We start from the raw sequence: 57,671 nt of genomic DNA, 5'->3' as shown, positions 1-57,671 counted from the left end.
GATTTTAAGATCTTTCCCTTCTTGTAAAACTTTCAGTGGTTCCGCAGTTCCTGGAGCTTGCGGAGTGACTAGAGTTACAGACTTGATAAGAACAGGCGTGGTCGCCTCATTGGAAAGAATGATAGCTGTTAGGTTTTTATCACTAGCATAATCACCAGCTTGGAAAATATATTTAGATTCTGTTTTGGTAATGGGTAAGAATTTATTGCGAACACTTCCTTCCTTTTCAAAACCAATTCCCATCTCCATAACGGCAGGAGCTTCTCCCACGATTTCTACTTCCAGAAAAGCTCTTTCTTTGATTTCAGTTACGGCTACAGGAATGGAAAAGGCAGTATCTGGTTTGATACTGATTCCTTCTTCGGATTGGACAAGTTTCTCTGTTTCTGTTTCCGACTTTTTAAACTTGGTTTGATCCCAAACTTTCGATTTGAGTACATCAAGTGATAATAATTGTTTCGTGTCTTCAACACTGGCTTTGTTTTCGCCAACAAGACCTGCGAGTTTTAAAATTCCATTAGGATCGGCAAACTGGAGTTCATTTTTTTTACCAGTTTTTACAGAAGTCACCGTGAGAATGGATGAGTCTTTATCAATTTTAATGATGGAAGTGTCAGCTAGGCCACCCGCCATATTTTTGATGGAATTTGTGAGTTCACTCAGTCCCCCACCAGGAAAGGTAACAGTTTCTTTTGATTTCCCTGAATAAATTGTAAAACTACCTTCAGGTAGACGAATGTCTGTATCAACTGCCACACCAGATAACTGGTGTTTGCTTGCCATTTCCGTGATTTCTAATGCCCGGTTTCCGGACTTGGCAGCCCGAGAGGCCTCACCAGTGATCACCCCTTCTTCCGAAGATGAGACCGATTTTGTCGCAAAAGGTGCAGTAAAGGAAACAAGGGCGCGTGTTTTGGTTTGCAGGTTGGTAGAAAGATTTTTCACTTCCCCCCAAATTTGCACCTGAGCTTTGGAATATTCGTTTTCGGTTTCCCACCGTTTGATGGGTCGACGTTCGAGTTCGACCAGTTTTTTAACGATATCGTTTGTATTTTGCCCAGTCATCAGACCCGGCATAGTGTATGCTGGCATATCGTCCTAAATCCCTCTGAATCTAATGTCGTCGATTTCTACAAAAGGATTAGGAATTTACAGAATTTTTTCCTTCCCAAATCCTAGAATTATGACTGCTAGCCCTACAGAAAAAATAGAACTGGGGAACCAAAATATCTTCTTCGACCGCGAACTTTCCTGGGTCGACTTCAACCACCGAGTCCTAGAAGAATCCTTTGATCAGGAGAACCCCCTTCTCGAACGCCTTAAATTTCTTTGTATCACAGAATCCAATTTGGATGAGTTTTTTATGGTTCGCGTCGCGGGCCTACTCAATTTAAAATCTGCCGGTATCGAGGAACGTAGCCTCAATGGTAGACGCACTTCAGAAACTTTGGCCGAACTTTATTCCAAAGTAGGACAATTTGTCAAAAGACAATACGAGTCCTTAAGCGAGATCCTAGTTGAGCTAAAAACAAACAAAATTGTTGTGGTGCAAGATCCCAGTGAACTTGCCGGTGATGACATTCAATTTGTAAAAAATTATTACAAAAGAGAAGTGTCTTCCATCCTCACACCACTTGCGATTGATCCATCCCATCCTTTTCCTCACATTCTCAATAGGACATTGAATTTAGGGATCACTCTGTATTCGGATGATGACAAAAACAAAGCAAAAGAATTATTTGCGATTGTTCAAGTACCAAGTGTACTCCCTCGATTTTTACAACTACCTCCAAACAAAGAATCCGATGTAAGAAGATATTTTCCGTTAGAAGAAATCATCAAACTCCATTTAGGTGACCTTTTTTACGGAATGCATGTAAAACAAATCCATACATTCAAAATTGTTCGTGATGCTGACATATCCATCAACGAAGAACAAAACATTGGTGATTTACTCGCCACAATGAAAAACGAACTAAAAAACCGGATGTGGGGTGATGCGGTTCGTTTGGATGTTCATTCTGGTGCGGGACATATCAAAGAACTATTACAAGGGCTTTTGGAACTAGAAGAATACCAAGTGATGGAGATCCCCACCTTACTCAGTTTAAACGATTTAATGTTTTTTCAAGGTTTGGAAAAAACAAGCCACTTAAAATATTCTTATCCCGTACCAAAATCTGGATTTGCTGCCAAAAAAAGTGAATCTATTTTTTCTGAGATTCGTAAAAACGACCACCTCCTCCATCACCCTTACGAAAGTTTTAAATCCATCGAAGATATGTTAAAGATCGCAAGCCAAGATCCTAAGGTGCTTGCAATCAAAATGACTTTGTACAGAACTTCTGGAGATTCACCCATCATTCAATTTTTAGGTGAAGCGGCAGAAAACGGGAAACAGGTTACGGTTCTTGTAGAACTCAAAGCTCGCTTTGATGAAGAGAGAAACATTCGTTGGGCAAAAAAATTAGAAGATAGTGGTGTGCATGTTGTCTACGGTGTCGTAGGACTTAAAATCCATTGCAAGATGTTACTGATTGTACGCAGAGAAGACGATAAACTCAATCGTTATGTCCACTTAGGAACAGGAAACTATAACTCGACCACTGCAAGATTTTATACAGACCTAAGTTTGTTCACAGCAAATCCGGAAATCACTGAAGATGTGGCGATTCTTTTTAATACCATCACAAGTTCTGGAAAGATGCCAAGGCTTTCTAAAATTTATGCGGCTCCTACTTTTTTAAAAGAAGAGTTTTTGCATCTCATCCAAAGGGAAACAGACAATGCAAAAAATGGAAAACAGGCTCGTGTTATTTTTAAAATGAACTCTCTGGTTGATCCAGATATCATTTTAAAACTGTATGAGGCTTCACAAGCTGGGGTTAAAATCGACTTAATCATTCGTGGGATTTGTTGTCTCCGGCCTGGAATTCCGGGGGTTTCTGATCGAATTAATGTTCGTTCTATCGTGGGAAGGTATTTAGAACATTCCAGGATCTATAGTTTTGAAAACGGCGGTAAACCAGAAGTGTATTTGGCTTCTGCGGATTGTATGCCGAGAAACTTTCTTCGCCGAATCGAAGTTATGTTTCCGATCCTACAAGACAAACATAAAAAAAGAATCGGAAAAATTCTAGAACTTTTGCTTCGAGACAACACACAAGCTCGTGTTTTAGAATCAGACGGATCTTACACACGTTTAACACCGGGAGATGATGATCCGGCGGTAAACTCTCAAATTGATATGGTTGATATTTAAAGGACAATAATGGATTTTACAAAAACAAAAACTGATTTAAGCCAACTCATTGGTGATAAAAAAGTCATTTTAAAAAATGACGGAACTATGGACGAAGCCTTATTCAATTCTTATGGAACAGATAGAACCAAGGTGTATCCACCAAATTACCAAGTTTTAGTTTTTCCTGAAAACACAGAAGATGTTGCAAACATTGTTACTTATGCTTATAAAAATGAAATTGCCATAGTTCCTTCTGGGGGACGAACCGGTTATGCTGGTGGAGCCGTTGCTAAAAATGGGGAAATTGTTGTTTCCCTCTCTAAAATGAACCAGGTAGTTGACTTTGATCCTTTTCTTGGCACCTTACACGTACAAGCCGGGATGATCACCAAAAACCTACACAAAGAAGCTGAAGAACGTGGATTTTATTTCCCAGTCGATTTTGCTGCCACTGGATCTAGTCATATTGGTGGAAACATTGCTACCAATGCCGGTGGTGTGCGGGTTGTCCATTATGGACTCATTCGTGATTGGGTTCTTGGTCTCACCGTTGTGAACGGAAAGGGAGAAGTTTACCGATTTAACGGAGAAATTTTAAAAAACAATACTGGTTATGATCTCAAACACCTGTTTATCGGTTCAGAAGGAACCCTCGGTATCATTACAGAGGCGGTGGTCAAACTCACAAAACCACCCAAAGACATCCGTGTCATTTTCCTTGCTGTACCTGAATACAAAAACATTTTAGATATCTTTCGTGAAACACATAACTTTGATTTACCTCTACTTGCTTTCGAGTTTTTAACCGATTATTGTTTGGACAAAGTCAAAGAACATTTAGGAGTTCCAGACCCTTTCCAAGAACCTAGCAAATATTATGTGCTAATGGAATTTGAAGTAAATGGTGAAACAGACGAAGAAAAACTTTATTCCATTTTAGAATCCATTACCGAAAAAGAACTCATCACTGATGGTTCCATTGCTCAGAACTCACGCCAAAACGAAACCTTTTGGAAGTATAGAGAAGGGATTTCGGAATCACTCTCTCTTGCCTATACGGTTCATAAAAATGATATCTCTCTTCCGCTTCGTAATATGGAAGCATTCCTAGATGAGATGACGGCCCTACTCACAAACAAATACCAAGGTTTTCATATTGCCCTTTTTGGACATATAGGGGATGGAAATCTCCACCTAAATATTGTTAAGCCAAAAGAACTTACGGATGCAGAGTTTTTTACAAGATGCAAACAAGTAGATCCAGAAATGTTCACCCTCATCCAAAAGTTCAAAGGATCCATTTCCGCAGAACACGGGATTGGGCTTTTGAAAAAGGATTACTTGAGTTTTTCCAGGTCTGAGTCAGAAATCAACACAATGCGGGCCATCAAATTGGCATTTGACCCCAAAGGGATTCTCAACCCTGGCAAAGTGCTCTAATTCCGGGCAAAGGCAGATCTTCCAGAACCATCTGGTCGATTTGCCTATTTTCTAAGCACACGCTGAAAAAAAATGCTAGATTTTAATCAGAGTCCGTCTATACTGTAACTATGTTCAGGAAAGTGATCAAAATATTTGGGATATCTCTTCTCACACTCTCCTTGGGCAGTGCCTTTCTTTCAGAAGAAAATGTACTCATTCGCACTCGTGGGGCAAAATCCACCCGAGTCGGAGGGAAGAGCCAACTCACTGGTTCCCTTTCCGTTGCGATTACTAAATCTTCCTCTGAAGAATCCTCCGGTACAAAAGATTTAGAAGATGTACTTACATGGAGTGGAAAAGGTCAGGCATCATTACTGACTTCTCCCCTAACACATAACAAAAACCTCCATACTTCTTTTATTTCTGGGCTTCTTGCCTCTCGTTACCTGAGTTTACCTCCACCCGTTTAACTCCTCTCTATCTCTTAAACCTGTGTCCCGTGAGGGACACAGGATGTTTTTATATTCATAACATTTCGTACAATTTGTTTCTCATTTGCCAAAGACTAATTAGCGACTGCTCCAGGGAATTCCTGACTCTGGGCAGTCTTTTTTTTGAGAAAACTTCCGTCCAATATATTCATTCTAAACCCTAGTAGTGTTGACAGTACTTGATTTTTAGAATTGATAGGAGAGCGAATTACAATTTGCTGGTAAATAAATGAATTGGTTGAACGGTAAAAGGCTACTCGCTTTCCTATTGGCAAGTATGATCCTTCTCCCTACACAGGAGGACGGGTCTCTAGACTCCGTTGCGTTCGAACTATTTGCAAATAACGATGATTCTGCACTTTCTATAAACAATCACTCAAATCTAAGTGAACCAGAGATTCATTCTATTGATGATTCTGCTATTTTACTTCGTAGCCGATGTGATTTTCTCGACTTGATTGTTGAGCTAAATTTAGGAACTGCTATCGAAAATTCCTTCATTGGACTTTTCTATCATTTCAAAGATGATGACGATAATCGTTTTTTACTTTCTGATCTCCTTCTCAATCTTCCTCCCCCTACAGCTTAAATTTTAGTCAGAGCATAACTGACATAACGACGGATCAATCGCCGTTCAAGTTATGCCCATATATTGATTTAGCGCCTAGAAAACTGGAGGATTTCGCTTATGCAAATATACTTTCAAGCTAATACTATACACAAGGACGACCTATGAACTATCGATTGGTCCTGATTCCGATGATCGCAATTGTTTGTATCACTCATAACGTACAATCAGAAGAGATCAACGGAATCGATAATGAATCCCTAAGTAGACAACTTTCTGATGAAAATCCTGGTACCTCACTTGGTTCTAGTCTTTATCCAAAAGATGTTCGCTATGAAAAAAATCTCACGTTATTACAAGCAGAATCCTTACTATGGACAAACAACCTGCTACTAATTGCAGGAAAGTTTCAAGTGGATGCAAAAAAAGCCGGAATTTTACAAGCCGGTCTCTACGCAAATCCGAACGTTTTTATTGACCAAAGTATCTATGCGGAACCGACACAAAGATACTTTGATACAACAAGATCTGGACAATCAGTATTCCAAATCCAACAAGTGTTTTTACTTGGCGGAAAAATTGACAAACGAGTTAAAGTTGCAGAACTCAATGCAAAAATCTCCGAACAAGAGTTTTATGATTTAGCAAGAGCATTACTAACCAAGTTACGAAGAACCTACTACTCTATTTATTATTATAAAAAAGCTGTAACATTCTACGATCAAAGTATTTTCTCTATTGAAAAAACAGTGAAGTCTTCGGAGTTAGCTTATAAAAGACGAGCACTCCTCCAAGCCGAACATTTAAGACTAAAAGCCCTTTTGTTCTTTCTAAAAAAAGAAAGAGAAGATCTTGCGATGAAAGTTTATGAAAAAGAAGCAGATCTAAAAGTTCTCCTGAACGATGACAACTACCGTGATGCACGTGTTACTTTTTTACCAACAGTGGATGAAAAGGATCTAGATACTATCACTCCAAACCAATCGAAACTCGAAGATTTGGTCGAGCTAGCACGCGAAAATCGACCTGATTTAAAAGTAGCCCTTCAAAATTTAAGATACGAAGAAGCCAATTTAGACTTACAACATGCAAATGCCATTCCCGATTTAGCATTCGGCCCAACTTATAACAGGGGTGGAACCGCCTTCCAAAACTATTGGGGGATCACTGCACAATTAAACGTTCCTATCTTTGATAGGAACCAAGGAAATATTCAAGCTGCAGAAAAAGCAATCCTTGTCCGCAAACAAGAGTTAAAGAATCGAATCCTCGAAGTTGAGAACGAAGTTGCGATCTCTTTCCAATCTGCACGAATCAAAGATGCTCTTTATAAACGATTCATTGATACATACATTAAAGACTACGGAAATTTATCTGTAGATATGATCATGAGCTACGAGAAGAAGTACATCACGATCTTAGAATTTGCCGACTTTTTTGAAACCTATCGTTCGAGTGTTGTGGAGATGTTAAAACTCCAAACAGACCGAATGGAAGCAATTGAAAGTGTAAACTATTCCGTGGGTAAAGGAATTTTTATCCCAAAATCTATAAACCAAACCAATCCTAAAACTGAGGAATAAAATGTTAATTACCTTAAAATCTCTAAACCAAAAGGCAAAAATCCTCCTAATTTCAGGAGTGGCTCTTGTAGTCATCGCTGTCCTATTTTTGATTTTTTCTAAACCAGCAAAGCAAGTTCACAAACATCCAGAAAAAGCAGAAGTTTTTGATAATGGCCTTCGTATCGAATTCAAACCGAATAGCCCAGGTCTAGAAATTGTAAAATCAACTGCCATTGGCGGTGGGGGAGAATTTGTAAGTTTAGAAGCACCAGCAAGACTCATTGCATCCACTTCTCCTTCGGTAAGTAATGGGGCTCGCATCATTCTTTTTGAATCAGCCGAGTTAAACGATCTTTATGTTGGATATGTTCATGCAAAAAACAAACTTCATAGATCCAATAAGAACTTAAGCCGGATCAAAGATATGTTTGTCCACCGAGTAGCAACAGAAAAGGATTTAGTCGAATCAGAAACAGATTCCGGAAACGATGCAGCAGAACTTGCAGAATTTGAAGGAAAACTGAGAGCGCAAGGCTTAAACCCGAGTGAACTCAGTACAGCTGGTAGTTTAAAAGCATGGATCATCACAGATGTTCCCGAATCACAAATCTCCACCTTACGCAAAGGTAAAAAAGTAAAAGTTGTTTTTGCATCCTTTCCTGATGAAGAGTTTATAGGAACTGCCGAAGCAATCGGTGATAACGTCGACCCTCTGACAAGGACAGCAAAGATGAGAATCATTGTTGTAAACGAAAAGTACAGATTGAAACCAGGTATGTTTGGAGTTGTGAAATTCCCAGAACAAACTGGCGGAGATAGTGTAGTTCTACCTTACACTGCCATTGTCACTGTAGAAGGAAAAAATTATGTATTTGTTGAAGAGAAACCTTTAACTTTCAAAAGGCGTGAAGTTGTATTAGGTATCTCAACAAAAGAGAGAGTCAATATCATTCAAGGATTGGAATCAGGCGAAAAAGTAGCCGTCCAAGGTTCCATTCTTTTGAAAGGACTAAGTTTTGGTTTTTAATATGAAAAAACTTATCCTATTTTTTATTACAGTATCTATACTAGGATCTGGACTATATGCAGAACCTTCTTCTCCCTATCCAAAAGATAAAGAAGGGAATGAAATCAAACCAGAATGGACACCAACTAAATCCGATCAGTCGGCGTTTGGTGAAGATGAAAAATTAAAATCAGACAGTTTGGATGCAAAAAGACTTCCGAAATCGACCAATTTCTGGGTTTATGGCGCTTCCATTGGATCTCCGGCTAGTATCAACTTCAACTTAGGCTATTACTTTAAAGATGTCGTTGTACGAGGATCAGGTGGTGCTTGGGGCCCTCATTGGTATGGCGGACAAGTGGATTTGGGATATACTTTTTGGAAAACTCCAGTCATCGCTCACAGCATTTCCGTTGTTGGTGGTTATTTTGAAGTAAATCCCTTTGCTCCAGAAGTGGGTCGTGGCGGACAATCTTCTTACCCTACTGGCCTCAATATCCCTGGTTACAACAGAAGGGATCCTTCACAAGAAGACCTTCTCATCAGATCTTATGTAAACTCTATTGATAGCAATGTGGGTACGTACTTAGAATATGAAAGCAGAGAAAGACAAAGAGTCCATCTTTCACAACGTTACATCGGTTTAACATACGACATCTTACTTGGAAATTTCTTTTTCCAATTAGGCGGAGGAGTTGGACAAGGCGACTATAGAAACCCACAATTATTACTTCAGATGGGTTACCTCTTCAATACGAGGGAATATCATGATTAAAGATTTCATTGAACAAGCACTTAAAAACCGAATTACAACACTAATCGCTGCGGCTGTTGCCATACTTTTTGGACTTTGGGCATGGATCGATATACGAAAAGAAGCTTATTCTGACATTGCAGACACACAAGTTCGTCTCATCGCAAAATTTCCAGGAAAAGCTGCGGTTGAGGTAGAAGAACGTGTTACCCTTCCCATCGAACGGGTATTAAATGCAATTCCGAAAGTGGCTGTTAGACGATCCAGAACCATTAACGGGTTAGTGGTATTTCAGTTTGTATTCGAAGATGGCACTGATGATTATTTTGCTAGGATGCGACTTATGGAACGAGTTGCTGATGCAGACATTCCAGAAGATGTCCATCCAGCACTTGGACCAATGAGTTCACCCGTTGGAGAAATTTATCGTTATGTTGTGGAATCAACGGAGAACCACACGCCGATGGAGCTTCGAACCATTCAAGACTGGATTGTGATGCCAAAGATGTTACAGATTCCTGGTATTGCTGACGTTGTCACTTTTGGTGGACTACCAAAACAATACCATGTGGTCACCTCGCCCGATAAGTTAATTCGTTATAAATTGACGATCGGTGATGTCATCAGGGCCATCCAAGAAAACAACCTAAACACCGGTGGAAATTTACTCTTACAAGGTGAACAAGGTTTTCCTATCCGTTCCCTTGGTGCCATCAGAGATCCCAAACATATTGAGAATATCGTAGTTAAAACAGTTAACGGGGTTCCCGTTTTTATTCGTGACTTAGGTTCCGTAGAAATTTCTCATCCAATTCCCAGTGGTGTTCTTGGTTATACCATTCAGAACGAAGATGAAGGTCTCATCGATGTAGATTCGTCTGTCCAAGGTTTGGTGGCGATGCGTCGATGGGGTGATCCCAATGAAATGGGTGAACGGATTCGTGAGAAAGTAAAAGAGATAAACGAAAACTATCTACCTGACGGAGTCCAACTCCGAAATACTTACGATAGAACAGACTTAGTAAACTACACGCTCCGAACCATTGGTAAAACACTAGTTGAAGGGGTTGTTGTAGTCAGTTTAGTTTTGATATTTTTTATCGGTAGTGTTAGAGCTTCACTCGTAGTGGTCGCAACCATTCCATTTGCAATGTTGTTTGCATTTCTATTAATGAACATGACAGGAATTCCTGCCAGTTTACTTTCGTTAGGTGCCATCGACTTTGGGATCATTGTGGATGGTGCGGTCATCATGGTCGAAAACATCATGAGACGTTATAGAGATGCAAGCCCGGAAGAAAAAGCACATGGAATCCTAGCTTTTACTAGAGATGCAGCCTCCGAAGTAGGAACGGAAATTCTATTTTCGATTTTAATCATTATCTTAGCTTATCTCCCAATTTTCTCTTTTGAAAGGATTGAAGGTCGCTTGTTTAAACCAATGGCTTTTACAATCTCCTTTGCAATCCTTGGAGCTTTAATTTTTGCGATGGCCGTGATTCCTGTACTCATGTCCATTATTTACAAAACTTATTTTGAATCAAAAAATCCAGGTCCAATCGAATGGCATAACCCCTTTTATGATTGGATAGAAGTTCGTTACACACGAATCATTGAGTTCATTGTAAATAGATCTAAAAAGGCCGTTAAATATACATTCAGTGTTGTAACAGTTTTTCTTGCTATAGGTATGTTTTCACTGGGAACCGAATTTCTTCCAGAAATGGACGAAGGTGGATTTAACATTCGTATCTTTTTTCCAGTAGGTATTTCCCTACCAGAAGCTAGAAAGTTTATGCCTAAGATAAGGCAAACCATTTATAAGAACGAACAAGTGAGTGTAGTTCTATCTCAATTAGGTAGAAATGATGATGGAACAGATCCGCTTCCACCGAACAGACTAGAGGTTCTAATTAGTTTAAAAGATTATAACCAATGGAAAGAAAAAATCACCAAACAAGAATTACTCTTCCGAATGAGAAACGATTTAGAGGCCACACTTCCTGGCGCAAGGGTCAGTTTTTCTCAGCCAATTATGGACAACTTATCAGAAGCCATTATGGGTACAATTGCTGACTTAGCAGTATTTGTTTCTGGTAACGATTTAAAAATCATGCGTGGAATTGGTAACGAAGTCCTAGAAGAAATTAAGGAAATGAAAGGTGCCAGTGAATTTGGGATTGAACAGGAAGCAGAAAGTCCACAGCTCACGATTAATATTAATAGGGAAGCCGCGGCACGATTTGGAATCAATGTCATTGACATCCAACAGATGATTGAAGCAGCCATTGGAATGCAAAGAGTGAGTACTTTGTATGAAGGACCATCTGACATTCCACCAAAAACACCAGCAAGGTTTGGAATTGTAGTAAGATTTTCAAAAGACTACCGAGCATCCAAACAAGCGATTGAAAATATGCCGATCATTTCACCAAAAGGGGAAAGAATTCCATTATCACAATTAGCTGATATTGAAGTGGTTGATGGTCCGACGATGATTTTCAGACAAGAAGGTCGTCGTGTGGTAACAGTGAGAACCAACATCCGTGGCCGTGACCAAGGTGGGTTTGTATCGGAACTTCAAAAACGTGTAAAGAAAAAAATCAAACTTCCAGATGGTTATGAAATCCGATTTGGAGGACAATACGAAAACTTAGCCCGCGTAGGTAAAAAGTTATCCATTGTTATCCCAATCACGATTCTCATTATCTTTGGCGTTCTCTATATGTTGTATAGAAACCTCAAGTATGTATACGTAGCATTGGCTTGTATTCCTCTTTCATTACTCGGAGGAATTTATGCACTTCTATTCAGAGGTTACTACTTCAATGTTTCTGGCGGTGTAGGATTTATCTCATTATTTGGAATTGCAACAATGGCCGGAGTGTTATTTGTTTCGAGAACAAACCATTTGTTAATTGAAGAACCAGATATCACAACAAAAGCCGCAGTAAAAAAAGCTGCTGTGATTCAGTTGCGACCAATGTTAATGACCATGTTACTTGCGTTACTTGGCCTTATCCCAGCAACTTTAGGAACAGGAGTTGGATCCGACGTTCAAAGACCACTGGCAACGGTGATTGTAGGTGGACTTTTCTCAGCCATGTGTCTTGTATTAACCATCCTTCCTTCACTTTACTTAGTAGTTGTTGGGGAAAGAAAACCAAATGCAGCTGAACGCGAAGAGATGAGCCATAAAAAACACCTCCCTTTCCTAGACTTCGTTAGCGAACTCAGTGAAGAACCTCTGGAAGAAAATGATGATGAGGAAGGGAAATCACCGAAGAATAAAAAGAAACCGGTTAAGAAAAAAAGGAAAACCTAAAGTCTTCAAAAAAGAAAAAATAAACTCATCCGAGTTTTTATTTTAAATATCTCCTATTTTAAACTCCAAACCAAATAAGGTTTGGAGTTTTTTTTAATATCTTACTGATGCGGCTGCGATAAACAATCGTTCTACACGAGTTTGTTTATTATTGTCTGTGGCAAATACCGGATCCATCGATTCTCTTTGCACCACCTCAAAACGAACAAGGCCAGGATTCCATTCTAAAAAATCAAATGTCATTGTATAACCGTTCGTCATAAATCCATTTCGTGTGTAAGTTGTTGCCATCACTTGTTTTGGATCATAAAATCGTTCTACACGAAAACTAAGACGATATAAATCCTCATAGCGAAAACTAGTCCAAAAAGTTCCATGATACCATTGGTTGTAAACATTCGATTCTCTATTTGTATAAATTCCTAAAACCGGGTTTATTTCTTTCCACCAAGGTTCATATTGAAATGATTCTTTTGCTTTTTGTGCTCCCACATCGCCAGAGACAGCAAAGGACAACCAGTCCAATGCTTTCCATTCTAAAATCGTATTGTTATAAAACCTTGTTTGTTTACGTTCAAAATCGGGAGCTTCATTTCCAGCAAATTGATTTGCGATTAAGGTAAAATTTTGAGTGAATGAATATTTGAACTGAGTTCCCAGTGATTTATCTTTGTTTTGATCCGTGATATTTTGCCATCCATTCATCACATGAAATTGAAATTGGAACTTATCAGTGATTTTTGTAGTAAGCCTGACTCCAGAAGAATAATAAGGCACGTAATCGAGTGCGAGTGCTCTCGTATAATTCCAATTGTCTGAGGATATCCAAGATTCATGCCCAATATGACCAAAATAAATTCCAGCGTCGATCCAGGTATCTTTTGCGATTTTTATGCCAACATAGGCTTCTTGGATATGTTTCACAGAGTTTTGATTGGAACTAACATCTTTATTAGCTTCTGGAGCATAATTCGTGTTTACCGACGTTCCAAACTGTAAAGCGATCCGTCCTCTCACCTTCTCTTCTTGCCATTTAGCATCCACAAATCCCATGTTGATGTTAAACTCATCGTTACGAACTGCTTGTGTGGCATATTGACGTTCTTTTGTGATTGGATGGTTGTTATTGTGCGAGTAGTAAGTATCAACAAAAGCACCAAACTTCAAACTGGCGGGAAGTGGATTTAGTTGTTGTGGTTGTGCTGTTGGCGCTGGAGTTTCTGTGGTTATAGGTTTTGTATCCTCAGCATGTAATACCGAAAAACAAATAGCGAAAGAATAGATAAGCGCGGGGAATCTTAAATTAAAGTATTTTTTCATGGAGTTCCGCTCTCTAAAGAGCGGAAGTAATCGTTTATTTTTTTAGCAATTCTTTGATTTCTTTTGGAAAATTAACAAGTTCTTCTGGAACCACAATTAGCTTTTTTCTATATTTAGCTTTGTATTCTTTTTTAAATTTTGTATGGCATGACTTACAAGTTTCATCTGGTTTTCCCACTGCAAGTTTCGCATCGACAATCTCTTTCCATTCAGCCTTTTGATCGTCAGGTGCCATGTCCGGTACTTTTTCTAAGATTTTATTGAGATAGTCAGCATTGTCTTTTTTATCGTACAACTTAGTTGCTGGTTTGGTAAAATCCTCCATAAAATCATGAAGATTCATTTCCTTATTTGACTTGGCTTTTTTTTCCGCAGTCAGTACAACTCCGAACGCAGAAAAAAACAGAAATAAACTCAGTGCCGTTCTCAATTTCATAATCACCTACCGCTAGAAACATTAAAGATTAGGCAAATGAGAATCAAGTCTGTTTTTACGAAGGATGGTCTCTCCCAGTCCGAATTTTTTCACGGATTCTAGGTTGACTCTACCCGTATACTCATCTTCATAACTTCCAAGAGAACGAATGAACTCAGGATCCATCCCCGCAAGTGCCCTTGTTTCTGGTAAATATAAATATCCCTTTGCCCTTCTTGGGGTAAAGGGAAATTGAATCAGAGAAAGATAATGTTCCCAATGATTTTTATTTTCGGGGACAGAATGTTCGAAAGCACGAAGACCTCTTTTCACATGTTTAATTTCATCTTCAAAAACTGTGAGCATGATTTCTGATGTTACATTGTCGCCGAAGTAAGTAAACACTTGTGCATAGGTTTGTGCATAATCTAAATTGGCACCTTCAAAAGAAACGGACATCACGGCTGCAAAAGATTCCAAAGTACCAAATTGTCGGAGTTGTTTCCAAAAAATATAATTTACGGGAAGGTCACCAAAATTGACTCCGAAGTCTCTCATTCGATTTAAATAAAGTTTTAAATGGGTTTGTTCTTCTTCGATGGTTTTTAAAAAACCATTCCGAACCGATTTGGGTGCAGAAGGAAAAGCGAGTAATGCCCAAGCAAACAATTCAATCGCCATAAGCTCATGATTTGCAAAATGATGAAGACTGAGTCCACGATTGGATATTAAATTTAGGTGTTCCAAACGAGGGATTTTTACCTTTTTGTCAGAAAACTGAAGATTGGAAGAACGACCAGGGGTTTCGATTCTTATCGGTATAAAATCTGTTTCCTCATCCCAGCGCCTACTGGGAGGTAATAGTTTATCTTCCAGATTAGGAGCAAGTAACAAATGTTTTGCGTATTCAGAAACTTTCATTTTGGTGTGATATTGAAAAGGGATTTACAAAAAAAAATAATATTTAGAATATAAAGCCAAATTCAATGAAGACTCCTAAAACTAAAAGTAAGAATTTTTATGATTCTGTTTATACAGTCGTAAAAAAAATTCCCAAAGGGAAAGTCACTACTTATGGACATATCGCTTTACTTCTAGGAAATCCAAGAGCCGCTAGAGCCGTCGGTTATGCACTGAACGCACTCAAAAAAGAAATGGAACAAAAAATCCCTTGGCAAAGAGTCATTAACGCCCAAGGAAAAATTTCCTTCCGAGGTGATGTTTTACGGGCCGACCTTCAAAAAAAAATCTTACAATCCGAAGGTGTTTCCTTTGATCTAAACGATGATACATTGAATTTTGACAAGTACGGATGGTTCCCATAGTATGAACAAAATTTTTCCCATTACCTTAACTGTTGCTGGATCCGATTCCGGAGGTGGTGCCGGGGTGCAAGCAGATCTCAAAACATTCTCCTCACTCGCAACTTTTGGAACCACAACCTTCACTTGTTTAACAGCCCAAAATCCTGATGGGGTCACAGGGATCGCAGAAATTTCGCCAGACTTTGTATCTGCACAACTAAAAGCAGTTTCAGGATACTTTTCCGTCAAAGCAGCAAAAACGGGAATGTTGTACTCTGCTAAAATCATCGAAGTGGTAGCTGAATTTTTTTATGAAAACCCAGACATCCAACTGGTAGTAGATCCAGTGATGGTGGCAACCAGTGGCGCTAAATTACTCAAAGACGATGCAATCGATTCTCTAATCAAAGATCTGTTGCCACTTGCTAAACTAATCACACCTAACCTAGATGAGGCGTCACTGCTTCTAGGAGAAAAAATCCATCAATATGACCAACTGGTTCCTATGGCGGAGAAATTATTTCAAAAGTATAAAGTTCCGGTACTTTTAAAAGGGGGACACCTTCCTAATGCAACAGAAGCAACAGATATTTTGTTTGACGGAAAATCTTCTTATTTATACTCAAAACCGTTTTTGAAAGGCAAAAACACACATGGTACAGGTTGTACGTATTCGGCTGCCATCACATCTTTTTTAGCTCACGGAAAAAATCTTCCTGAAGCAGTTGGTTCCGCTAAAGAATACTTACACTTAACCTTAGAAGATGAAATCCAAACGGGACCAATTTCCCATTTGAATCACTTTCCAGAACCAACCAATTAAGAATAAATTAAAACCTAATATTCTATATTGAGTTCTTTGATTTTTTTATCCAATGTGTTTCGATTGATTCCCAAAAATTTTGCCACACGAGTTTTGGTATAACGAAACTTTTTCATAGCATATTGGATGAGTCTTGATTCTACTTCGCTCACAACAATTTCCATCGCACGACCATCGAGGCCATCGAGTTGGCCCGGTGTCAAACGCCCTGAACCTAAATCCAAAGGTTCCGCTCCAGAAACAGATTCTACATGATTCAATTGAGCCACTTCGGTTGTATGTTCAGGTAAATCTTCTAAACTGGAAAGAATATCTGAAAAATCTTCCTCACTCAACACTTCATCTTGTGCAAGGACAACAGCTCTTTCGATCACATTTTCCAACTCACGAACGTTTCCTGGCCAACGATATTTCAATAGTAATTTGGAAGCTTCTCTGGAAATTCCTTTCACCACTTTGTTATTATCTTTTGTATATTTTTCTAAAAAGTGATTCATAAGGAGTGGAATGTCTTCGACGCGATCACGTAACGGAGGTGTGTTGATCTTTACTACATTCAACCTGTAAAAAAGATCTGCTCTAAACTTTTTTTCAGAAACTAATTGTTCCAATTCTGCATTCGTTGCTGCAATGATCCTTACATCTACTTTTTTTGCCTTAGTAGATCCAATGGCTTCAATTTCACGTTCTTGTAACACACGTAATAGTTTCGATTGTAAGTTTAAATCCATTTCACCGATTTCATCTAGAAAAATGGTTCCGGTATCTGCTAATTCAAACTTTCCTTTTTTATCAGTAACGGCACCGGTAAAAGATCCTTTTTTATGACCGAATAGTTCACTTTCGAGTAAGTTTTCAGGAATGGCAGCACAATTGATTTTGATGAATGGATTTTCCGAACGAGAACTGTTATAATGGATTGCATTGGCAATCATCTCTTTTCCAGTTCCTGATTCACCCGTAATCAAAACAGAGGCCCTGGAATCGGCTACCAGTTGGATTTTTTCAAACATCTTCTCCATACTGGCTGCTTTCCCAATGAGAGAACCAAACTTATATTTATTCTTTAGTTCTCGTTTGAGTTGGATATTTTCACGAGAGATTTCTTTTTTAGCCTCTTCTACCAAGTTTTGAATTTTAATCGATTGAGAAATAATCGAAGCAACTACTTGTAAAAAATCCAAAAAAGATTTGAGATCCGTATGTTTGTTTTGAACAATAAACGCATTCACAACACCGAGCATCGTTTGTTCGCTTAAGATAGGAGCACACAATAAACTCACGTTATGTGGATCATGTTTAAAATGAGACAAATATCCTACACGATTTAAAAAGTCAGGGTGACTCGCCACCGATTCAATGATAATCGGTTCTCCTGATTCAAATACTTTTCCTGTGATCCCTTCCCCAGGTTGGTATGTACCTTTATCAATTTCTTCTGGTGACAAACCAGAAGCCGCAACAATTCGGAGTAATCCTTCATCCTTCTTAAATAAAACAATACTACCCTTCTCCAACCTGAGTGATTTTTCCATAGTGACCATAATGGAATCAAAAACTTCATTTTGATCGAGTGTAGAACTTACCACTTTGGAAATTTCAATGAGTGTTGCTTGGATTTTGGTTCTTTGTTCCAAACTACGAATGGTTTGTAGGTTTTTAAAAATTTGCCCCGCTTGGTGAGCTAGGACACTCACAATTTCCAACATCTCTGCTGTAAATGCATTCAATCTGTTGGAGTCGAGTGAGATGACACCAATGATATCATCTTCCACAATCATCGGTGCAACTAACTCTGATTTAATTTCTTCCTTAACCTGGATGTAGTCCGGATCTTTGGAAACATCGTTGACGAGTTTCGCTTTCCCTGTGGAAGCCGCGACACCAGTAATCCCCTGCCCAATTTTTAATTTGGTTTCGCGAAGGATTTGTTGGTTCATCCCCCGTGAGGTGACAGCATCCAAAAACCCGTTTTTTTCATCGATGAGCATCAAGGAGCCGGATTCAACTCCGCAAATTTGGATGCATCGATCCAAAATGAGTTCCAAGAGTCCGTCGGGGTCTTGGGTGGAGTTCATGGCAGTTGCAACTTCGTGGATGGATTGGATCGGATTGAATTTTTTCACGCTCATATTTCTTGCTCTTTAGTATTACGCTCTGCCTCGAAAGAATACAGAAAGACGTTGCTGGTGACCAAAACACTATGCTTATTTATTAAACAAATAAACCATTTTTTAATCATATTTACCGACATCCTTTCGATTTCTGCAGAAAAAACAACTTTTGCTTATAGATTAAGCATGAATCGTACCAGGTTTCTGAGATCTGAAGGAAATTCTTGTAGCTTATGAAAAAAGAAATCGAATCATCTGGTCTAGGATGAACAGAGAAACCATGGAAGACCGAATTTGTTTGCTCTGTGCTGAGCCCCAACTTCCCAATGGGATCACAAAGAAGGGTCGGTTTTTCTGCCAAACCTGCAACCGCGAATGGATTCTCGAAAAACGTAAAATCCCTCGGATCGGGAAAAACATTCTCTCCTCTGAGGAAAAAACGGAATTCCTCCTAGACAATCTTTCTCTATTTAACTCGGCCATTGGTTTGGAAGATTTAATGCAGAGATTTACCGAACTCATTTCTGTTCGATTGAAACGAGATAAAATTGCAGTATTCATCACTAATTTAGAGTTAGGTGAAATTAAATTAGCATATTATTCCACAAAACAAAAAAATTTACAACGTGCTATCAAAAGAATTACTTTAGATTATGATTTAAGTTATGGAATTTTGATTGAATCCTTGGCTAAAGGAGAACCCTGTTTTTATAAATTTTCCGAACAAACACATCCTTTTTACGAATTTTATTCTAAACTCACAGGAACCAAATCTCAACTTGTAATTCCGATTCTTTATGCAGGGACTGCTGTCGGACTTGTTACAATTGATTATGATGAAGAAGATGATTCTTACTTTTTAGAAGATCAGGAAATTTTACAAATTGTAGTGGGTCAACTTGCTGTATCACTTCGGAATTCTCTGTTATTTTCTAAATCGGAAAACCAATCTAAAAATTTTCAAAGTTTACATACTGCGGCTCTCACTTTAAGCCAATTGTATTTAAATAACCATGATGAAATGGTTCGTATGATTCTTTTGACTTTATCTGGAATTGTAGAATCATCGTTAACCTGTTTGGTGGAAAACCAAACGGGTTCCTCTAAGGCAAAAATATTCAAACTCTATCGTGATTTAGAAAACCACCAAATCCAAACCAATACAGAATCCATAGATATAGAAAAGATTCATTCTTTATTACAAACCAAAGAAACCATAACTATTGATCCCATCACTAACAATGACTTTGAAACAATGGGTATCGAAGGTAAGGAATCCATGGTATTTCCTTTGACCTTGGAAAATGGGACTCGTTGTGTTTTCATTTTAACCAAACAGAATAGTAGGTTCCCTCATGATGAAATTGAAGCACTCAATGCTTTTGTTTCCTTGGCGAGAATCACTATGGAAAATTCCAACTTATACCAAAACCTTTCCAATAAAGAAAGGTTGGAAAAAGAAATTGAAATTGCAAAAGAAATTCAGAGTACTCTATTACCCAGAAAGGCTCCTGAAGCAGAAGGTTTTTCCTTTGGTGGTTTTATGGTGCCTGCGAGGGGAATTGGAGGAGATTATTATGACTTTATTTTATCACCTAACAGAAATGAACTTTTTATTTGTATAGGAGATGTCAGTGGGAAGGGAGTTGCCGCTGGACTTGTGATGGCAACCGTTAGAACCATCTTACATTCTCTTGTCCGAGTCAAAGATTCTCCTTGGGAAATTTTAAATGACATCAATAATTATCTCTATTCCAGTTATAAAGAAGCCATCACTCCCAGATTTATGAGTATGATTTTACTCCGGTGGAACCTAATTACTGGAGAGGTCCAATACTCTGGTGCGGGGCATGGAAATTTTTACCATTACCATGCCAATTCCCAATCTCTCTCTGTGATTGAAACAGAAGGTGTCATTTTAGGAATCCAATCCGATATTTCCAGATTTCGGAATGAGTCCAAGTTGCGATTTGATTCCGGTGACACAATATTACTCTATACTGATGGAGTTACCGAGGCACGAAACTCGGAAGGGACGGAGTTTAGCGAACCAAAACTAAAATCCAGTTTTCTTTCTTGGATTCGTCTCGAGCCAAAAAACATCCTTGAGAGGATCTATTCAGAACTAAAAGAATTTGTCAAAGAACAGGAACAACACGATGATATCACTATGGTGGCTGTAAGGAAGATATGATTTCGGAAATTCCCGCTCCAATTACAAAACTATTTGATTTGGCACTCACCCGAATGGGGAACAAAGTCCCTGAACTTTGGGCAGAAAACAAAACTCAATTTCTCATCTCCTATTCCGGAGGAAAGGACTCCTCTATTTTAATTTTGTTTTGGAAATATCTTGTAGAAAAATACAAAATCCAGGTTCCAACTTTGTTTTATTTATCTCATGGCATTCGCTCCATTGAGACGGAAGAAAAAGAATTATTCCAATTTTTAGATTCAACCAACTTCCCATTCCATTTTGTAAAAAAAAAATCCCAAATCTTTCTCTGAAACTAAAAAAGGGATTAGAAGAAACGGGAAGACTCGTTCGTTACCACGAATTAAAAAAAATAACCGATAAAAATCCATCCATCATCCTTACTGGCCATCACTGTAAAGATTATACAGAATCTATTTTTTTACACCTAACAAGAGGTGGCGGAAAAAAAGCATTTTATACTCTTCCTCCCTTTGACGGGGAACGTTTTTTACCTTTAGTTTTTTTTGAAGATAAAGAATTAGAACAACTTTACCAATTTGTTTCTCAAACCATGCGGATCTTTGAAGATGAATCCAACAAAGATCCCGTTTATAAACGTAACCGGCTCCGAATGGACTTACTTCCCATCTTAGAAAAAGAAAGTTGGAACTTTCACAAAACCTATTGGAATTTTCACGATAGATCCCAACTTAATTTACAGTTTGATTTAAAAAGAGAAAACATACAAAAACCAACTCCACATTTATTTCGAATCCCTCATGAAACTTGGACAAGCCTCAATTTATCATCAAAAAAAGAACTCATCGATTTTCATTTAAAACTTTTGGGGCATTACCCTCTATACAAATCAGGGTTTGATAATTTCCATCTACAATCAGAAGGAGAAAGGGCTTTTTTAGAAAACAAAAACTGTTTCTTATACAAATCAAAGTTTGGTGACCTTTTCATTATTGATAAAAAATCTCCAGCCTTTAAAAAGGCAGTCTCACACCGGGAAGGAAATTTTCTTTATATTGAATGGAATCAAAACAAATTCAAACTCTCAGATCCAGAGGAAAAATACAACCTAGGATCTTGGCACCATGGTCAAAAAATTCAAATTCGCTCAGGAAATAAGGAAATTTCGGAATGTATGAGAGAAAACGGAATTCCTTTTTTCCTAAGAACTTTCATTCCTATCCTTTATTTTGAAGGGGAACCCATCCAAATTTTGTTTTCTCTGTTTTCAAAAAGCGAAAAGAATTATCCGAAACGAATCTATTTGGAAAGGTGAACTAGATGCATAAGTATTCCAAAGAAATCCCCTTTCCCGAAACTAAATTTTTCACATCTATCGCAAATTTAAGTGAAAAGGAAGATTTGGATTCAGTTCCTTCCATTACATTTATGGGAAGATCCAATTCTGGAAAGTCAAGTTTACTCAATGCACTTTCCAACCACAGAGGCCTTGCCAAAGTTTCGAAAACCCCTGGGAAAACAAAACTCATCAATATCTTTAGAACCAAAGAAGGATTTAATCTCATCGACTTACCAGGGTTTGGTTACTCAAAAGCCTCTCACAAAGAACACAAAGATATGATGAAACTTTTAGAAGGATTTCTTAATAGTTGGCAAAATTTAAAAATTCTATTCATTCTTTGTGATTCACAAAGAGAATTTCCCGAAGAGGAACTTTCCACCATTGAAGTGGCTATGGAAAAAAAAATCAAACCCGTAGTGATTCGTACAAAAATCGACAAACTCAACCAAAGCGAACAACACCGTGTACGTACGGATATGGAAGCTGCAATGAATGAAATTGGTGTTCCCTTTCGAGTATTTTATCTTTCGGCGACAACGGGAAGAGGTGTGGGAGAGTTACGTGAGTTTATCGTAGAAAATATGATCGATCAAACAAAGGTGTCTAAATAATTACCTGAATTTGATCCAGTTTGAAGACTCATCATCCCAAACAAATTGGAAGTCATCATTTTACGGAAGTCTGTGAGGAGGGCAAAAGTTTCTTTCAGTTGTTCTTTCACACGAAGGAGTCTTACTTCTTCTTCCAACCGTTTTTTTTCAGATTCAATTTCTTTCAAACGTTCCGCAGAATGAACATCCGTAGAAGATTTTTTAGTTTTCTCTGACTCTAACCTTGTTTCTAATTCTTTGATTTTTGATTCCAAATCTTTTTCATGAGATTTCTGCATGATCTCTTTTGGATTTAATTTGGTTTTCTCTTTCGAATTTGGTTTTTTGTCTTCTTCCTCTTTTAATTGAAAAAGGTCTTTGATTGACTTTCCGTCAGAGTAAGGAGTAAGAGCAGGATCCTCTTCCGAATTTGATTTTGCACGAGTGACTGCATGGGTCTCGCCACTCACCGCCACCATACGACCATCTCTTAGTTCATAATTGATTTTGACTTGAACTTCTTGGACATCTCGTCCTTCTCGGAAGGCTTGGTTTTTGAATTCGGCGGCATGGCCTAGTTCATGAGAAATGACATGAAGCGCGGATAAAGATTCGGGGGCCGATTCTAATTGTCCATGACCAACATAACTCACCCGGCGATCTTTCAAAAGATCTACATTCATACGATTGAATGAGGAATCGTCTATTCTCATGAAAACCTAACCACCTAATGGGTACTTCGGTTGATTCTTAGAAAATATTAGTAGGAAATTGGATTTTTGGAAAGCGAAAACTCTCCTGAAAAGGTCAGGAGAGTGGTGAAATTGATGCGAATTTTCGGAGTTTACGGGCCGGTGCGAACACAACGGACAAAATTCCTTTGTGTTTTTACAATCGCCTTCTCTACCCCATAAGACTGTCTGTCGAAAGAAATGGCGTGGGCCGTTTCTCCAGGGATATCTTCGCTGTTTGACCAAGCTGTCCAATAATCATCTTCTTGGGTGGAAGGAAAAAATTGGAGGGTGGCGGCACGGCCAGGAACCACTAATCTTTGGTATTCAACAACCGTAGGAACTCGCCAAGTTGCCCCTAAGTAGTTGCTGTTTTGGCAGGCTCCATAAAGTTCACTGGCTCCCGCAATGGCAATGGACGAAGTCCCTTGTACCACCTGTGGGAAAGCAATGGAATTACAAGCATGTGTTTTGGAATCACAATAGGCAACTTGCACTGCCCCTGCACGAGCTACGTCATTAGGATTGAAAATAGAACCTTGTGGGGATCCCAAACAATCATTAAAACCGGCGCGGTAAACTTGACCATGCGTACATTTTTGCCATACTAAGTTGGCAACAGGGTCTGAAATGGTTCCATTCCCATTGTCTCTGAGACTTTGGTTTGCCAGGATTCCAGCAAGGAGTTGGTTGGTTTCTTCAGGGCTTAAACCGTAGATATCCTCTACTGGTTTCATTTCACAATTCATGAAAAAGGATAAGACCAAAAGAGCGAAACAATATTGAATTTTTTTCATAATCTCTGCTCTCCTAAAAAATATGATTAAAGTTAATGAATGTTTGTCTATCTTCATTTGAAATCGCATGATCAAAATAGATAACAGTTGCTTGGTTCCACGGGATACGAAGTCCAATCCCTCTTGAATGTTTGTAGTTTTTAAGATTAGCATCTTCTGTACGATCCCAAACTCGTCCTACATCATAAAACGGAACCAATTGGAAGTCAAAGTGTTGTCCCCAAAACTCAGTCTCTGCAAACTTCCAACGAATTTCGAAGTTAGCAAAAGCCATGGTTTGTCCCACAAAACGATCCTGTTTATAACCACGAATGGTAGTTCGTCCACCTAAACCTGATTGGTTGGTTTCCGTTCCCCACATGTTGCGGTATTCATAAAAAGGTGCATCTCCATTGGTTTGGATCATCGTTCCGCGAGCCGCAAGAACAAACTTTTCTAAAATTTCAGGAGGTTTGCTAGTAAACCACTGCACAGGACTCAAAAAAATACGACCCGATACTAAGTTTTTGTTAAAATCGTAGGTAGATCCAATCGCCTTAGCCGAACGTTCGTGTGTGTATTCTAGGAATACTCCACGATTAGGGTCTGGTTCAAAGTCACGAGTATCGAATACAATCCCGGCGCGGACAGTGTTCGTATAACCACCGTTAAGGCCCTTAATCTTTCCATCTTTATCGTCACGAGTTAATTTTGTTTCTCCTTGAGGAGTACCGAAAGTACGATCAACCCCGAGAAGGCCCAAAACCCCGTCTGCTGGACCTAATTGTGCGTCGTTATACTTTCCATCGTATGTACGAATGATTTGTTTGGAGAGACGAACCCCAGTCACCGTACGAAGTGTTCCTCCAAAAAAGGAATACTCACCAGATGCACTAAAGTTAGGATTTTCAATATCGTAACGATTGTACCTGTGATCACTGACGATTGGTGCTTCCCCTTGGCCTGCATCCCCAGGGCGACGATAGTTCAAATTGTCCTCATAATCGGAAAAAGGAGCATTTCGTCGGATTTGACCATTGGGGTTGTTTCTTTCTAAATAAGAAAGTGGTTGAAGGGTGTCCGATCCAATTCCGAAAAATAGGGAGTTGGGATTTCGTTCATAAACTAAATCCCCACGAAGTCTCCATTTTGTATCAAAAATATAAGGAGCATCGATACTCAATTGGTGGTAAGGTGCGTTTTTTGTCGTATTAAAGTACTGAGCAAAGACCCGAACACGATACGGAGTGTATTCAAACATGGGAGATTTCTTTTCCCCATTGTAAAAATAAATCACACGTGCCCCATACCCTACTCCCACATTGGGGTCGGAGTTGATGAGAGGAAGACCTGTGAAGTAGCCTCCCTCTTTTTTATTCTTAAAATCCCGCTCGCTCAGCCTCTTTTTTTCAGAGATCTCGAACGGAAGGTCGGTACGGGGTTGACGTTCCTGACCGAGAACCCCGTGGAAAAACGAAAAAAACAACAGAAGTATGAAACTTCTTAAAATATGATTGTACATTCTCTACCTATCAGCCAAAGAAACTGCCTTATGCTGGGAAGTTTGAAAAATATGTCAAATAGATTCGAAAATTTATGTTTTTTCCGGTTCGATTCTGTGTAAAATGATCAGCACTTCGTCCTGTTGGACCAGATCCCCTTGTGATTTTCGAATTTCTTCCACTCGGCATGGATAAGGGGCCTTAACAGCGTTCTCCATTTTCATGGCTTCCAAAATGAGTAAAGTCTCTCCCCCTTTGTGTTCCCTTCCCACCTCAGTAGAGATTTGCACTACTTTTCCGGGCATCGGGCTTTTGATTTCGGGAGAGGTCTGGCCACCAGCTTCGTACTGACGTTCGGTAAGTTTCCCACTCCAAATTTCACCTTTCCAATGGAGGAAAATTTCATTCCTTACTTTCAAATATTGTAATACAGATCCATCTTTCATTGTAACAGATCGAAGAGGATTTGTTTCGTTGGGATGAGTTTCTTCTTTGATCCAATCTTCTAAATGAAATGAAAAAGAATCTTTGCCCAAACGAACCCGTGTTTGGGATCCACTCACATAAACGGAAGCAGAGCCGGATTTTGTTTCAAAAAGATAATCCATGTTATGTGGTCTCACTCAACCAAGGGTTACTTGATTCCTTCGAAGTAAAAAATGCACCGGCGAAAGCGAGTTTAAGCTCTTCCTTTGTATTGTTTGCCAAAAGTGCAGGTTCATGATCTGCAATGTAATGAGTAGAAACTTTTCCTTCTGCAAATTCTTTTGCCGAAACAAGTTTTTGTAAAAATTGTAAATTGGTTTTTGGACCAAATACAATAGTTTCAGACAAACATTCAATGAGGCGGTGTATGGCAGTGATTCTGTCTTCCCCCCATACAATCATTTTGGCAATCATGGGATCGTAAAACATAGTGATTTCAGATCCTGAAACAACACCAGAATCAATTCGTAAATAATCTCGTTTGGGAAAAGATAGATGATGGATTTTTCCTGTAGAAGGAAGGAATCCTTCTTTTGGATCTTCTGCATAAATTCGCACTTCTAAAGCATGTCCTTTTTGTGGTGGGGTTTGTAACTGAGGTAATGGTTCTCCCTGACAGACGCGAATTTGCCATTCCACTAAATCAAGGCCGGTGGTCATTTCCGTGACAGGATGTTCCACTTGCAAACGTGTGTTCATTTCTAAAAAATAAAACTCACCACTTTCACCTAAGATGAATTCAACGGTGCCTGCACCTTCATATTGAACAGCTTTGGCCGCCATTACTGCAGCTTGAGACATCTTTGTTTTTAAATCAGAATTATAACTGGGAGCCGGAGTTTCTTCGACTACCTTTTGGTGACGTCTCTGTAAGGAACAATCCCTTTCATGTAAGTGGATGATGTTGCCTTGTGAATCTCCAAAAATTTGAAACTCAACGTGGCGCGGATTGGTAATGTATTTTTCTAAAAGGATACGATCATCACCAAAGGCAGAAAGTGATTCCCGTTTTGCCGAAAGAATTCCTGGTTCTAATTCTTCAGGGGTATTGATTCTACGCATTCCTTTTCCACCGCCGCCGGCACTAGCCTTTGCCATGATTGGGTATCCAATTTTTTCCGCTTCTTTTTTGAATACCGACATTTCTTGTGAGGCACCTTCGTAACCAGGAACCACTGGCACTCCATTTTTTGCAACTAACAGGCGTGATCCGATTTTATCACCCATTGCTTCAATGGAATGAGGTTTCGGTCCAATGAATCGAATCCCTTGTTTTTCCAATTTTTTTGCAAAGTCAGTATTTTCCGATAAAAATCCATAACCTGGGTGAACGGCATCTGCTCCCGTTTCCATACATGCCTGGATGACCTTTTCTACATTCAAATAGGAAGAACGGGCATCCGTTCCGCCTAAAGAGAACGCTTCGTCTGCTGACCTGACAAATAAACTTTGGGCATCAGGATCGGAATAAACTGCTACCGTTTTGATTCCCATTTTTTTTGCGGTGCGAATGACACGGACGGCAATTTCACCACGGTTGGCGATGAGTATTTTTTGGATCGGCTTCATGTGAGTAGGATCAAAACTAAAGGGGCTAGAAAATAAATCAACTGAAAGATCGGAAGTCGATTGACCACACTTATCATTCGCAAATTCTTTTTTTATGGCGAAGTTGTTTCCCAACCTTAAATTTTCAGATCGAATCTTTCTAACCTATATAACCTTTGGATTTTTAACCTTATTTTTAAGTCGAGTTTTGTTTCTTTTGGTTTATTCCTATCGTTTGGAAGAATTCCCCATTTTTATTTTACTCGGAACATTTTTTTTAGGCTTTCGATTTGATTGGGTTACCGTTTCTATTTTGTTAGTTGGTTTTTATCTTTTATCTATTTGGAAGACTGCCTCCAAACTTAGAACCTATCGTTATTTTTGGATAATCACTCCTCTTGTTCTTTATCCCTTTTGTTTGGTTCACCTTTTTGCGGATTTGTTATATTTCGAAAATGCAAACAAACACATTGGTTACGAAGCCATTGTTTTTTTAGGAGATTTGGATGTACTCGTTTCCTCTGCCTTCAAAGAAGCTCCGTTTAAAATTTTAAGTTTTATCCTGTTTATCGTTTTGTATATTTTAGGAATTCGGTATTGGATTCGCAAAAACAATATTACAAATCAAATTGACGAAGAAGAATCTTTTCCCAAAAAAATCATAAAAACATTGATTTGGATTCTTTTTTTCGCCATTGGATTTCGCGGTGGACCACAAGAGTCTCCGTTAAGAGCAAGCGAAGCAATCATTTCGGACGATGCTCTCATCAACCAACTTGCGTTAAACGGAATTTACACAACCATCAATGATTTTAAAAGCCAATCCATTCCCAAACATTTAAAAATGTCAGATACGGATATGTTGGCTGCCGTGAAAGAAGAGATTGGTTATGAAGGGGCCGAGTTTGTTAATGATCCTGAGTTTCCATTGGTACGTAAAATCGAAGGAATTCCAGGGAGAAAGTCCATCAATGTTGTTCTTGTCATCCAAGAATCTTGGACAGGAAAGTATGTTTGGCCGGTATCCAATGGAATTTGGTTGGATAAGGAAGTGACGCCGTATTACAACTCATTGGCGAAAAAAGGTCATAGTTTTAAAAAGTTTTATGCCAATGGAGGGAGGACAAGTAACGCACTCCTTTCTGTTCTGACGAGCATTCCCGACAGACCAGGCCTTACCGCCATTCGGACACCACAAATTTTAAGTAATTTTTCTGCGATTGGGAATCTATTTTCTGGATTTGGATACCAAACCAGTTTCATTACGGGAGATGATTTAAAATTTGATAGTTTGGCAACTATCCTTCCTCATTTTGGATTTCAAACTTTGATTGGAAAAGAAGACTTTCGTAAATCAGGAAAATACTCAATTGGTGCTTGGGGTTATGACGATGAACACTTGTATTCGAAAGCATTAGAAGAAATGGATTCTTACCAAAAAGAAAACAAACCATTTCTTATGACCATCCTCACCATGACGACACATTATCCTTATAAGGTGCCAAATTCTAAGTTTGAAATTTATGATCCTTCTGTAACAGATTTTGATTATCTCAATACCTATCATTATTCCGATTCAGCATTAGAAGTTTTTATGAAGGAAATACAAAAAAGAAAATACTTCGAAGATACTTTGTTTGTATTTGTAGGGGATCATACCCATCATAGATATCTTTCTTTTTATGAAGATCGAATGGTACCTTTTTTATTATATTCCCCAAAATACATTCAACCGAAGTTAGATGAAAAAATCGGATCTCAACTGGATGTTCTTCCAACGATTTTGGGAGTGGTAGGAAAAGAAACTTACTTTGCTGGATTTGGAAAAGACCTACGTCTCAAGTCTGTAAAATCAGGTAGCACTTATTTTGCTTATGGTAGCGCTTGTGGTTGGATTGATGACGAAAAAATTCTCTATCAAAGTGTAGATGGGGAGACTCAGTTTATTTTCCAAATGGTTCCCCCCTATGGCGAAGATCCGGTTTGTAAAGCAGACAAAAACCAATGTTCCAGACAAACTTTGAATGCGAGGGCATTCTTCAATTTGTCTTTAGAACTAATGAATCGTAATTCTGTTTACCCTCTTGAGGGTGCTTTACGGTACACCCGGAAATGAATCCACATACTTAACTTTGATGTCAGGAAAACTAGTAACAATCTGAACTTTAAAATCAGGAAAGGATGTGACCTCTTGCCACTTGCCGCAGTCAGAAGGAAAACTACTTACCTTTTGGACTTTTAAGTCGGGAAAACTATCTACAATTTGAACTTTGAAATCAGGGAAACTCGTAACAAACTGAACCTTTCCCGATAATTTTTTTCCTTTGAAAGTACAGTCGGATCCAACTTGTCCCGCAAATAGAGTGGATGTGAACAGAATTCCCAAACCAAAACTTAGTAACTTCTTCATACATTCTCCTATTTTTTAAGAAATAAATTCTAGATTTATTTTGGAAGCTGTCAATTCTTTTGTCCATGAATTCGGAATCAGCAATTCTCTTCACCCAATGCCTTCAAAATGACTTTGCTTCTTTATTGGATAAATATGATCCACTTCCCAATTACCTACACATTGGTTACCAAGAAGCAAGTCGGTTACTCGGTGAGATGATGGAAGAAGGGCCTGTATTTTCTTTACTTGACTGGGCTTATGAAACAGATCCAAATAAATTAAAACTGATTCATATCCGAGATTGGCACGATCCCAATGCAAAGACACAAGAAGACCACCTAACACAATTTGGGAATCATTGTTTAAAAGATACATCAGGCGCTGAATTTGTTTTTCAAAAATGGATTGAAGAAGAACCAGGGCGCGGGGTGATTGTGAACGCATCTGGACTCAATGACTTTGTAGATACAAATTTAGAGTCGATACTAACACCATACAAAGGTAAAAAATTAAAAGTAGGTATTACAGGAGTATGGACAGAAGCAAAAGTCACCTTCCTTGCTTATGATTTAAAAACAAGATATCCTGAATTTGAAATTGGTGTTTGTTCGGCACTTACGGCAAGTTCTTCTCTTTCTATGCATTTTATTGCCCTTGATCAATTGAAACAAATTTTAGGTGTAAGAGTTTTTTCATCCATTGGAGCTTTTACCGAATTTTTAACAGGAAGCCAACCCAATTTAGAAAAGAAGATCTCTACCAATTCACGAATTTCCACAGACAAACTCAAGTTAGATCCGAAATACCCAATCACCAAAACAGACAATCAGATTTTACTCTATTTATTTAGAGATTGCAAAGAAGTAGAGTTTAAAACCTTGGATGGTGGATTTTCTGGAAACGTAGTTTTAAAATCAAAATCCATTGATCATTTGGGTCATTTACAAGTGCCATGTGTTGTGAAAATTGGTGAACGTGATTTAATTGCCAAAGAAAGGACTGCTTTTGAAAGGATCCAAGAAGTTCTTGGAAACAATGCCCCTTCTATTGTAGATTTTTGTGAATTAGAAAACAGAGGTGCCATTAAATATCGTTATGCGGCAATGTTGGATGGAAATGTCAAAACCTTCCAAAAAATATACGGAACTATGTCTGATGGAGCGGGCCTTGATCGAATCATTGACACTGTCTTTGGAGAACAACTGGGCCGTTTGTTTGAAGCCGCATCCACGGAAAAACTGAACCTTTTAGAATACTACGACTTCCAACCCAAATATGCCAAATCAGTTCGCGCCAGAGTAGAATCGTTACTGGGAGGTCCACAAACTAAACCTGATATCGAAATTGTTCCTGGTGAATTGGTTCCAAACCCCTGTTTATTTTATGAAAAGGATTTGTTAGAACTAAAAGAATACAATGCCATCCCACACAACACTTCTTTTATTCATGGTGATTTGAATGGGGCCAATATCATCATCGATGGGCAAGAAAATGTATGGATTATCGATTTTTTTCACACCCATAGAGGCCATATCATTCGAGATTTATTAAAACTAGAAAATGATATTCTATTTATTTTTTGTAAAATTGAATCAGAAGAGGAATGGAAAGAAGCAGTAGAACTTACTGATTATTTGCATAACAAAGAAGATTTAGGAATTGAGCTGAGTTTAGAAACTCCCGATTTTTTAAAAAATGAAAAACTAAAAAAAGCTTACCGGGTGATTGCCAAACTTCGATCCTATTACCCACGTTTGGTGAAATTAGACAGAGATCCCTATCAAATGTATGTAGGTGCCTTACGTTACGCGATGCATACTTTATCTTTTGATGAAAGTAATGAATGGCAAAAGAAATGGGCTCTCTATGTTGGCTCCAAACTCATCATCAAAATTAAAGACTATATCAAACGTTCTAAAATATTAAGGATCGATTATTTACAACCTATCGCCAATGGAGGATCGGAAAACATTTCTAAAATTGGACTTACCATCCTTCCTGGTAGAAAAGATAGAGCTCGTGTGTTAGCCGATGATCTAAACACAATCAAAAAGGAAGGGATTTCTCATGTCCTTAGTCTCATCACAGAACAAGAATACTCTCAATATGGGGTATCAGATCTAAAATCCGAACTGAACCAAAATGGAATCGAACAAAAACAAGTCCCCATTTTAGACCAAAGAGTTCCGAGTCTAACGCAGATGAAAGAAATGGTAGAATGGATGGATCAGGCTTTAGTGAACCAACATCGGGTTCTGATTCATTGTGTAGGTGGACTCGGAAGATCCGGAACCGTTGCCGCAGCCTATTTGATTTGGAAACATGGATTGGATTCGGAGTCCGCCATCCAAAAAGTCAGAGAATCGAGAAGTGAACGAGCAGTAGAATCACTCGAACAAATTCGATTCTTAGAACTTTGGGAAAAAGAAATCAAACAGAAAATCTAAACAGTAGAAACCTTGGTTCTTTCAGCTTCTGTTAGTACATCTAACTCTTGTTTTTTGGATTGCATTAAGTTTTGAAGATATGTTTGAAATTCTTCCCAAGAAGAAAAATCATTAGGATCGTGAGAACCTAAACCCAAATAACCTACTACATTTCCTTTTTGGTATTCTTGATAGGTTGTAAGTCCCGATTTCAAAACCAAAAAAACAGGAATTTTTTGATCGAAAGCAATTTTCACCATACCTTTTTTGAGAGGAATGATTTCTTCTGAATAAGTATTTTTTCCTTCTGGATACACGATGTACGATGTGGTTTTCAAACCTTCGATTAGATTTTTTACAGAAACAGCAACAGACATGGCTTTCGAATTATCAAACACTTGAGAACCCATAGCCACCATCCACCAATAGGCAAACCACGCTTTTTTGATGACCTGATTTGCCAAAAACGGTTTTCGAATCACATAACAATCATAAGGAAAATCCATCTCGTTGACATGGTTTAAAAATATCATATGTCCTTTTGTAGGGACATTAATTTCATTGAATGTGATGAGTTTAGTTTTGGTAATTTTTAGGACATCTTCTGCCCAAATTTTGGTTCCTTCTAAGAACTCTTGAATCCGTGCTTCTTTGTTACCAGTAAGTGAACGATAAATTCCTCTGATCAGATAGGGGCTTGCTTTTCCAAAAACAAGAAGGGTGATTCTTAGGTAAACCTTCATCACCAAACGCCCGTAGTGGACACTGAGTCCGTGCAAATTTTTTTTTATGAGATCGTCAACGACCGGTATTTTCGCCATAGCAACAATTAGACAAAAGAGGTCATTCTGTGGAAATAAAAAAGCCCAAGAAAAATCTTGGGCTCTTCATTCGGAAACGGTGTTAACTAACGTTTCTTATTGTTGCGGAGTGGATGTGGATCCTGCGGCAGGTTTAGCCGGCACATTTAATGCTTTTTTACGTTCTTGGTCGTATTTCATGAACACCATATTGTTGGAATCCAAATCATACACTCGACCTCTTACGTCAGCATGATCCACACGATAATCTTCTGGAACACGAACATCAAACATCGCTTGGATGCGGTGATCATATTTTACATAAGGATTTTTTGAGAAGTCATAAGTGACTCCATCGACCTTCACTGGTTGGCCTTCCACAGGTGCACCATTTTCGTCTTTAAGCGTTTCTGATTTTGCTTGCGAATTGTTCAGGTAATAGTTGTCGTAAGGATATTTCAACTTATAGATGTTAATTGCATTGGCTTTAGAATCACGAGCCAAGTTGATGGCACCAAAGTATAAATCAATACGATACTTTCTGTGAGTTGGTTGGAGTTTTTGGTGTTTTTCCAAATTCTTTTCTACTTTTAAAGCAGTGGCTCTCGCTTCTTTCGCAAGACCTAAGTGTCTGTATCCCAACTCTAAGTTTTTCTCAATGTCATATTTATTATAACTGTAATGAGCTTCTTTCGGATCGTACATTCTTCGTGAGAATGGTGCTTCTCTTGGAATGTCCATTACATCCTGACGAAAATAAGAACCTTTGCCATACTCAATGGAGATATCAAGTAGGGCTTTATCCATATGATCGTTTGGATTTTTTCTTTCCATGGCAGTTTTCATCATTTCTTCTGCACGTAAAATGTAGAGTTGAGATAGTTCCTCTGTCATTTTTTCGATTCCCAATTGGCATTCGAGAAATCGTTGGTATGCAGAAGGAAAATTACCTTCGAAGTGGTACTGTAAACCTTCTTGGTAAATTCGTTTGGCTTCGTTGTATTTTTTCATACGAAAGCCTTCTTTCCCTTCCGGTGCATTGAGTTCCGTAGGTTTTCCTTCCGGATCTTCACCACGGAAATTTTTAACGATTGGTTCTAACTCACGTAAGTAAGTCAAAAGTTCAATTCGTTTGTGGTAGGATTTGCTAGAGACCGATTCTGCAAACATAGGTGCTTGCATCATGAGACTCATCATGAGAATAAGAAGGGATTGTTTCATTGCTCTGCCGTTCATTCCGTTTCCGTACTTTCCTTCCTTCGAAGAATCTTACAAGTAATTTCGGGGTGGCCCCTGTGAGTATTATCGGAGATTTCTGATATTGGATTGACAGATTGTATTTTAAAATTGAGCCTTTTCCTAGATTTTTCCTATGTCCCAAGCCGCTGCCCAGTCCAAAAAAGTATCTTTTCGAGCCAAAGAGTCCACAGCCTGCCCAATTTGTGATGAAAATCACCAAAAAGAACAAATGTTCCAAGGTGGTGGAAGGCTCATCGCTGGAAAGTTGGCTCAAGATTTACGTCGTTTATATGAAAAAAATAGAAAATTTGGCCGGGTTAGCCCACTTGATTATGTCATGTCAGTTTGCCCTAGGTGCCTATATTCCTCTTTTCCGAAAGATTGGAATTCACTGAATCCCGCTGACAACGAAGCCATTCGAATGGCGACAGATAACCGTAGAAGTTATATTGAAAAAATTCTTGGGCCACTTGATTTTACTGCAGACCGCCAAATTGCGTTAGGTGCTGCATCATATTTACTAGGAATGGATTGTTACCAACTCCGGGGTGCGAGTGTGGCTCCTACTCCGAAAAAAGCTGTTTGTGCGATTCGTGCTGCTTGGTATTTTTCTGACCTACATGATGAGTTCCCACATATTGGTTATGATAAAATTAGAGATTTACTCTACCAAAAAGCAGCAGTCATTTACGGTTATACATTAGAACTCATGCAGAATGGAAACGAACCTGTGGACCAAGCTGCAGGAATGCTCGGACCAGACACCGACAATAACTGGGGATTTGATGGTGTTATTTATTTAAACGCTTTTTTAACTAAAAAATTCAAGGACCAAATGGCTCCCAAACCTGAAGATCAAGTTTTACTTTTGTCTCGTGCCAAACGAACACTGGCTAGACTCTACGGTTCAGGAAAGGCATCCAAAGGAAAACCTGGACCAATTGTAGAAATGACACGCGAATTGTATGACGAATACAATGCCATTCTAGAAGCGATGGGAGGCGAGAAGTAAGGGTTTGCCCAATTACGCTCTTCTCGTCGAATACGACGGCACTCATTTTTACGGTTGGCAAAAACAAAAAAACTTACCTACGGTTCAGTCTGCGATTGAATCGGCTCTCACCATCATATTAAACAAAAACCCCGCATCACGTTTGTCAGTTGCTGGGAGGACAGATACGGGTGTCCATGGTTTGGGAATGGTTTGTAATTTTAAAACACTTTTGCCCATTCCCAATTTCCACAAACTTCTTGTTTCTATCAATGCACTCACACCCAAAGGTGTATCTGTCAAAAATGTTGTGGAAGTTCCTGCAGATTTCCATTCCAGGTTTAGTTGTACAGGTAGAGAGTATATCTACAAAATTTATTATAGCAAATACCAAAGTAGTTTTGTGGAAGGTAGAGCGTTCTGGGTCAAACACCGTGTTGATTGGGATTTTGTGGAAAACCAACTGAAAACCCTGGTGGGTGAAAAGGATTTTCGTTCCCTAACCAAAGCAAAATCAATGGCCGGCAAACGAGCAGTTCGCGAAATCTTTGACATGCGTTTGGAACGATTGACACCCGATTGGATCCAAATCCGAATCCGGGCCAATGGTTTTATGCACAATATGGTTCGTATTACTGTAGGAACTTTACTGGACATCGGGAAGGGACGTTGGAATTCTAGATCCATCGGCTCAATTTTGGAAGAGAAGAACCGTACGACTGCAGGAATCACCCTCCCGCCGGACGGACTCTATTTTGTCCGCGCATATTACGAAGATTATCCGGAAATTCATGAATTGTATAAAATCACTCTTCCTTAGCCTAATTCTCGCTCTCACTCTATTTTCCGGACTACTTTCCGCGCAAACCTTAGAAGAATACAACAAACGAAGGTATGAAATTGGGGGTTGGGTGGGAGCCGCAAACCCCATGCCAGGAACTCCTACGGTTCGTATTTTGGATACAACCCTTGGTGGGGGATTTTATGCCCGTATGCCATGGCCGTGGATATTTTACACCGAAGTCGGTGGTTCCTATGCCGTATTTTTATCCAGGTCAGAAAGAGCCCTCACAGCCATGCCTCTTTATGCTGCATTAGCTTACAAAATTCCAGTGGAACTTCCCATCCAATTCTTTCTCAAAGGGGGCGGAGGTTATTCTTATGTAGTCGCTCGTCCGGCAGATACGGCTCGGTGGAACCCGACCGCCTTTGGGGGGTTAGAAGCAAGTTTTATTGCTGGTCGCAGGATTCGAATTGGGGTACGATTGGATTATTATAAGATCTTTGAAACTCATATGGATGTTCCGGATCAATATAGATACCCGCTGGCTAGTCCTTATGATGATCCAAGGTTACAAAACCCAGCCAATTATACTTTGCAGAACGTAGATTTTTTCTATTTCGGTCTAACTGTTGGAGTGTTGTTTTGATATGAAGTCCTTCTTACTTTCTGTTATTATATTTCTAAATCTTGTCTTCGTCATTGATTGCAAAACCAAACTCGACCTAGGTGACGAATCCAAACTTCCCGTTATCTCCACTCTATTCAACAATCGTATGTTGTTACTTCTAAAGGGAACTTACGCCACTGACAATCCACTGGATTGGAGCGAACTCAACAATGGAACAGGGGATTTGTATGTAGATACACAAGGGGAAGGTCTTGATCCAACTATGACTTTGGTCAACCAACCCAAAGCGGGTAACATGCCTATCTTCTTAGATATTGGAGAAGTGAGAATCTCGAGTAAATTTGAAAAGGGTTATAATGAACTCACCCAAATTCGGGATACAGTGGATTCTAATAAGTTTTGGGATTACATTGCACCTAACAGGCAAGTATTTTGTACGGTAACTTATTCTTTTGATAACAACACTTGTACAGAAAGTAATGGAATTTTAAAGGCTTATGATTTTTTCAATGGAATCGGAGCCCAATTTCCATCGAATGACCCTTCCTCAGAAACAGTCAGTTGGACTTTTGCCACAGGACAACCTTGGATGGGCCGTGAGTATTATTATGCCGGAATTTACTTTCGATCCCTTGTCACAGGGTATGCATTAGACGCCGGAGTTCCTGTGTCTGGGCGATTTGACAATAGACCCATCATCAATGCTCTGAATATTGTTCCACGTAACAACTATGCTGCGGGTACAACTTCCTCGGAAAAAAATAATATTGTCCCAAAAATGTTTCCTGCATTGTATTCCCAACAACTCACCCAATCCATACAGTCAGATATGATGATTCGGGACGGATTTGATCCCTATATTTTAGAAGTACGGATCAATCTAAAAGAAAATCTAATGTTACATTCTTACCTAACAAGTAGAGGAACCACTGTTACTTATGTTGGGGTGAGCGATATCTTCTTTGACCACAAAGGGGAAGGTGATGCAGGCGGAAATATATTGACTAGAGCTCGTATCATCTATCCAGAAACGGCCTCAAGTCTCACAATCTCCGGTGGTGGGAATTCATTGTTACATTATTATGGCATTTTTCGGTATCACGAAAATGAATTTATCAACGTTTTGCCTCTTGCAGCGACACCCGCAAAACAAGGTGCCAAAATCAAATACCTGAATCCAGGTACATATAGGGCAGTTTGTTTGGGAGACCTAACAAAACAGGACGGTTATCCCGACACTGTAGTACGAGAGACTACATTTACGATCCCTGAATATCCTTTCCGTGAAACATATAACATTGATTTGACATGCCCTTAGTAAAAAAATAGTTTACGCTTTCAATTTTACTTTTTTTCTAGCGCCGTTTTTTGTGAACTTGGTAAAAGTACCAATCATATGAAAACGATCCTGCTAAAACTAAGCTCCCTATTCTCCAAAGATTCCCACTTACATGGCGAATTGCAGTTTCCAATTCGCTACAAACTCCTCCTCATCACCTCGATCGTTTTACTTGTTTCTATGTCGGGGATCATTTTTCTAGCTTCCTATTTTTTCAGAAAGGATAGTGAGGTTCGAGTTAAAGAAAACAATATTAAAATCAATGAGATCCTTTCTTTAAAAGTGAAATCGGATTTACATTCGATGAAACAAGATGTTCATATCACAGCATCTGCTATTTTAAGAAGTCCAGGTTCTGCCAATGCAATTGCAAAAGAGTTGTTCGAAGAAGATCAAAACTTTCTTTTGATTGGTGCCTATGATGTAAGTTTGAATCCGAAGTTCGAATCATTCAATGATGAATTTTTACAAAAATATGATTATCAAAAATCGGAAGTTAGAACATTAATTCGGAACATCCAACCCAAACTTAAAAAATCCTTTAGTGGTACGACTGTTATATGGAATGCTAGCCCACATTTCCGCCATCCCATCCTTTGCCTTAGTTTTCCTCTTTCGGAATCAAAAGACACTCATACAATTTTAGTCACACTGGTCAAACTGGATAGTTTGCTTGATGCCTTTCAAACCTCAGGACCAGTAGAAACTTTTTTAGTGAGTGATGATGGAAGTGTACTTGCCCATCCAGATGCAAAGGTAGTTCTATCAGGAATCAATCTTAACGATTTACCCATTGTGGAACGGATGAAAAAATCCACAGTTGACAATGGCCAATTTCGGTATGAAGCCAAAGACGGTGTATCCTACCTTGGATCCTTTAAAAAACTAGGCCTCGGTGGTGTGGGTGTGATTTCCCAAGTTAGGGAAGCAAAAATTTTCGAAGAAGTAAATAACATCCAAAAAAGAAATGTTTATATTCTCATCGTTTCTTTGGCACTTTCCTTTATCGTTGTTTATATTTTTGCAAAATCTCTATCCACACCCATTTTGAAGTTAGTGGATGCTTCTGAAGAAATCAGACGTGGGAATTACCATATCGAACTTCATGCTACAACACATGATGAAATTGGAACCTTAACCAAATCGTTCGTAAGTATGGGACGAGGTTTGGAAGAAAGGGAAAAATTAAAAGATTCCTTTGGAAGGTTTGTCAACCAAGACATTGCAGAACTTGCAGCCAAAGGAAAACTATCCATTGGTGGACAAAGAAAACACTGTTCCATCTTTTTCTCGGATATCAGAAGTTTTACGGCCATTTCAGAAAAACTGCAACCGGAAGAGGTTGTAGAATTTTTAAACCAATACATGACAGAGATGGTGAAATGTGTCCAAGACACCGGAGGAACCGTAGATAAGTTTATTGGTGATGCCATCATGGCAACTTGGGGAGCCCTACGTGATTCCAAACAACATGCAAAATCATCAGTAGAAGCTGCCCTTCGTATGCGGGAAGTACTTATCGAATTCAACAAAGGCAGAGGAACTGTCAAAAAACCAATCATCCAGATTGGATGTGGGATTAACACTGGCTATGTGATTGCAGGACAAATTGGAAGTTCCGATAAAATGGAATACACAGTGATTGGAGATTCTGTAAACCTCGCTTCCCGTGTGGAATCACTCAATAAAGAAACCAATACAGATATCCTCATCACAGAATCCACTTACCAAGAAATCAAATCCGATTACCACGTGATCAGTATGGGAGAAATTGAATTAAAAGGGAAATCCAAGGCTCAAAAAGTTTATGCAGTTCTTGGAAGAAAATCAGACCCAAATTATCCGAAAAATTTGACCGAACTACAAAAGTTAGTCGGAATCACTGTTACTAAAAAGGGGAAAAAATGAATTTAGACAAACGAGACCGCCTCGTCTTATTTACCCTACTCGGTGTTGCTGTTTTATTTTCGATTTTGTTTTATTTGGATTTGAATCGTAAAATTGGAATTGGAGACCGCGAAGTTGTTGGAACCATATTTTTTAAAAACAATATTGTCCAAAGAAAATTTGAAGATGAGGTGATTTGGGAAAAACTTGAAAACAATAGCCCACTCACTAACAAAGATACAATCCGTTCGGAAGCATTTTCCGATGCACTCATTCGCCTAAAAGACGGAACAGAAATTAATATTGATGAAAACTCAATGTTTAACTTAGATTTAACGGGAGAAGAACCAAATTTAGAATTTACCCAAGGTTCTTTGGAAGTTAAAAAAGACGATTCCAAACCCAACCAACTAAAAATCACAAGTTCCGGAAGTGAAATCAGCGTAGACTCTGGAAATGTTAAAATAGAAAAATCCAAAGAAAGAGACTTAAGTTTATTTGTAGAAAAGGGAAAAACTACGGTCAAACACCAAGATGGAAAGTCTGTGGCCGTGGAAGAAGGGAAAAAAGCAGAATTCAAAAAAACAGGAATTGAAATCAAAAAAATTCCCGTGGTTCTTTTGGCTCCTACTTCGCAAAAATTATTTTTTACAGATCCAGACGATGTATCTGTAAATTTCAAATGGAAACAAGAACCTGGATATGGAGATCCTAATATAGAAATCTCTAGATCACCTAACTTTCAGATGACGTTTATCAATGAAAAAGTGGACGGAACCGGAAGTTCTTTCCGATTGAAAGAAGGAACTTTTTATTGGAGAATCAGAGTTAAAAACAAACAAGGAACCGACTTTGAGTTTAGCGAAACAAATAAATTCTTTGTCACAAAACTAGAGTCATTTCAAGGAGAGTCACCTGAACAAGGAACTATTTTTCCCTTTGTCCAAACCTATCCACTGGTCACTCTCACTTGGACAAAACTAACAACCGCCAACTCCTATCAATTGGTTTTATCCAATTCACCTAAACTCACAAATCCGATCAAACAATTGGAAACAACTGCCAACCAAATTTCTTATGATGATTTAAAGGAAGGCACATATTACTGGAAGGTGGTTGCCAAATCTTCTTTTCCTGACACCAAAGACAGAGAAAGCGAAGTTTTATCTTTTATTATCAAAAAACAAAACACAATCCCTGCGCCTAAATGGTTACGGCCTGCCAATGGATCCGAGATTTCCAGTGACGAAATCAAACAGAACCAAGCCATTTTGATTTGGGATGGAAATGCAGAATTAAAATCCTACCAACTAAAAATAGCTACTGATTCCAAAATGAAAAATATTGTTTTCTCTGAAGAAACTGCTTCCAACTTTCTTGTACCTAACTGGAATCAAATGGGAAAAGGTAATTTTTATGTTAGTCTTGTTGGTAAATCAAAAGAAGGAAAGGAAACAGAAGTTTCTTCTACTTTAAGTTTTACAGTAGTGGATAAAAAGAAAAAACCAGAACCAGAAGAAGAAACAATCGAAAACAAACTAGAACCAAAACTGGAAATGATGTCTCCCAACGGAACCATTGTACAAATGAAAGGAAAATCAAGTTTGGACTTCCAATGGAAGGTGACTGGAGCCACACCAGACAAATACGATTTAGTTTTATACCAACATTCAGGTGATAAAAAAACTGCAATTTATAAAATCACCACAAAAGAATCCAAACATAACTTAAAAGATTTGGGAATTTTGGATGAGGGAGCTTTCTCTTGGGATCTCAGCGTATATAAAGATTCCAACTTACTATTATCTAGAAAGGGAAGTTTTATCTTGGCATTGGATCAGTTTAAATCATTAAGACCAACTGATATCGAATTCATTTCACCAAAACGGTTATACAAAGAAAAACGATGAAACTAAATACAAAAAGAATTATATTATTTTTATGTTTTGTCTCTTTCTCGATTGGGGCACAAGACGGAACCAAACTCATTGCTTGGAAACCAATTGACGATGCTAGTGGGTATCAAATTCAAGTGAAAGAAAAAACTGGGAAAATCGTTATTGATAAAAAGATTGATACACCTTACCATTCCATCGAAGATCTTCCTTCTGGAGTGTATTTAGTAAGGACAGCACCTTTAAACTTATTTAAAAAACCTGCGGTTTGGTCGGTTTGGAAAGATTTAGAAGTCATCATCTCCGAACCACCTCTAGTAGTGACCGAGGAAGAAAAACCCATCATTCTTCCTAAATCAGAAACTAAGTCAGAAAAAACAATTTCGAACTTAACCATTGAAGGGGAACATTTTTTAGATGCTACACAAGTAGATTTATCAAAAAAAAATGAATCACTTCCAATTTTGAGTAAAGAAGTAAAATCAGCAGAACGGATTGATATAAAAGTGGATACCACTGAAGCAAAATCTGGGCCTTATGATTTAACAGTCACCAATCCTTACCAAAAACCGAAAGTGGTTTCTAACTTCCTTCAGGTGGAAGAACCAAAACATACTACGCTTACAGATTCAAAACAAGAACCTTCTGTTTCACAAAAAATAATACCAAAAGAAAATCCAGAGACAAAAAAAACGAAAGTGGCCGTTCCCAAAGGCAAAGTTTTTCACGATTATACTTATGAAGAGATGTTAGCATTTTTAGAATCAGATGTAGCGGTAAATTGCAAACATACGAAAGTCCCAGCCTTAACTCTTAGCGAATGCCACAAAACATACGTTATTTTAAACTTTTCGAGTGAGGACAATCACTCTGTATTTGAGTTCTATAAATTGATCAGCGAGAATCAATCTAACAGAATCAGTGCCTACCAGTTTTTTAGTACCAACTGTTCTCCAAAATTTCGACCTGCCTTGGAAAGAATGGAGCTGCAATCGAAAAATCGAAGTAATCTAGACCCTGATGAACGGCAATCGTTACTCCAAGAATTGACTAAATTTCGAACTTGTTCGAGGTAATTTCTTTTTCTTTTGCTTGTAATGAATCCCTTTTTTTAGTCTTATTAAGGAAATGAGATATTCTTTGATAGCCTCGGTTGGAATTGTACTTGCGACCGTACATACCCTCCATTCCGAACCATCCGTTCTGAGCCAAAATGTGAAAGAAGTCACAACAAGAATCCAAGATTTGGCTCTATATCCTACTCTTTCTAAAAAAAGACTTTATGGAGCCGTTTCTAAAGGTGGCGCCATTCGATTTGATTTAAAAGCAGGAGAGGCTTCTCCTCAATCCATTGGTATTGGTGTCGCAACAGATGGAAAGTTAAAGGAATGGATTCTTACCGTGTATTCTGGCAACGGCCAAAACGAAAATCCAACCATCCTAAGAAAGGAAAAAATCGAAGGCGAAGTGCAATGGGTTTTTGAGTTGTTAGCTCCACCGGAAGAAATTACGGTCGAAATTCAAAACATACATTCTGACACACCCGTCTCTGTGGTAGAAATCATCCATGGATATTATTATGGATATTCAGTGGATAAAGAAAATAATAACAAACCCCAACCACAAAATCCTACCAAACCAAACCCAGCTGATCCAGAAAAACTTTCTCCGAATGATTTGCAAAATCGAACTGAGTTTTACCGAGCACCTTTTACAAAAGACTGAATTAAGTTTTTAAAGATAAAGTCAGTATACTCATCGTAACAAGTCGGAGACATATGACCTGCATCACTAAAGTTGTTGCAGGTGTAGTTCGGGTCATCGTTCATATTCCAAAACGGCACTCCATTTTTTTTATGGTATTCAATCATTCTTGGATACCAATCATGATACACCGTATCTTCTTTTCCGTTCCCTACTGAAACTTTTAAATTCCTGATATGATCCATGTATGGCAAAGAAAGCCTTACCCAAATCACAGCGGAAGGTACACCAAGATCCTTTGCTAAATCCAAAGATTGGTCTGTAAAACTAAGCACTTGGTCAGAAAAATGAAAGGGAACTAAATAAGAATGAAAGTCTCCAAAGGCAGATTTTTTTAACAACTCCTGTGGAAGGACTGACTTATGTGTGCCCGGTGTCATCGCAGAACCCTTCCCTCTATTTAAGTTTTCCATTAGATTATTACGAAGTTCTCTATATGGAATGAGAAAAGCTTCTTTGTTTTTGGCTCTAGTGAGAATGACTTCTAACTTTGGACGATATTGGTAAGCACGAAACATTCGTTTGGCGATTAGTGTAGAAATATCGTCAGTGGAAAATAAAGAAAAATGTTTTAATACAAAAGATACATTTAGGCCATTGGTAAGAGTTTCATCTACTTTTAAAGTGGCCGAAGAATTATACATTTCCACAGAATGATCGAACAAAAAGAAATCGGGTTTTACCTGGTCTTTATGAAACTTTTCCATCCATTGTAATACATAATCAGGTTTTCCTCCGGGAACGGAGAAATTAAACATCACCCATCCTGGATATTTTTTGTGAATGTATTCGTTATCAAATAAAAGAGCACGTGAATTTCCAAAATAAACCAAAACCTTATCGCGGTTTTTGTTTGATAAATAAACTTTTAAGTCTTCATACAATTGATCTTTTTGGATGTAATTAATATCGGAAAGTGATTTTGAAAAATAAGTATGTACGTTTTCAAGAAGTAACAATTTGTCGAGACAGAAGGTTAAAAATACAACAAAAAATGGGACAAGCAAATATCTGTTACGAATGAATTCCACAATGTCTCCTAAAACTTATAATAGATAAACTCTCCACCATCTTGCGAAAGTGTGGCGAGAAGGAAAATAGTAATCACACCAAGTATGGGGACTAACCATACATCATGTTTTCGGATACGTTCCCAAAACTCAGGAACATACTGGATATGATGAAAAAATAAAAGTGCAATCGAAGTATAAAAAATTCGTTCCAAGTTTTCGATGTGTTGGAATCGGAATGAAGAACCATTTCCAAATAAAGAAGTAGCTGAAACCAACCACTGATTGGAATCACCCAAAAACATAATCTCCAAACTGTTAGTAAAGTGAGTGAAAATTCCATGGAAATGGTCAATCATATTGGTTGCATTGTTTGAACGGAACATGAGTCCCGAAATAGAAAACAAAACGAATACAATGAGAGCCTTACATACAATTAAAAATTTATTTTTCTCTGGAGTTAACTTCCAACCTAGACTGTCTTCGAAATAACGTTCGGCAGCAAGCAACACACCCCAATAAAATCCCCAACAAATAAAAGTATAATCAGCACCGTGCCAAAATCCACCGAGTGTCATGATGATGATGAGGTTTAGGTAAGTACGAACTTCTCCTTTGCGAGACCCACCGAGTGGGAAATAAATATAATCCCTTAACCAAAAAGACAAAGTGATATGCCAACGTTTCCATAGTTCTCTTCCTGATGTAGAGAAAAAGGGAGCTTTGAAGTTTTCAGGTGTTTCAAATCCTAAAAACAATGCGATAGAACGTGCCATGTCGGTGAGGCCAGAAAAATCACTGTATACTTGGATTGAATAACATACCCCAGCGATAAATAATGAAAAGGAATCATACTCAGCAGGAGAACCAAACACCGGTGAGATGGTGAGTGACATTGGATCTGCCACTAGAACTTTTTTCACAAGTCCTGACATGAGTAAGTAGGAAGCCCGGTACATTTTTTCTTTGTTTGGAACAAGTTTGTCTAAATTAGGAAAAAAATCAGACATCCTCATGATGGGTCCGGCAATTAGTACAGGGAAAAATGCCACAAACAAAAAGTAATCTTCTACCTTAACCAAAGGTTTGGAAGAATCACGATAAGTATCTACAGCAGCGGCAATGACTTGGAAAGTATAAAAACTAATTGCAAGTGGTAAAGCAATGTGAATGAGATCGGGAACTTGTTTAAAGAACGGATAGTTCGTAAGATCAGCAAGAACCTTACTGAAAAAATATATATATTTAAAAAATCCTAAATTGATGAGGTTGAGTGATACAGTAAGTCCGATCCAAAACTTTGTGGGAGTGGATTTGATTTTGCGATACAATAGATAATTGATGCCAATGACGATAAGAAAATGAACAGTCAGTCCGAGTGAAAAGTAGGCGTAAAAACCAATCCCAGCGATAAGCAGGAAATACTTTCTTACCTCTTTGGGAATGGCCCAGTAGAGCAAATAAACAATGGAAAAAAAGATTAAAAATGGGATTGAGTTGAACAACATATCAAGGAAGGAATTGTCTCTCCCAGTAATCGGTTTCCGAACTTGGTGTCAATCCTTCTTTCAGGTGGTTAAATTCCGTTTCGTCCTCTTCTGTTTCCCGTTTGACCCATTCGGCATAAAACTCTTCCGAAGTCATTCGTTTGGCCCGAAGCCTTCTTGCAAAACTGATGATTTCTTTGTCCGTTGTGATCACCAAACACTGCGAAGGTACAGGACATAAATTGAGATAACCAATGATGAGTTCATCTGCTTTTTTTTCATGACTGTAGTGAACTGAAAATTTTCCTAAATCTTCCGAATAACAATCGGAGGTAAGATCCTTTTTTCCGTCAAAAAACACCAAAATTTTGGAATGTTTGTCCTCATTATAGAATCGATCTAGATGCACAAGTAAACCATCCCGGGCATCTTGTAGGCGGTATTCGCCCAAACAAAAAGCCAAATCGGGAAATTTATACATCAGATTCATCCCATCGATCAGGATTCTCTCAATTACGGGCACAACTCTATTGAAACCACTTGCCAGATTCGATTAAACCAAAAAAACGTAAACATGGGGAAAAAAATAATCATCGTCGGTGCCTCGAGCGGAATCGGAAAAGCCATAGCAGAAGCTGAATTGAAAGCAGGAAACTCTGTGGTTCTTTTGGCCAGAAGGGAAAAACCCTTAGAGTCCATATCTAAAAAATCAAATACAAACAAAGAAAAAAGAGCCTTCCCTTTGGTCTTTGATGTGACAAAATTTTCCACAGCGGAAAAAACTTTTGAAAAAGCAGTCTCCCTACTCGGCGGACTGGACGAAGTGTATTTTGCTTCCGGTGTGATGCCGCAAATTTCTCCTAATGAATACAATACGACAAAAGACTTGGAAATGTTAAATGTCAATCTTCTCGGAGCAGTTGCCTTTTTAAATCCGGTTGCTAATTATTTTACAAATCAAAAGTCAGGGAAAATCATTGGAATCTCTTCTATCGCCGGTGAACGCGGTCGCAAAGGGAATCCTGTTTACAATACCTCCAAAGCTGGTCTCAACACATATTTGGAAGCTCTCCGCAATCGCCTCTCTGAATCAAATGTCCAAGTAACAACGATTAAACCAGGATTTGTGATTACGGAAATGACCCAAGGTCTCAAACTTCCAGAAAAAGGACTTATGAAAGCAATCACTGCCGAAGAAGCCGCAGAAAAAATTCGCAAAATCGTTGCTAGTGGCAAAGACGAGGCATTTGTTCCAGGAATCTGGGCACTTGTTGGTCTTATCATTCGTAACATTCCCAATTTCATTTTTAAAAAACTGAGTATATAATATGGTCGCTAAAAAAACAAAATCCATTCCTGATTTAAAAGTTCCCAAAAAGGAAAAAGTCGAAGCATGGGGTATGAGTTCTTTTTCTCTATCTCCCATATTTCGTCCAGAATCAGAAGAAGAAATCAAAGAACTTTTTGTTTGGGCCAATCAAACTGGCACCAAAGTTGCGTTACGTGGTGGTGGATGTAGTTATGGTGATGCTTCTACGAACACAGATGGAGTTGTTTTAGATCTAACTCATTTTAATAAAGTTTTAGATTTTAATTTAAAAACTGGTGTGATGACGGTTCAGTCAGGTGCTCGTATCAAAGACCTTTGGGAAACAGGAATCGAAAATGGATTTTGGCCTCCTGTTGTTTCAGGAACCATGATGCCTACACTTGGTGGTGCTCTTTCTATGAACATTCATGGAAAAAACAACTTCAAAGTAGGAACCATTGGCGAACATATCAAAGAATTTACATTTCTCACTGCCAAAGGAGATATTTTAGTTTGCTCTCCTAAAAAAAATACAGATTTGTTTTACTCTGCTATTTCCGGCTTTGGAATGTTAGGTTGTTTTTTAACAGTCCAAATTAAAATGAAACCGATCTATGCTGGCAAAATGAAAATTGATCCGGTGTATGTCAGAAACTTCGATGAATTATTCGCTTATTTCGAAGAACATTACAAAACCTCTGATTATTTGGTGGGTTGGATTGATGCTTTTGCTTCGGGAAAATCAATGGGTAGAGGCCAAATTCACAAAGCCACAAATCTAAAAGAAGGCGAAGATCCTGACTTTCCTGGTAACTGTTTACTCGAAAGACAACACCTTCCCTCTCGCCTATTCTATGTGATTCCTAAAAAATGGATGTGGATCCTCATGCGTCCTTTTAGTTTTAATTTAGGGATGCGGCTCATCAATTTGGCAAAATGCATTGCGAGTATCCTTGTAAACAATAAAGCCTATTACCAAGGCCATGCGGAATATGCATTCCTTTTGGACTATGTTCCTAATTGGAAGTTTGTTTACAAACCAGGTGCAATGATTCAATACCAAGTGTTCATTCCCAAAGAAAACGCAAAACAAGCGTTCCGCGAAATATTTACTATATGCCAAGAACGTGGGATTGTAAACTACCTATCTGTTTTCAAAAAACATAAACCAGATCCATTTTTACTCACTCACGCTGTGGACGGATATTCTATGGCAATGGACTTTCCTGTAACTAAAGGTAATAAAGAAAAACTTTGGGCACTTTGTAAAGAAATGGATGAAATTGTTTTAAAACACAAAGGAAGATTTTATTTTGCAAAAGACTCCACCCTTCGCAAACGAGTGATGGAATCTTATTTTCCAAAAGACAATCTGAAAAGGTTTTATTCTTTGAAGAAAAAATATGATCCAAAGGGAATTTTACAAACCGATCTTTACAAAAGAGTTTTTTTAACAGAAAATTAGATATTCATACGCCTATATAAAAAATAAGCAGCGTAAGTAAAAATCACTGGTGTCATCCACATTCCAATCCAAATGGGAAGGGCACCATTTTCTGCCAAAGTTTTAGCAGTCGAATTCAAAATATAATACAACAATACAACTGCAATGGTAAGACCAAGACTGGCTACACCTGCTGAACGTTTGGTGATGGCTCCTGCGAGTGCACCCAGTGCCACAACTACGAATGACATCAGTGGCATTGCAAAAGCCATATGCTGTTGGATGATCACATTTCTAAACGGAATGCCTTTGGTAATCCTAGACTCAATTTCATCTGCCAATTCAAAAAAATTCATCTCTTCGGGATTACGAACCGGTTTGGAGAAATATGCTAAATCTTCGGGGAAGTCATATGTTTTTTCTGGATATTTGATCCGAGAAACTAACTCTAAGTTTTCATTGAATCGAACTTCTTCCGCATCGTATAAAACCCAACTATGTGGGGATGGTATGAACTTTGCTTTTTGTGAGGACACAGTGTACGTTGGATGACCATCAGGTGTGATTTCGATATAATTGAATCCACCTTTCACAGTATTTTCTTTTTCATCGATCCAATAAACGTAGTAGAATCCTTTTTTCCCTTTGATATGCAATTGATAAACAAAATCGATTAATCGATTGGAACCCTTTGCCATAATGCTATATTCGATTTGGGCTTTTTTGTTTGCCGGAATGACTACTGTTTGTCCAAACAAAGTCATAATAAGCCACATAGAAATTCCAAAAAACAAAATGGGTGTGATGATACGAATAAAAGATACTCCCGCCACCATCATCGCCACAAGTTCTTTGTTCACACTAAATTGGCCGATGACAAAACACACCGAGAACATTAGTGAGGGTGCAACAACTTGATCCACCATGGATGGTAAAGAATATAAAACATGTAGATACACATGCGACTGGTTTACTTTAGAAGAAACCAAATACTTCATCACATCTGTGAACTTATAAATCACAATCATGGAAGTTAACATGATGAGAGTACCAATAAAGGTTTTAAAAAAATCTAAAAATAAATAACGATCTAGGGTTCGAAAAGGAATGAACTCTCTTTTGAACCACAAAAATGGTGTTAACAACAAATTCATAAAATTTCCAAAAGTAACATACTCATATCGTCGGAAATTCGTTTTGCCGAAAATGACATGGAGTCCTCATATAGAGCATTCAAAAATTCTTCACCTTTTTTGTCAGAATGATTTTTTATGGATGTAAACAAATGTTCGTCTCCATACATCTCACCTGCCTCATCAAAAACTTCTAAAATTCCGTCCGAATAGAGTAAAATCCGATCTCCTGAGTTTGGAATGATCGTATAATCTTTTAAATTGGGTTTTAAATAGGAAACAATGAGAGTGCCCATTCCTTCCATAAACTTAGGGCCAGAATCCTTTTGAATTTGGATGAGAGGGGGATGACCCGCAACGGAATATTTAATTTCTTTTGTATTTGTGTCAACAAAGAGCACACAAGCGCTAATATGATTATTTGGAACTAACTCTTGTAAGTCCGCATGGATGGATTTTAAACAGTCGGAAGGTTCTGTTTGATTTCCATGAATTTTAAAAGCAAGGACTGCCATCGCAGATACCATAGCAGACGCAATTCCGTGCCCAGATACATCGGCAAAAAAAAGTGCTAACTTTCCATCTTCCCTTTCCAAATAACTAATGGCATCTCCACCTACTTGCCCAAAGGATCGAAAAAATGAATGGAGGCGAAATCCTTTTGTTTTTGGCCACTGTGTTGTTACTAAATTGGATTGGGTTTCATTGGCCATATCAAGTTCATTCAACATTCGATCTTGAAATCCTTTGAGTTGGGATTCTGAAATTCTTAATTTTTCAACTGAACTTAGTCGAATGTTGAGTGTGAGATAGGATACAAGTGCTGGTGTGATGATGGAAGAAAGGTAAAGTGGTAAATCTACTTGGGGTTCTTTCGTGTAAAGGCCAATCAAAATTCCTGCAGAGGTTACTGTTCCCAAATACGAAACAAGCGAACGACGATCGACAAAACTGACCCCAATACAAGACAAAACCAAAATCATTCCCACCAGATAACCAATGTAAAGCGAATTCCAATACAAAAGGATGAGGGAATGGGCACTCATCGTGTAAAAGAAAATAAGCATAATGGTTTGGATTTGTTTCCGAACCCAATCAGAAAAATAAGTTGCAATAAAAAAAACTAAAGTAATAGAAGCATGGAAAAGACGAATCCATTTCGGATCATACAATCCCAATTCATCGATAGGTGCAAAAACTCCGAAACCAATAAAACTAAAAAATACCATGAGGCAAATTCGTGAAATTTTCATCACCTCATCATCTAGTTTGAATCGTTCTTGGAAGGAAGTTTTCATCATACCAAATGGTTCGATCCAAATTTTATTTTAAAATGTTCGGGAAGTGCAGATGGTTTTTGTAATTCGAAATCAAACCAAACAAAAGCAGCATTTCCTGTTAATACACATTCTTCGTTTTCATTCCACATGGAACAAATCACAGTGAAGGCTCTTGAGGAAATGGAATCCACTTCTAAAGTAATTTCTAAAGTAGCAGGAAAAACAACTTGTTTGCGATAATCCATGTCAAGGTGAGTTAACACAGGCCCTGATTTTACTGGTTTGTGTGGAGAGTCCCACAAACCTTCTTTGGTAAAATAATCCGCTCTTGCAGACTCAAAGTATCTAACATAAGTTACGTTATTTACATGACCGAAGGCATCCATCTCACCCCATACAACTTGTTGGGTAAATTTATGTTTGTATTTGATTGGTTTTGGCATCTGTTGTTACCGAACTTCAAATAAAGAAAGAGATAAAACTTTACCATCTCTATCTTTTACTTGCAAACGATACTCTCCCTTCTTTGGTTCCCAGAGGTATGGCCCTCCTGCAGTCCCAATCTTTTCATCGTTTAAATAATAAGAATACGAAATATCGTAATAACCGAATGTAAAGAGGATTTTTTGGCGGCCCAAAGGAATATCCGGATCCAAAGCAAAGATACTTCCATTCACAGGAGTAAGAATCTTTGTTGACCTTGTTTTCTCAGTTCTACTTTCTTTAGACGAAATAGATTTGGAAATCGAATCTGACGAAATTTCCTCTTCTGGTTTTTTTAATTTGGAACCGAGGGACTCATGAAATAAATCCATTGTCTCGCGCCAAACAGGAGCAGCACCGGTGATCCCAGATACATCCAACATAGGTGCGCCTGTAGGATTTCCTACCCAAACCCCAACAGTAAAAATTTCCGAATAACCAATACACCAATTGTCTCTCATATCTTGGCTTGTGCCAGTTTTGACAGAAGTATAATAGGAAGTGGATAAAAAATTATCCCATCCAAACCCGAGGGATCTTGCTTCTCGATCGGCAAGAATTTCTGATACCAGATAACTTGATTTAGGTGAAAATACCCTTCTTAAATGAATTGGTTCTTCTGAACGGTTAAAAGTAATTTCAGAATACATTCCACCGTTGGCCAAAGTTCGGTAAGCATTGGTCAATTCTAAGAGGCTTATGTCTGCAGTTCCTAGAGCCAAAGAGGGACCATAAAACTCAGGATACCGGAGACCAGTGATTCCAAGTTTTTCTAAAACCAAAATGAATTCATTTATGTCCAGAAATGACAATGCCCGGATGGCAGGAATGTTTAACGAAGAACCAAGACTTTCACGAACCGTTACATTTCCCTTATAAGACTTATCATAGTTTAACGGCCGATAAATTCCTTGGTAAACAGGAATCCCCACAGGAGAATCGGAAAGGATGGAATCTGGAGTGAGCTTATTTTCTTCGAAGTTCTCTGCATACACAAATGGTTTTAAGGTAGATCCCACTTGCCTTTTGCTTCGAATGAGATCCAGTTTGGATACGGAACTTTCATTCCCAATATTGGGAACATAAACCAATACTTGACCTGTTCGATTGTCGATGACAATGACTGCTCCATCTTTTACATTTTTATCCGCGAGAGTTTTTACATTTCGTTTTAGAATTTCTTCTACTTTTCTTTGGAAATTGATAGATAAGGATGAATTCCATTGCGAATTGTATTCGTTCTCTTTTAGATTCATTTTTTCATTTGAAAAATCCAAAATTGTTTTTGTAAAAAGAGGAACAAAGGATGGGTATTGGGGATAATCTAAATTTCGAAACAAACTTTCCCGCACAAGCCCCGAAATGGAATCACAATCACTTGTTCCATCTCTTTCTTTTTTGAGCAAACAAACTCGTTTGATTACTTTTTCAATCGAACTTTGAGGGGAACGAATTAGGGCCGCGAGTAAATAAGTTTCGTTAGGTGTGAGTGATTCAGGAGATTTTCGAAAGAGCCCTTTACTTGCCGATGTGATTCCTTTTAATTCACCTCGAAAATAAATCAAGTTGATATAAGCAGTAAAAATTTCTTCTTTTGTCCAAGTTTCTTCTAACTCCACAGCTCTTTGAATTTGTTTGAGTTTTTGAAAAAAAGTTTTTCGTTTGGATGCAGTTGATTTTAGTTCAGGATCTAAAAGAGAAACAAGTTGCATGGTGATTGTGGAACCACCACGTAATGCAGATCCTGTTAAATTACCAAAGAAGGAAGAAACCAGTGCATTTGAATCAACCCCCTTATGTTCAAAGAATCTTTTGTCTTCTGCATGAACGACCGAATCGATTAAAAACTTTGGGAGCCTTTCGTATTCCGTCCATTCTTCTGACCTGTAATCATTGCGGATTCGGTATCTTTGGATGAGTTCTCCAGTTCGATCAAACACTTGTATGTCGGAGGGATGATATAAAGATTTGGTTTCTTTGTAAGTTGGCAAAGACCAAAGATTATTACTTAAAAAAAGAAATCCAAAAATCAAAAAAAAATGAACGAGTTTATTTCGAGTGAATTCGAAAAAAATAGATTTTCTTTTACCGAAGAGAAGTTTCGGCATTTTCATAACCTGTTTCAATGATCAAATGACTGCCATACTCTCTTACTTTATGAGGAACTTCTGCCCAAATTTTATCAATTGGTTGGTGCTCAGGGATTTGGCATAAAATAAGATATGGTTTTTGTAAAGATAAACAAAAAGCATTTAATCCTTCCAACATCTCTTTCATTCGAGTGGGTGTTTCCGACCAATACGTGTAAGGTGGATCTAAATAAAAGATATACGCTGACTCTTCTCCCAATTCCCATTTTAACGAATGTTTGGTTGCGTCTTTTCGAAACAATTGTACATTGTTTAGTCCACGAAATAGTGAATGGAGTTGCCTGAACCGAGTTTGGTCCAATTCATAAGTAAGTAGTCTATGAACAGAAAGACTATAGGCTTCGGCAGAAATTTGTCCACTACCAGCAAAGTAATCACAAAATAAAACAGAATCAAAACTAAGTCCCCAAGAAAGAAGGCGAGAATCCATAAGAGAAAAAATTGCTTTTTTAACGAGGCTATTGGTAAAATTTAAATGTCCAGAAACATCTGATGGGGAGGGAATTTCTTTACCTTTCCACTTTCCTTGTGAAACACGTAATCCTTTCATTCATTTACCCGAAGATTTAATCTCTTCTAATTGTGATAACACATGTTTGGAGGGAGAATTCGACTCAATTTCTGAAAAAATTTTTTTGGCTTCCGTTTCATTTTTTAAATCCATAAGACCAAGTCCGTATAAAAGAAGGGCATCATTGTATTTGGGACTTTGTTTTCCAAATTTTTGAAAGTTTTTACCCCATTCGATGAGTAAATCCGATTCACCGAAAACAAGAGCTCGTTCCATAAACAAATAAATTGCGTTCCAATAATGAACCGACGATTTAAAGTTAGGCGGAGCGTCTAAACTTACCTTTGTTTTGAGTTGGGCCCAGTTCTCTTCTGTAGACACATAGAGGAAAAAAATCCGAGGATCCTTCTCCGGATCCGATCCATTCAAATACTGGAGGGATCCTTTCGAGACTGTGGCATAATTTCCTTTTTTAAATTCTGTATAGAGGGTTGAAAAACCAGCGGCTTCGCCCCAGAGGAGCGAAGGTAGAATTAAAAAACCTATAATATACTGAAAATAAGACAAATTATAGTTCGGTGATATTCGAAGATCCGCACATAGGACAGATCAGTTCCCAAGAATCGAGGTATTCGTCCTCCCCTTCGGCTTCCCAACGGTGGTCACAATCCTCACAAGCATACGTTACGACGTCTTCGTTGAGGCTATCTGCATCGAATTCGTCATCATCTAAAAAGTCATCTTCCATACCCTTCTCACTAAATCACAAAGAAAAAGCCGTGTCAAGTGGGGAGGGCAAAAAAAAATGGGAACCAACGATGGCGATTTACTCCCGGTACGAACCACACAGAAAGAAGAAATCAAAGACACCGCTATTTCTATTGGTTTTAGCGCTTGGTCTGTCCGTGTTAGGGTTTACCTATAGAAAAGAAATTTATTTTCTTTTTGCAAAAGACCAAAGTGTCAGAGCGGAAAAAACCAAAGAAAAAACAATCGAACTCTGGAAATCCGGAAATCTGAAAGAAAAAGATATCGAAGATTTCCAATCGATTGCAACCACCTATTCTGAAAAAGATCCAACAGATCCTGTAGCATTTCATTTGGTTGCGCGGAGTTTGTTTTGGAATTTATTTCGAATCGGAATCAATTTTGATCATGATAGTTTGATTTTACACTTGGGTTCTGAATTCCAAGACTTCATTGGATCTTCTATTTTGGCAGATTCTACCTTGGATTCTATATTTTGGAATGCAAGAACCGCCGAATCTTTTTCTTCTTCGTCATTTTCTGATTGGGATAACAACAAGGTTCTATTGTTCCTCGGCGAAACACACCGCCATGTGAAACGACCACAAGTTCTGATCATGGAATATGGAAATTTGGATCGTTCTAAACTATCGCCAGAGTTCCAAACCGTTTATGTTTGGTTACTTACCTTCAATACAATGTTAGCTGGGGATGCAAGTGGCCTTGATAAACTCATCACTATTACAAAAGATCCAACCTACAAAGCCGGAATCCAATTCACACCAAGGGAAGAGAATTTTTTACGTGGTTTAGGTAAGTATTATAAAAAAGATTACGTAGGAGCATTGTCACTTTTAAGGCAAGCCAAATCAAATAATCCAGATCGGATTACTGAAACTTCTATCATTACAGAAGCTACCATCTTTCACTTGCAAAATCTTTCGCAAAAAGGAATTGATCTATTGGAAGAATTTTATCTTTCTTCGGGTAAAAAAAATCCAGAGATCCCACTTCTTGTGGCCAAAATGATTTCTGAAAAACCAGGAGTCAAAACTAAACTAGATCTAACACCGGAAAAAAAAGAATGATTGGATTTGTTTACATACTTTCCTCTCTTCGAGAAGTAAACTTACAAAGAAGTTTGGTTACAATGAGTAAGAGCATTCTTTTTGTTATATTCTTTTCTATTTCTTTTTTCGATTGCGGTTTGTTTTATAAGGGTGTTCCTAAGGCCGGTGAGTTTTGTTATGTACTTGCCAAACCTCCAGAATGTTTGTATGTAGATTTTGAATCCAAAAAACTTCTTTGGAATGGTGTGGAATATGTATTGGAAGAAAAACTCCGAATGGATTATTTTTTTAAGTCCAATGATGAGTTGTATGAACTCACTGTTTCCACAATCAATCGAGTGGAATTAAAAAATCTAACAACAGCAAACTTTAACAAATTTTATATGAGAAAAAAAGATAAGTTTGCAGAAATCCCAACTCCGGATGTCAAACATGAATAAGTCCATTGAGGAAATTCAAAAAGAAATCATAGCTGAGTTTGCTGATCTAACTGATTGGGAAGAAAAGTTTCAATACCTCATTGAGTTAGGTGAAGAACTCGCCCCCTATCCTGATGAAAAACGAACAGAAGAATATATAGTCCCTGGTTGCCAATCCCGAGTTTGGGTCGCACCAAAACTAGAAGCTGGAAAACTAGAGTTTGATGCCGATAGCGACACGGCTCTTACCAAAGGTCTCATTGCCATTTTAATACGCGTATTTTCAGGACAATCTCCGAAAGATATAGCGGATGCCTCACTCGGTTTTATCGAAGAAGTAGGACTTGCAAAGTTTCTTTCCATTTCAAGAAGAAACGGACTTTTCTCTATGGTACAAAAACTAAAGGGATACGCAGAAAAAGTTTAATCCCTTTCTTTTTTCCTTTGCAATCTAAAACAACCTCGCTTAGAATTTTGAATCGAATCTGATTAAGGAATTCTATGAAACGAAGTCTTATCTTTCTTCTTTTACTTACATTTTTACAATGTAGCAAAGACCTTTCCCCATTTGGTGGTGAACCTGAAGTCACAACCCTAACCCCTCGGTTAAAACCTGAATGGCCAAACCCCAACTGGAAAGTAGTTCCCCCTGAATCCGTGGGAGTTTCTACAAACAAACTAAAGTTAGCAGAAGAATACGCGTTCACAAGAACGGGGGATGAAACAGATAGAAAAGGAAGACGAACAGACGCCCTCGTGATTTTAAGAAACGGAAAACTCATTTATGAAAAATATGCGAGAAACTTTTCCGAAGAAAAAGTTCATTTAACATGGTCTGTTTCTAAAAGTATTTTACAAACTATGTATGGGATTGCTGTCAAAGCGGGTCTTGTGAAGTTAGACGATCCCGGTTATTATCATTATGAACCTTTAAGTCGTGATGAAGCTCATAAAAAAATTACCATCAGACACCTTCTCAAT

The 57,671-nt window shown here is 38.3% G+C and carries 53 protein-coding genes (2 of these 53 cut by a window edge); 30 read left to right on the top strand and 23 right to left on the bottom strand.

Annotated elements, in window-relative coordinates; all coding sequences use genetic code 11:
• Nucleotides 1-1,092: the 5' portion of a flagellar filament capping protein FliD gene (gene fliD / locus EHQ24_RS14165; protein ID WP_135602218.1), read on the bottom strand. 831 nt of this gene lie to the left of the window's left edge; only the first 1,092 of its 1,923 coding nucleotides appear in the window; its start codon is at nt 1,090-1,092; its stop codon lies off the left edge, out of view.
• Nucleotides 1,093-1,117: 25 nt separating this feature from the next.
• Here fliD and ppk1 point away from each other — a divergent pair, with 25 nt between their 5' ends.
• From ppk1 to EHQ24_RS14125, 8 genes are all read left to right on the top strand, one after another.
• Complete coding sequence (gene ppk1, locus EHQ24_RS14160; protein ID WP_135602217.1) at nt 1,118-3,262, top strand: polyphosphate kinase 1; 2,145 nt, start codon at nt 1,118-1,120, stop codon at nt 3,260-3,262.
• A gap of 9 nt (nt 3,263-3,271) precedes the next feature.
• The gene (locus EHQ24_RS14155) at nt 3,272-4,684 is read left to right on the top strand and encodes an FAD-binding oxidoreductase (RefSeq protein ID WP_135602216.1); all 1,413 of its coding nucleotides are present in this window, start codon (nt 3,272-3,274) and stop codon (nt 4,682-4,684) included.
• 122 nt (nt 4,685-4,806) lie between these two features.
• Nucleotides 4,807-5,136 carry a hypothetical protein gene (locus tag EHQ24_RS14150; RefSeq protein WP_135602215.1) on the top strand — a complete coding sequence of 110 codons (330 nt, stop codon included), beginning with the start codon at nt 4,807-4,809 and terminating at the stop codon, nt 5,134-5,136.
• Nucleotides 5,137-5,386: 250 nt separating this feature from the next.
• Entirely contained in the window at nt 5,387-5,746 is a 360-nt protein-coding gene (locus EHQ24_RS14145) for a hypothetical protein (protein ID WP_135602214.1), read from the top strand.
• Between the two features lie 170 nt (nt 5,747-5,916).
• On the top strand, nt 5,917-7,308 hold the full coding sequence (locus tag EHQ24_RS14140) for a TolC family protein (RefSeq protein WP_341867249.1): 1,392 nt from the start codon (nt 5,917-5,919) through the stop codon (nt 7,306-7,308).
• Nucleotide 7,309: 1 nt separating this feature from the next.
• Nucleotides 7,310-8,317: an efflux RND transporter periplasmic adaptor subunit gene (locus tag EHQ24_RS14135; protein WP_135602212.1), complete on the top strand. Its 1,008-nt coding sequence runs from the start codon at nt 7,310-7,312 to the stop codon at nt 8,315-8,317.
• Nucleotide 8,318: 1 nt separating this feature from the next.
• A complete protein-coding gene (locus tag EHQ24_RS14130; protein WP_135602211.1) occupies nt 8,319-9,071 on the top strand; it encodes a hypothetical protein in 753 nt (250 codons plus the stop codon).
• Entirely contained in the window at nt 9,064-12,375 is a 3,312-nt protein-coding gene (locus tag EHQ24_RS14125; protein WP_135602210.1) for an efflux RND transporter permease subunit, read from the top strand. The genes EHQ24_RS14130 and EHQ24_RS14125 overlap by 8 nt, the downstream gene beginning before the upstream one ends.
• A 93-nt stretch (nt 12,376-12,468) precedes the next feature.
• On the opposite strand, the gene EHQ24_RS14120 is transcribed toward EHQ24_RS14125, so the two are convergent.
• The 3 genes from EHQ24_RS14120 to EHQ24_RS14110 are packed head-to-tail and all read right to left on the bottom strand — an operon-like array spanning nt 12,469 to nt 15,031.
• A complete protein-coding gene (locus EHQ24_RS14120; RefSeq protein WP_135602209.1) occupies nt 12,469-13,695 on the bottom strand; it encodes a porin in 1,227 nt (408 codons plus the stop codon).
• A 34-nt stretch (nt 13,696-13,729) separates the two neighbouring features.
• On the bottom strand, nt 13,730-14,131 hold the full coding sequence (locus EHQ24_RS14115; RefSeq protein WP_135602208.1) for a hypothetical protein: 402 nt from the start codon (nt 14,129-14,131) through the stop codon (nt 13,730-13,732).
• A gap of 21 nt (nt 14,132-14,152) precedes the next feature.
• Nucleotides 14,153-15,031, bottom strand: a complete 879-nt coding sequence (locus EHQ24_RS14110; protein WP_135602207.1) for a DUF455 family protein — start codon at nt 15,029-15,031, stop codon at nt 14,153-14,155.
• A gap of 65 nt (nt 15,032-15,096) precedes the next feature.
• On the opposite strand from EHQ24_RS14110, the gene EHQ24_RS14105 reads away from it, so the two are divergent.
• Together EHQ24_RS14105 and thiD are read left to right on the top strand one after the other, a co-directional pair.
• Complete coding sequence (locus EHQ24_RS14105) at nt 15,097-15,435, top strand: MGMT family protein (protein WP_135602206.1); 339 nt, start codon at nt 15,097-15,099, stop codon at nt 15,433-15,435.
• Nucleotide 15,436: 1 nt separating this feature from the next.
• Nucleotides 15,437-16,237, top strand: coding sequence for a bifunctional hydroxymethylpyrimidine kinase/phosphomethylpyrimidine kinase (gene thiD, locus EHQ24_RS14100; protein ID WP_135602205.1), 801 nt, complete (start codon nt 15,437-15,439; stop codon nt 16,235-16,237).
• Between the two features lie 14 nt (nt 16,238-16,251).
• Here thiD and EHQ24_RS14095 read toward each other — a convergent pair whose 3' ends face one another.
• The gene (locus tag EHQ24_RS14095) at nt 16,252-18,369 is read right to left on the bottom strand and encodes a sigma-54-dependent Fis family transcriptional regulator (protein ID WP_425270086.1); all 2,118 of its coding nucleotides are present in this window, start codon (nt 18,367-18,369) and stop codon (nt 16,252-16,254) included.
• A gap of 262 nt (nt 18,370-18,631) precedes the next feature.
• Between EHQ24_RS14095 and EHQ24_RS14090 the strand changes: the two genes are divergently transcribed.
• Genes EHQ24_RS14090 through yihA form a run of 4 tightly spaced genes read left to right on the top strand, consistent with a single transcriptional unit; the run spans nt 18,632 to nt 22,480 of the window.
• On the top strand, nt 18,632-20,545 hold the full coding sequence (locus EHQ24_RS14090) for a GAF domain-containing SpoIIE family protein phosphatase (protein ID WP_244310428.1): 1,914 nt from the start codon (nt 18,632-18,634) through the stop codon (nt 20,543-20,545).
• Nucleotides 20,542-20,859: a tRNA lysidine(34) synthetase gene (locus EHQ24_RS14085; RefSeq protein ID WP_135602203.1), complete on the top strand. Its 318-nt coding sequence runs from the start codon at nt 20,542-20,544 to the stop codon at nt 20,857-20,859. Before EHQ24_RS14090 ends, EHQ24_RS14085 begins: the two co-directional genes overlap by 4 nt.
• Nucleotides 20,787-21,842 carry a tRNA lysidine(34) synthetase gene (locus tag EHQ24_RS14080; protein WP_341867248.1) on the top strand — a complete coding sequence of 352 codons (1,056 nt, stop codon included), beginning with the start codon at nt 20,787-20,789 and terminating at the stop codon, nt 21,840-21,842. The genes EHQ24_RS14085 and EHQ24_RS14080 overlap by 73 nt, the downstream gene beginning before the upstream one ends.
• 5 nt (nt 21,843-21,847) lie before the next feature.
• Complete coding sequence (yihA, locus tag EHQ24_RS14075; protein WP_135602201.1) at nt 21,848-22,480, top strand: ribosome biogenesis GTP-binding protein YihA/YsxC; 633 nt, start codon at nt 21,848-21,850, stop codon at nt 22,478-22,480.
• Here yihA and EHQ24_RS14070 read toward each other — a convergent pair.
• The 5 genes from EHQ24_RS14070 to EHQ24_RS14050 form a co-directional block, all read right to left on the bottom strand.
• The gene (locus EHQ24_RS14070; protein WP_135602200.1) at nt 22,459-23,172 is read right to left on the bottom strand and encodes a hypothetical protein; all 714 of its coding nucleotides are present in this window, start codon (nt 23,170-23,172) and stop codon (nt 22,459-22,461) included. The genes yihA and EHQ24_RS14070 overlap by 22 nt on opposite strands.
• Before the next feature lie 131 nt (nt 23,173-23,303).
• Nucleotides 23,304-23,927: a surface adhesin Lsa25 gene (lsa25, locus tag EHQ24_RS14065; protein WP_244310427.1), complete on the bottom strand. Its 624-nt coding sequence runs from the start codon at nt 23,925-23,927 to the stop codon at nt 23,304-23,306.
• Nucleotides 23,928-24,000: 73 nt separating this feature from the next.
• Nucleotides 24,001-25,488, bottom strand: coding sequence for an Omp85 family outer membrane protein (gene omp85, locus EHQ24_RS14060; RefSeq protein WP_135602198.1), 1,488 nt, complete (start codon nt 25,486-25,488; stop codon nt 24,001-24,003).
• Between the two features lie 72 nt (nt 25,489-25,560).
• Complete coding sequence (locus EHQ24_RS14055; RefSeq protein ID WP_135602197.1) at nt 25,561-26,076, bottom strand: acyl-CoA carboxylase biotin carboxyl carrier protein subunit; 516 nt, start codon at nt 26,074-26,076, stop codon at nt 25,561-25,563.
• Nucleotide 26,077: 1 nt separating this feature from the next.
• A complete protein-coding gene (locus tag EHQ24_RS14050) occupies nt 26,078-27,523 on the bottom strand; it encodes an acetyl-CoA carboxylase biotin carboxylase subunit (RefSeq protein WP_135602196.1) in 1,446 nt (481 codons plus the stop codon).
• Nucleotides 27,524-27,617: 94 nt separating this feature from the next.
• Here EHQ24_RS14050 and EHQ24_RS14045 point away from each other — a divergent pair, with 94 nt between their 5' ends.
• Nucleotides 27,618-29,618 carry an LTA synthase family protein gene (locus EHQ24_RS14045; protein WP_135602195.1) on the top strand — a complete coding sequence of 667 codons (2,001 nt, stop codon included), beginning with the start codon at nt 27,618-27,620 and terminating at the stop codon, nt 29,616-29,618.
• Here the strand turns inward: EHQ24_RS14045 and EHQ24_RS14040 are convergent.
• Complete coding sequence (locus EHQ24_RS14040) at nt 29,598-29,912, bottom strand: 7(1) septoil knot domain-containing protein (RefSeq protein ID WP_135602194.1); 315 nt, start codon at nt 29,910-29,912, stop codon at nt 29,598-29,600. The two genes, EHQ24_RS14045 and EHQ24_RS14040, sit on opposite strands and share 21 nt — an antisense overlap.
• Nucleotides 29,913-29,977: 65 nt before the next feature.
• On the opposite strand from EHQ24_RS14040, the gene EHQ24_RS14035 reads away from it, so the two are divergent.
• Nucleotides 29,978-32,341 (top strand): dual specificity protein phosphatase family protein, encoded by a 2,364-nt coding sequence (locus EHQ24_RS14035; protein ID WP_135602193.1) that lies wholly within the window; start codon nt 29,978-29,980, stop codon nt 32,339-32,341.
• Here the strand turns inward: EHQ24_RS14035 and EHQ24_RS14030 are convergent.
• Together EHQ24_RS14030 and EHQ24_RS14025 are read right to left on the bottom strand one after the other, a co-directional pair.
• On the bottom strand, nt 32,338-33,063 hold the full coding sequence (locus tag EHQ24_RS14030) for a lysophospholipid acyltransferase family protein (RefSeq protein ID WP_244310460.1): 726 nt from the start codon (nt 33,061-33,063) through the stop codon (nt 32,338-32,340). The two genes, EHQ24_RS14035 and EHQ24_RS14030, sit on opposite strands and share 4 nt — an antisense overlap.
• Nucleotides 33,064-33,237: 174 nt before the next feature.
• Entirely contained in the window at nt 33,238-34,356 is a 1,119-nt protein-coding gene (locus tag EHQ24_RS14025) for an LIC11274 family protein (protein ID WP_135602191.1), read from the bottom strand.
• Nucleotides 34,357-34,492: 136 nt separating this feature from the next.
• On the opposite strand from EHQ24_RS14025, the gene EHQ24_RS14020 reads away from it, so the two are divergent.
• From EHQ24_RS14020 to EHQ24_RS13985, 8 genes are all read left to right on the top strand, one after another.
• Nucleotides 34,493-35,371, top strand: a complete 879-nt coding sequence (locus EHQ24_RS14020) for a DUF2225 domain-containing protein (protein WP_135602190.1) — start codon at nt 34,493-34,495, stop codon at nt 35,369-35,371.
• Nucleotides 35,372-35,375: 4 nt separating this feature from the next.
• Nucleotides 35,376-36,170 (top strand): tRNA pseudouridine(38-40) synthase TruA, encoded by a 795-nt coding sequence (gene truA / locus EHQ24_RS14015; RefSeq protein WP_135602189.1) that lies wholly within the window; start codon nt 35,376-35,378, stop codon nt 36,168-36,170.
• Complete coding sequence (locus EHQ24_RS14010; RefSeq protein WP_135602188.1) at nt 36,142-36,780, top strand: hypothetical protein; 639 nt, start codon at nt 36,142-36,144, stop codon at nt 36,778-36,780. The genes truA and EHQ24_RS14010 overlap by 29 nt, the downstream gene beginning before the upstream one ends.
• 1 nt (nt 36,781) lies before the next feature.
• Nucleotides 36,782-38,080 carry an LIC11270 family surface protein gene (locus EHQ24_RS14005; protein ID WP_135602187.1) on the top strand — a complete coding sequence of 433 codons (1,299 nt, stop codon included), beginning with the start codon at nt 36,782-36,784 and terminating at the stop codon, nt 38,078-38,080.
• Nucleotides 38,081-38,158: 78 nt separating this feature from the next.
• On the top strand, nt 38,159-40,009 hold the full coding sequence (locus EHQ24_RS14000; RefSeq protein ID WP_135602186.1) for an adenylate/guanylate cyclase domain-containing protein: 1,851 nt from the start codon (nt 38,159-38,161) through the stop codon (nt 40,007-40,009).
• Nucleotides 40,006-41,898: a FecR domain-containing protein gene (locus EHQ24_RS13995; RefSeq protein ID WP_135602185.1), complete on the top strand. Its 1,893-nt coding sequence runs from the start codon at nt 40,006-40,008 to the stop codon at nt 41,896-41,898. The genes EHQ24_RS14000 and EHQ24_RS13995 overlap by 4 nt, the downstream gene beginning before the upstream one ends.
• Complete coding sequence (locus tag EHQ24_RS13990) at nt 41,895-42,959, top strand: hypothetical protein (RefSeq protein ID WP_135602184.1); 1,065 nt, start codon at nt 41,895-41,897, stop codon at nt 42,957-42,959. Before EHQ24_RS13995 ends, EHQ24_RS13990 begins: the two co-directional genes overlap by 4 nt.
• A gap of 64 nt (nt 42,960-43,023) precedes the next feature.
• Nucleotides 43,024-43,608 (top strand): hypothetical protein, encoded by a 585-nt coding sequence (locus EHQ24_RS13985; protein ID WP_135602481.1) that lies wholly within the window; start codon nt 43,024-43,026, stop codon nt 43,606-43,608.
• Here EHQ24_RS13985 and EHQ24_RS13980 read toward each other — a convergent pair.
• From EHQ24_RS13980 to EHQ24_RS13970, 3 genes are read right to left on the bottom strand one after another with little or no spacing between them, the layout of a single operon-like run.
• Complete coding sequence (locus tag EHQ24_RS13980) at nt 43,581-44,678, bottom strand: DUF1574 domain-containing protein (RefSeq protein ID WP_135602183.1); 1,098 nt, start codon at nt 44,676-44,678, stop codon at nt 43,581-43,583. The two genes, EHQ24_RS13985 and EHQ24_RS13980, sit on opposite strands and share 28 nt — an antisense overlap.
• A gap of 8 nt (nt 44,679-44,686) precedes the next feature.
• Nucleotides 44,687-46,165 (bottom strand): MBOAT family O-acyltransferase, encoded by a 1,479-nt coding sequence (locus EHQ24_RS13975; RefSeq protein WP_135602182.1) that lies wholly within the window; start codon nt 46,163-46,165, stop codon nt 44,687-44,689.
• 1 nt (nt 46,166) lies between these two features.
• Nucleotides 46,167-46,667, bottom strand: a complete 501-nt coding sequence (locus tag EHQ24_RS13970) for an NYN domain-containing protein (RefSeq protein ID WP_279633556.1) — start codon at nt 46,665-46,667, stop codon at nt 46,167-46,169.
• 51 nt (nt 46,668-46,718) lie between these two features.
• Here EHQ24_RS13970 and EHQ24_RS13965 point away from each other — a divergent pair, with 51 nt between their 5' ends.
• Nucleotides 46,719-47,471, top strand: coding sequence for an SDR family NAD(P)-dependent oxidoreductase (locus tag EHQ24_RS13965; RefSeq protein ID WP_135602180.1), 753 nt, complete (start codon nt 46,719-46,721; stop codon nt 47,469-47,471).
• Nucleotide 47,472: 1 nt separating this feature from the next.
• Entirely contained in the window at nt 47,473-48,918 is a 1,446-nt protein-coding gene (locus EHQ24_RS13960; RefSeq protein WP_135602179.1) for an FAD-binding oxidoreductase, read from the top strand.
• Here EHQ24_RS13960 and EHQ24_RS13955 read toward each other — a convergent pair.
• The 7 genes from EHQ24_RS13955 to EHQ24_RS13925 are packed head-to-tail and all read right to left on the bottom strand — an operon-like array spanning nt 48,915 to nt 55,202.
• Nucleotides 48,915-50,051, bottom strand: coding sequence for an LptF/LptG family permease (locus tag EHQ24_RS13955; RefSeq protein ID WP_135602178.1), 1,137 nt, complete (start codon nt 50,049-50,051; stop codon nt 48,915-48,917). The genes EHQ24_RS13960 and EHQ24_RS13955 overlap by 4 nt on opposite strands.
• Nucleotides 50,048-51,331, bottom strand: a complete 1,284-nt coding sequence (locus tag EHQ24_RS13950) for a PP2C family protein-serine/threonine phosphatase (protein ID WP_135602177.1) — start codon at nt 51,329-51,331, stop codon at nt 50,048-50,050. Before EHQ24_RS13950 ends, EHQ24_RS13955 begins: the two co-directional genes overlap by 4 nt.
• A complete protein-coding gene (locus EHQ24_RS13945; protein WP_135602176.1) occupies nt 51,328-51,753 on the bottom strand; it encodes an acyl-CoA thioesterase in 426 nt (141 codons plus the stop codon). The genes EHQ24_RS13950 and EHQ24_RS13945 overlap by 4 nt, the downstream gene beginning before the upstream one ends.
• A gap of 6 nt (nt 51,754-51,759) precedes the next feature.
• On the bottom strand, nt 51,760-53,901 hold the full coding sequence (gene pbpC, locus EHQ24_RS13940; protein ID WP_135602175.1) for a penicillin-binding protein 1C: 2,142 nt from the start codon (nt 53,899-53,901) through the stop codon (nt 51,760-51,762).
• Nucleotides 53,879-54,493, bottom strand: coding sequence for an RsmD family RNA methyltransferase (locus tag EHQ24_RS13935; protein ID WP_135602174.1), 615 nt, complete (start codon nt 54,491-54,493; stop codon nt 53,879-53,881). Before EHQ24_RS13935 ends, pbpC begins: the two co-directional genes overlap by 23 nt.
• A complete protein-coding gene (locus tag EHQ24_RS13930) occupies nt 54,494-55,021 on the bottom strand; it encodes a tetratricopeptide repeat protein (RefSeq protein ID WP_135602173.1) in 528 nt (175 codons plus the stop codon).
• 1 nt (nt 55,022) lies between these two features.
• A complete protein-coding gene (locus EHQ24_RS13925) occupies nt 55,023-55,202 on the bottom strand; it encodes a hypothetical protein (RefSeq protein WP_004787310.1) in 180 nt (59 codons plus the stop codon).
• A 157-nt stretch (nt 55,203-55,359) separates the two neighbouring features.
• Here EHQ24_RS13925 and EHQ24_RS13920 point away from each other — a divergent pair, with 157 nt between their 5' ends.
• From EHQ24_RS13920 to EHQ24_RS13905, 4 genes are all read left to right on the top strand, one after another.
• Nucleotides 55,360-56,289 carry a hypothetical protein gene (locus tag EHQ24_RS13920; RefSeq protein ID WP_135602172.1) on the top strand — a complete coding sequence of 310 codons (930 nt, stop codon included), beginning with the start codon at nt 55,360-55,362 and terminating at the stop codon, nt 56,287-56,289.
• Nucleotides 56,290-56,351: 62 nt separating this feature from the next.
• Nucleotides 56,352-56,711, top strand: coding sequence for a hypothetical protein (locus EHQ24_RS13915; RefSeq protein ID WP_135602480.1), 360 nt, complete (start codon nt 56,352-56,354; stop codon nt 56,709-56,711).
• Complete coding sequence (locus tag EHQ24_RS13910; RefSeq protein WP_135602171.1) at nt 56,704-57,117, top strand: SufE family protein; 414 nt, start codon at nt 56,704-56,706, stop codon at nt 57,115-57,117. Before EHQ24_RS13915 ends, EHQ24_RS13910 begins: the two co-directional genes overlap by 8 nt.
• A 74-nt stretch (nt 57,118-57,191) precedes the next feature.
• A protein-coding gene (locus EHQ24_RS13905) for a serine hydrolase domain-containing protein (RefSeq protein ID WP_135602170.1) crosses the window boundary here: on the top strand, nt 57,192-57,671 show its 5' portion. It continues 702 nt past the right edge of the window; the window shows 480 of its 1,182 coding nt (coding positions 1-480); the start codon lies at nt 57,192-57,194; the stop codon falls past the right edge of the window.

The sequence above is a fragment of the Leptospira noumeaensis genome (assembly GCF_004770765.1).
Classification (GTDB): domain Bacteria; phylum Spirochaetota; class Leptospiria; order Leptospirales; family Leptospiraceae; genus Leptospira_A; species Leptospira_A noumeaensis.
Note: the sequence above shows the minus strand (reverse complement) of the source record. Positions and strands in the feature narration are given on the sequence as shown.

What these genes read in the sequence shown, in the direction of transcription:
- EHQ24_RS14145 (WP_135602214.1), top strand. Translation starts at nt 5,387, where the DNA reads ATGAATTGGTTGAACGGTAAAAGGCTACTCGCTTTCCTATTGGCAAGT.
- EHQ24_RS14050 (WP_135602196.1), bottom strand. Translation starts at nt 27,523, where the DNA reads ATGAAGCCGATCCAAAAAATACTCATCGCCAACCGTGGTGAAATTGCC.
- EHQ24_RS14020 (WP_135602190.1), top strand. Translation starts at nt 34,493, where the DNA reads ATGTCCCAAGCCGCTGCCCAGTCCAAAAAAGTATCTTTTCGAGCCAAA.
- EHQ24_RS13945 (WP_135602176.1), bottom strand. Translation starts at nt 51,753, where the DNA reads ATGCCAAAACCAATCAAATACAAACATAAATTTACCCAACAAGTTGTA.
- EHQ24_RS13955 (WP_135602178.1), bottom strand. Translation starts at nt 50,051, where the DNA reads ATGAATTTGTTGTTAACACCATTTTTGTGGTTCAAAAGAGAGTTCATT.
- EHQ24_RS14095 (WP_425270086.1), bottom strand. Translation starts at nt 18,369, where the DNA reads ATGAGCGTGAAAAAATTCAATCCGATCCAATCCATCCACGAAGTTGCA.
- EHQ24_RS14120 (WP_135602209.1), bottom strand. Translation starts at nt 13,695, where the DNA reads ATGAAAAAATACTTTAATTTAAGATTCCCCGCGCTTATCTATTCTTTC.
- lsa25 (WP_244310427.1), bottom strand. Translation starts at nt 23,927, where the DNA reads ATGAAACCAGTAGAGGATATCTACGGTTTAAGCCCTGAAGAAACCAAC.
- EHQ24_RS14115 (WP_135602208.1), bottom strand. Translation starts at nt 14,131, where the DNA reads ATGAAATTGAGAACGGCACTGAGTTTATTTCTGTTTTTTTCTGCGTTC.
- EHQ24_RS14140 (WP_341867249.1), top strand. Translation starts at nt 5,917, where the DNA reads ATGATCGCAATTGTTTGTATCACTCATAACGTACAATCAGAAGAGATC.
- EHQ24_RS14000 (WP_135602186.1), top strand. Translation starts at nt 38,159, where the DNA reads ATGAAAACGATCCTGCTAAAACTAAGCTCCCTATTCTCCAAAGATTCC.
- EHQ24_RS13915 (WP_135602480.1), top strand. Translation starts at nt 56,352, where the DNA reads ATGAGTAAGAGCATTCTTTTTGTTATATTCTTTTCTATTTCTTTTTTC.
- EHQ24_RS14105 (WP_135602206.1), top strand. Translation starts at nt 15,097, where the DNA reads ATGAAGACTCCTAAAACTAAAAGTAAGAATTTTTATGATTCTGTTTAT.
- thiD (WP_135602205.1), top strand. Translation starts at nt 15,437, where the DNA reads ATGAACAAAATTTTTCCCATTACCTTAACTGTTGCTGGATCCGATTCC.
- EHQ24_RS14090 (WP_244310428.1), top strand. Translation starts at nt 18,632, where the DNA reads ATGGAAGACCGAATTTGTTTGCTCTGTGCTGAGCCCCAACTTCCCAAT.
- EHQ24_RS14070 (WP_135602200.1), bottom strand. Translation starts at nt 23,172, where the DNA reads ATGAGAATAGACGATTCCTCATTCAATCGTATGAATGTAGATCTTTTG.
- EHQ24_RS14125 (WP_135602210.1), top strand. Translation starts at nt 9,064, where the DNA reads ATGATTAAAGATTTCATTGAACAAGCACTTAAAAACCGAATTACAACA.
- EHQ24_RS14025 (WP_135602191.1), bottom strand. Translation starts at nt 34,356, where the DNA reads ATGAACGGCAGAGCAATGAAACAATCCCTTCTTATTCTCATGATGAGT.
- yihA (WP_135602201.1), top strand. Translation starts at nt 21,848, where the DNA reads ATGCATAAGTATTCCAAAGAAATCCCCTTTCCCGAAACTAAATTTTTC.
- EHQ24_RS14055 (WP_135602197.1), bottom strand. Translation starts at nt 26,076, where the DNA reads ATGGATTATCTTTTTGAAACAAAATCCGGCTCTGCTTCCGTTTATGTG.
- EHQ24_RS14130 (WP_135602211.1), top strand. Translation starts at nt 8,319, where the DNA reads ATGAAAAAACTTATCCTATTTTTTATTACAGTATCTATACTAGGATCT.
- pbpC (WP_135602175.1), bottom strand. Translation starts at nt 53,901, where the DNA reads ATGCCGAAACTTCTCTTCGGTAAAAGAAAATCTATTTTTTTCGAATTC.
- EHQ24_RS14135 (WP_135602212.1), top strand. Translation starts at nt 7,310, where the DNA reads ATGTTAATTACCTTAAAATCTCTAAACCAAAAGGCAAAAATCCTCCTA.
- EHQ24_RS14110 (WP_135602207.1), bottom strand. Translation starts at nt 15,031, where the DNA reads ATGAAAGTTTCTGAATACGCAAAACATTTGTTACTTGCTCCTAATCTG.
- EHQ24_RS14035 (WP_135602193.1), top strand. Translation starts at nt 29,978, where the DNA reads ATGAATTCGGAATCAGCAATTCTCTTCACCCAATGCCTTCAAAATGAC.
- omp85 (WP_135602198.1), bottom strand. Translation starts at nt 25,488, where the DNA reads ATGTACAATCATATTTTAAGAAGTTTCATACTTCTGTTGTTTTTTTCG.
- EHQ24_RS14010 (WP_135602188.1), top strand. Translation starts at nt 36,142, where the DNA reads ATGAATTGTATAAAATCACTCTTCCTTAGCCTAATTCTCGCTCTCACT.
- EHQ24_RS14005 (WP_135602187.1), top strand. Translation starts at nt 36,782, where the DNA reads ATGAAGTCCTTCTTACTTTCTGTTATTATATTTCTAAATCTTGTCTTC.
- EHQ24_RS14045 (WP_135602195.1), top strand. Translation starts at nt 27,618, where the DNA reads ATGGCGAAGTTGTTTCCCAACCTTAAATTTTCAGATCGAATCTTTCTA.
- EHQ24_RS13995 (WP_135602185.1), top strand. Translation starts at nt 40,006, where the DNA reads ATGAATTTAGACAAACGAGACCGCCTCGTCTTATTTACCCTACTCGGT.
- EHQ24_RS13975 (WP_135602182.1), bottom strand. Translation starts at nt 46,165, where the DNA reads ATGTTGTTCAACTCAATCCCATTTTTAATCTTTTTTTCCATTGTTTAT.
- EHQ24_RS13960 (WP_135602179.1), top strand. Translation starts at nt 47,473, where the DNA reads ATGGTCGCTAAAAAAACAAAATCCATTCCTGATTTAAAAGTTCCCAAA.
- EHQ24_RS14040 (WP_135602194.1), bottom strand. Translation starts at nt 29,912, where the DNA reads ATGAAGAAGTTACTAAGTTTTGGTTTGGGAATTCTGTTCACATCCACT.
- EHQ24_RS13965 (WP_135602180.1), top strand. Translation starts at nt 46,719, where the DNA reads ATGGGGAAAAAAATAATCATCGTCGGTGCCTCGAGCGGAATCGGAAAA.
- EHQ24_RS13910 (WP_135602171.1), top strand. Translation starts at nt 56,704, where the DNA reads ATGAATAAGTCCATTGAGGAAATTCAAAAAGAAATCATAGCTGAGTTT.
- EHQ24_RS14155 (WP_135602216.1), top strand. Translation starts at nt 3,272, where the DNA reads ATGGATTTTACAAAAACAAAAACTGATTTAAGCCAACTCATTGGTGAT.
- EHQ24_RS13950 (WP_135602177.1), bottom strand. Translation starts at nt 51,331, where the DNA reads ATGATGAAAACTTCCTTCCAAGAACGATTCAAACTAGATGATGAGGTG.
- EHQ24_RS13935 (WP_135602174.1), bottom strand. Translation starts at nt 54,493, where the DNA reads ATGAAAGGATTACGTGTTTCACAAGGAAAGTGGAAAGGTAAAGAAATT.
- EHQ24_RS13925 (WP_004787310.1), bottom strand. Translation starts at nt 55,202, where the DNA reads ATGGAAGATGACTTTTTAGATGATGACGAATTCGATGCAGATAGCCTC.
- EHQ24_RS13990 (WP_135602184.1), top strand. Translation starts at nt 41,895, where the DNA reads ATGAAACTAAATACAAAAAGAATTATATTATTTTTATGTTTTGTCTCT.
- EHQ24_RS14085 (WP_135602203.1), top strand. Translation starts at nt 20,542, where the DNA reads ATGATTTCGGAAATTCCCGCTCCAATTACAAAACTATTTGATTTGGCA.
- ppk1 (WP_135602217.1), top strand. Translation starts at nt 1,118, where the DNA reads ATGTCGTCGATTTCTACAAAAGGATTAGGAATTTACAGAATTTTTTCC.
- EHQ24_RS14030 (WP_244310460.1), bottom strand. Translation starts at nt 33,063, where the DNA reads ATGAAGGTTTACCTAAGAATCACCCTTCTTGTTTTTGGAAAAGCAAGC.